The organism is Flavobacterium channae (assembly GCF_021172165.1).
In the GTDB taxonomy this organism is placed as follows: domain Bacteria; phylum Bacteroidota; class Bacteroidia; order Flavobacteriales; family Flavobacteriaceae; genus Flavobacterium; species Flavobacterium channae.
In genome coordinates this window covers 575,819-633,489 of the sequence record NZ_CP089096.1, presented here as the reverse complement: position 1 = coordinate 633,489, position 57,671 = coordinate 575,819, and the positions used below count along the sequence as shown (strand labels likewise).

At 32.6% G+C, this 57,671-nt stretch carries 46 protein-coding genes and 2 pseudogenes (1 of these 48 cut by a window edge); 8 read left to right on the top strand and 40 right to left on the bottom strand.

The genetic code is table 11. The features are described from left to right. The 3 genes from LOS89_RS02710 to LOS89_RS02700 form a co-directional block, all read left to right on the top strand. A protein-coding gene (locus tag LOS89_RS02710; protein WP_231836200.1) for a hypothetical protein crosses the window boundary here: on the top strand, positions 1–291 show its 3' end. The gene continues 480 nt to the left of window position 1, outside the view; 291 of the gene's 771 nt are visible here — the last part of the coding sequence; its start codon lies beyond the left edge, outside the window; the stop codon is at positions 289–291. 869 nt (positions 292–1,160) lie between these two features. Continuing rightward, entirely contained in the window at positions 1,161–1,895 is a 735-nt protein-coding gene (locus tag LOS89_RS02705) for a tyrosine-protein phosphatase (protein ID WP_231836199.1), read from the top strand. Between the two features lie 993 nt (positions 1,896–2,888). Beyond that, entirely contained in the window at positions 2,889–3,623 is a 735-nt protein-coding gene (locus tag LOS89_RS02700; RefSeq protein WP_231836197.1) for a tyrosine-protein phosphatase, read from the top strand. Positions 3,624–4,139: 516 nt separating this feature from the next. On the opposite strand, the gene LOS89_RS02695 is transcribed toward LOS89_RS02700, so the two are convergent. From LOS89_RS02695 to LOS89_RS02555, 29 genes and pseudogenes are all read right to left on the bottom strand, one after another. Continuing rightward, positions 4,140–6,494, bottom strand: a complete 2,355-nt coding sequence (locus LOS89_RS02695) for a GumC family protein (protein ID WP_231836195.1) — start codon at positions 6,492–6,494, stop codon at positions 4,140–4,142. A gap of 2 nt (positions 6,495–6,496) precedes the next feature. Next, positions 6,497–7,264 (bottom strand): polysaccharide biosynthesis/export family protein, encoded by a 768-nt coding sequence (locus LOS89_RS02690; RefSeq protein ID WP_231836193.1) that lies wholly within the window; start codon positions 7,262–7,264, stop codon positions 6,497–6,499. A 94-nt stretch (positions 7,265–7,358) separates the two neighbouring features. Then, positions 7,359–9,317, bottom strand: coding sequence for a polysaccharide biosynthesis protein (locus tag LOS89_RS02685; protein ID WP_231836191.1), 1,959 nt, complete (start codon positions 9,315–9,317; stop codon positions 7,359–7,361). A gap of 201 nt (positions 9,318–9,518) precedes the next feature. Beyond that, positions 9,519–10,661 (bottom strand): DegT/DnrJ/EryC1/StrS family aminotransferase, encoded by a 1,143-nt coding sequence (locus tag LOS89_RS02680; protein ID WP_231836189.1) that lies wholly within the window; start codon positions 10,659–10,661, stop codon positions 9,519–9,521. Positions 10,662–10,768: 107 nt separating this feature from the next. Then, entirely contained in the window at positions 10,769–11,323 is a 555-nt protein-coding gene (locus tag LOS89_RS02675; RefSeq protein ID WP_309508557.1) for a sugar transferase, read from the bottom strand. A 16-nt stretch (positions 11,324–11,339) separates the two neighbouring features. Further along, positions 11,340–11,990, bottom strand: coding sequence for an acetyltransferase (locus tag LOS89_RS02670; protein WP_231836187.1), 651 nt, complete (start codon positions 11,988–11,990; stop codon positions 11,340–11,342). A gap of 9 nt (positions 11,991–11,999) precedes the next feature. Further along, positions 12,000–12,602, bottom strand: coding sequence for a sugar transferase (locus tag LOS89_RS02665; RefSeq protein ID WP_231836186.1), 603 nt, complete (start codon positions 12,600–12,602; stop codon positions 12,000–12,002). Positions 12,603–12,605: 3 nt separating this feature from the next. Further along, positions 12,606–14,099, bottom strand: coding sequence for a Fic family protein (locus LOS89_RS02660; protein ID WP_231836185.1), 1,494 nt, complete (start codon positions 14,097–14,099; stop codon positions 12,606–12,608). 280 nt (positions 14,100–14,379) lie between these two features. Continuing rightward, positions 14,380–14,574: pseudogene (locus LOS89_RS02655) on the bottom strand (sugar transferase); the annotation flags it as partial. Between the two features lie 706 nt (positions 14,575–15,280). After that, the gene (locus LOS89_RS02650) at positions 15,281–15,724 is read right to left on the bottom strand and encodes an endonuclease domain-containing protein (RefSeq protein ID WP_231836183.1); all 444 of its coding nucleotides are present in this window, start codon (positions 15,722–15,724) and stop codon (positions 15,281–15,283) included. A 450-nt stretch (positions 15,725–16,174) separates the two neighbouring features. Continuing rightward, positions 16,175–17,377: a glycosyltransferase family 4 protein gene (locus LOS89_RS02645; RefSeq protein WP_231836182.1), complete on the bottom strand. Its 1,203-nt coding sequence runs from the start codon at positions 17,375–17,377 to the stop codon at positions 16,175–16,177. Positions 17,378–17,382: 5 nt separating this feature from the next. Beyond that, positions 17,383–18,525, bottom strand: a complete 1,143-nt coding sequence (wecB, locus tag LOS89_RS02640) for a non-hydrolyzing UDP-N-acetylglucosamine 2-epimerase (protein ID WP_231836180.1) — start codon at positions 18,523–18,525, stop codon at positions 17,383–17,385. A gap of 32 nt (positions 18,526–18,557) precedes the next feature. After that, positions 18,558–19,676 carry a polysaccharide biosynthesis C-terminal domain-containing protein gene (locus LOS89_RS02635; RefSeq protein WP_231836178.1) on the bottom strand — a complete coding sequence of 373 codons (1,119 nt, stop codon included), beginning with the start codon at positions 19,674–19,676 and terminating at the stop codon, positions 18,558–18,560. A gap of 30 nt (positions 19,677–19,706) precedes the next feature. Continuing rightward, positions 19,707–20,129 (bottom strand): WxcM-like domain-containing protein, encoded by a 423-nt coding sequence (locus LOS89_RS02630; protein WP_231836177.1) that lies wholly within the window; start codon positions 20,127–20,129, stop codon positions 19,707–19,709. Between the two features lie 94 nt (positions 20,130–20,223). Then, complete coding sequence (locus LOS89_RS02625) at positions 20,224–21,267, bottom strand: polysaccharide biosynthesis protein (protein WP_231836175.1); 1,044 nt, start codon at positions 21,265–21,267, stop codon at positions 20,224–20,226. A gap of 24 nt (positions 21,268–21,291) precedes the next feature. Further along, positions 21,292–22,305: a virulence RhuM family protein gene (locus LOS89_RS02620; protein ID WP_231836173.1), complete on the bottom strand. Its 1,014-nt coding sequence runs from the start codon at positions 22,303–22,305 to the stop codon at positions 21,292–21,294. A 50-nt stretch (positions 22,306–22,355) separates the two neighbouring features. Beyond that, positions 22,356–22,481: pseudogene (locus tag LOS89_RS02615) on the bottom strand (polysaccharide biosynthesis protein); the annotation flags it as partial. Beyond that, the gene (locus tag LOS89_RS02610) at positions 22,468–23,622 is read right to left on the bottom strand and encodes a glycosyltransferase family 4 protein (RefSeq protein ID WP_231836171.1); all 1,155 of its coding nucleotides are present in this window, start codon (positions 23,620–23,622) and stop codon (positions 22,468–22,470) included. The pseudogene LOS89_RS02615 and the gene LOS89_RS02610, both read right to left, overlap by 14 nt. Continuing rightward, a complete protein-coding gene (locus tag LOS89_RS02605; RefSeq protein WP_231836169.1) occupies positions 23,606–24,805 on the bottom strand; it encodes a glycosyltransferase in 1,200 nt (399 codons plus the stop codon). The genes LOS89_RS02610 and LOS89_RS02605 overlap by 17 nt, the downstream gene beginning before the upstream one ends. 30 nt (positions 24,806–24,835) lie before the next feature. Then, complete coding sequence (locus tag LOS89_RS02600) at positions 24,836–26,638, bottom strand: acyltransferase family protein (RefSeq protein WP_231836168.1); 1,803 nt, start codon at positions 26,636–26,638, stop codon at positions 24,836–24,838. 44 nt (positions 26,639–26,682) lie between these two features. Further along, on the bottom strand, positions 26,683–27,846 hold the full coding sequence (locus LOS89_RS02595) for a glycosyltransferase (RefSeq protein ID WP_231836167.1): 1,164 nt from the start codon (positions 27,844–27,846) through the stop codon (positions 26,683–26,685). Between the two features lie 9 nt (positions 27,847–27,855). Beyond that, positions 27,856–28,911: an EpsG family protein gene (locus tag LOS89_RS02590; RefSeq protein ID WP_231836165.1), complete on the bottom strand. Its 1,056-nt coding sequence runs from the start codon at positions 28,909–28,911 to the stop codon at positions 27,856–27,858. A 206-nt stretch (positions 28,912–29,117) separates the two neighbouring features. After that, positions 29,118–30,215 (bottom strand): glycosyltransferase family protein, encoded by a 1,098-nt coding sequence (locus tag LOS89_RS02585; protein WP_231836164.1) that lies wholly within the window; start codon positions 30,213–30,215, stop codon positions 29,118–29,120. Then, a complete protein-coding gene (locus LOS89_RS02580; protein WP_231836163.1) occupies positions 30,212–31,735 on the bottom strand; it encodes a lipopolysaccharide biosynthesis protein in 1,524 nt (507 codons plus the stop codon). Before LOS89_RS02580 ends, LOS89_RS02585 begins: the two co-directional genes overlap by 4 nt. 12 nt (positions 31,736–31,747) lie before the next feature. Next, positions 31,748–32,905 carry a non-hydrolyzing UDP-N-acetylglucosamine 2-epimerase gene (wecB, locus tag LOS89_RS02575; RefSeq protein WP_231836161.1) on the bottom strand — a complete coding sequence of 386 codons (1,158 nt, stop codon included), beginning with the start codon at positions 32,903–32,905 and terminating at the stop codon, positions 31,748–31,750. A gap of 55 nt (positions 32,906–32,960) precedes the next feature. Continuing rightward, positions 32,961–33,917 (bottom strand): hypothetical protein, encoded by a 957-nt coding sequence (locus LOS89_RS02570; RefSeq protein ID WP_231836159.1) that lies wholly within the window; start codon positions 33,915–33,917, stop codon positions 32,961–32,963. Continuing rightward, on the bottom strand, positions 33,904–34,443 hold the full coding sequence (locus LOS89_RS02565; RefSeq protein ID WP_231836158.1) for a hypothetical protein: 540 nt from the start codon (positions 34,441–34,443) through the stop codon (positions 33,904–33,906). Before LOS89_RS02565 ends, LOS89_RS02570 begins: the two co-directional genes overlap by 14 nt. Positions 34,444–34,529: 86 nt before the next feature. After that, positions 34,530–35,444 carry a glucosamine inositolphosphorylceramide transferase family protein gene (locus LOS89_RS02560; RefSeq protein ID WP_231836156.1) on the bottom strand — a complete coding sequence of 305 codons (915 nt, stop codon included), beginning with the start codon at positions 35,442–35,444 and terminating at the stop codon, positions 34,530–34,532. 8 nt (positions 35,445–35,452) lie between these two features. Beyond that, positions 35,453–36,760: a nucleotide sugar dehydrogenase gene (locus LOS89_RS02555; RefSeq protein WP_231836155.1), complete on the bottom strand. Its 1,308-nt coding sequence runs from the start codon at positions 36,758–36,760 to the stop codon at positions 35,453–35,455. A 460-nt stretch (positions 36,761–37,220) separates the two neighbouring features. On the opposite strand from LOS89_RS02555, the gene LOS89_RS02550 reads away from it, so the two are divergent. Both LOS89_RS02550 and LOS89_RS02545 read left to right on the top strand, forming a co-directional pair. After that, positions 37,221–38,555, top strand: coding sequence for an OmpA family protein (locus tag LOS89_RS02550; protein ID WP_231836154.1), 1,335 nt, complete (start codon positions 37,221–37,223; stop codon positions 38,553–38,555). Between the two features lie 1,081 nt (positions 38,556–39,636). Then, entirely contained in the window at positions 39,637–41,181 is a 1,545-nt protein-coding gene (locus tag LOS89_RS02545; RefSeq protein WP_231836152.1) for a Fic family protein, read from the top strand. 752 nt (positions 41,182–41,933) lie between these two features. Here LOS89_RS02545 and LOS89_RS02540 read toward each other — a convergent pair. The 5 genes from LOS89_RS02540 to recR form a co-directional block, all read right to left on the bottom strand. Continuing rightward, a complete protein-coding gene (locus tag LOS89_RS02540) occupies positions 41,934–43,325 on the bottom strand; it encodes a UDP-glucose 6-dehydrogenase (RefSeq protein ID WP_231836151.1) in 1,392 nt (463 codons plus the stop codon). A gap of 26 nt (positions 43,326–43,351) precedes the next feature. Beyond that, positions 43,352–44,347 carry an SDR family oxidoreductase gene (locus LOS89_RS02535; RefSeq protein ID WP_231836149.1) on the bottom strand — a complete coding sequence of 332 codons (996 nt, stop codon included), beginning with the start codon at positions 44,345–44,347 and terminating at the stop codon, positions 43,352–43,354. A 14-nt stretch (positions 44,348–44,361) separates the two neighbouring features. Then, positions 44,362–46,833: a polysaccharide biosynthesis tyrosine autokinase gene (locus LOS89_RS02530; protein WP_231836148.1), complete on the bottom strand. Its 2,472-nt coding sequence runs from the start codon at positions 46,831–46,833 to the stop codon at positions 44,362–44,364. 3 nt (positions 46,834–46,836) lie between these two features. Continuing rightward, positions 46,837–47,631 carry a polysaccharide biosynthesis/export family protein gene (locus LOS89_RS02525; RefSeq protein WP_231836146.1) on the bottom strand — a complete coding sequence of 265 codons (795 nt, stop codon included), beginning with the start codon at positions 47,629–47,631 and terminating at the stop codon, positions 46,837–46,839. 135 nt (positions 47,632–47,766) lie between these two features. Continuing rightward, positions 47,767–48,387, bottom strand: a complete 621-nt coding sequence (gene recR, locus LOS89_RS02520; RefSeq protein ID WP_231836144.1) for a recombination mediator RecR — start codon at positions 48,385–48,387, stop codon at positions 47,767–47,769. A 141-nt stretch (positions 48,388–48,528) separates the two neighbouring features. Here recR and LOS89_RS02515 point away from each other — a divergent pair, with 141 nt between their 5' ends. Further along, positions 48,529–50,025 carry a sodium:solute symporter gene (locus LOS89_RS02515; protein WP_231836143.1) on the top strand — a complete coding sequence of 499 codons (1,497 nt, stop codon included), beginning with the start codon at positions 48,529–48,531 and terminating at the stop codon, positions 50,023–50,025. On the opposite strand, the gene LOS89_RS02510 is transcribed toward LOS89_RS02515, so the two are convergent. Then, positions 50,022–50,378, bottom strand: coding sequence for a CoA-binding protein (locus LOS89_RS02510; protein ID WP_231836142.1), 357 nt, complete (start codon positions 50,376–50,378; stop codon positions 50,022–50,024). The two genes, LOS89_RS02515 and LOS89_RS02510, sit on opposite strands and share 4 nt — an antisense overlap. 107 nt (positions 50,379–50,485) lie before the next feature. Here LOS89_RS02510 and LOS89_RS02505 point away from each other — a divergent pair, with 107 nt between their 5' ends. Then, entirely contained in the window at positions 50,486–51,127 is a 642-nt protein-coding gene (locus LOS89_RS02505) for a MarC family NAAT transporter (RefSeq protein ID WP_231836141.1), read from the top strand. A gap of 78 nt (positions 51,128–51,205) precedes the next feature. Here LOS89_RS02505 and ctlX read toward each other — a convergent pair whose 3' ends face one another. Both ctlX and LOS89_RS02495 read right to left on the bottom strand, forming a co-directional pair. Continuing rightward, positions 51,206–52,141 (bottom strand): citrulline utilization hydrolase CtlX, encoded by a 936-nt coding sequence (gene ctlX, locus LOS89_RS02500; protein WP_231836140.1) that lies wholly within the window; start codon positions 52,139–52,141, stop codon positions 51,206–51,208. A gap of 52 nt (positions 52,142–52,193) precedes the next feature. Then, positions 52,194–53,108: a dimethylarginine dimethylaminohydrolase family protein gene (locus LOS89_RS02495; protein ID WP_231836139.1), complete on the bottom strand. Its 915-nt coding sequence runs from the start codon at positions 53,106–53,108 to the stop codon at positions 52,194–52,196. 136 nt (positions 53,109–53,244) lie between these two features. On the opposite strand from LOS89_RS02495, the gene LOS89_RS02490 reads away from it, so the two are divergent. Next, positions 53,245–53,556, top strand: coding sequence for a hypothetical protein (locus LOS89_RS02490; protein WP_231836138.1), 312 nt, complete (start codon positions 53,245–53,247; stop codon positions 53,554–53,556). A gap of 46 nt (positions 53,557–53,602) precedes the next feature. Here the strand turns inward: LOS89_RS02490 and LOS89_RS02485 are convergent, their stop codons facing one another. The 3 genes from LOS89_RS02485 to carA all read right to left on the bottom strand — a co-directional run bounded on the left by LOS89_RS02485 (position 53,603) and on the right by carA (position 57,553). Next, entirely contained in the window at positions 53,603–54,886 is a 1,284-nt protein-coding gene (locus tag LOS89_RS02485; protein ID WP_231836137.1) for a citrate synthase, read from the bottom strand. Between the two features lie 162 nt (positions 54,887–55,048). Continuing rightward, positions 55,049–56,344 (bottom strand): phosphopyruvate hydratase, encoded by a 1,296-nt coding sequence (gene eno / locus LOS89_RS02480; RefSeq protein ID WP_231836136.1) that lies wholly within the window; start codon positions 56,342–56,344, stop codon positions 55,049–55,051. Between the two features lie 99 nt (positions 56,345–56,443). Continuing rightward, the gene (gene carA, locus LOS89_RS02475; RefSeq protein WP_231836135.1) at positions 56,444–57,553 is read right to left on the bottom strand and encodes a glutamine-hydrolyzing carbamoyl-phosphate synthase small subunit; all 1,110 of its coding nucleotides are present in this window, start codon (positions 57,551–57,553) and stop codon (positions 56,444–56,446) included. Positions 57,554–57,671: the final 118 nt, after the last annotated feature.

Below are 57,671 nucleotides of genomic sequence, written 5' to 3'. Positions count from 1 at the left end.
AATTGGCCAGAACCCGAAGCCAACCAAATTCATTTTCAAATAGCCATCGCCAATTGGAATTGTAAAGAAGATAAATTTGAAAACCACTACAGCAATGAAATCATTTTAGAAAAGAACGATTCAGAAGCACAGCTAGAATTTCAAATAGACAAACTCCAAACCCAAGACCTATGGATGGCCTACTTATTCATAGGTTTCTCCAACAAAGAACGCCGAAAAATCAAACCCCTCCACAAAAAATGGAACACCACCACCATAATCGGAATCCAAAACTTCAATACAAAAAAATAACTCCAAAACTCTGTGTAAAACTTCGCCCAACATTATGTAAAATCAGTGAATCTACTGTAAAACCAACATCACCACACCCCTAAAGTCCCCTCAAGGAGACAATTCCTTCTAATAACTTTTTCCCTTTATCACGTAAATTAGAAAAATCCTCACAATCCTTTAATCCGTGGCAAAAAAAACAAAAAAGTGAAACGCCTTTGCACTCTTTGCGACCCGAGACTAAAGGTCGAATTGACGAAGTAAAAAACTTAGCGCTCTTTGCGTTTAAACCAACATCACCACACCCCTGAAGTCCCCTCAAAGGAACAATTCCTTCTAATAACATTTTCCCTTCATCACTTCAATTAGAAAAATCCTAATAATCCTTTAATCCGTGGCAAAAAAAACAAAAAAGTGAAACGCCTTTGCACTCTTTGCGACCCGAGACTAAAGGTCGAATTGACGAAGTAAAAAACTTAGCGCTCTTTGCGTTTAAATCAACATCACCACACCCCTGAAGTCCCCTCAAAGGAACAATTCCTTCTTATAACTTTTTCCCTTTATCACTTCAATTAGAAAAATCCTAATAATCCTTTAATCCGTGGCAAAAAAAACAAAAAAGTGAAACGCCTTTGCACTCTTTGCGACCCGAGACTAAAGGTCGAATTGACGAAGTAAAAAACTTAGCGCTCTTTGCGTTTAAATCAACATCACCACACCCCTAAAGTCCCCTCAAAGGGACAATTCCTTCAAAAAAATCCGATATCATCCGCTCTTCGCATCAGCGAATCCGTTTCATCCGCGTGCTAATCCTCCAAAACCTGAAACTTGAAACTTGAAACATCAACAACAAACAAAATAATTCGTAATTTCGTCCCAAATTTCAAAACATGTTATCCCTTTTCAAATCGAAACCTAAATTAGCCGAATTAATTCCTTCTGGATATGTGGATATTCATTCTCATGTCTTACCAGGAATAGATGATGGCGCGCAAAATATAGCGGATACGGAATTTCTTTTAAAAGAGATGAAACAATTGGGTTTTTCAAAAGTGATTACAACACCTCATACCATGAAAAACGTATGGGATAACACCACCGATTCAATAAGAAATACACATGTGTTAGTTCAAAAGGAATTACCTGAACTTTCTAAGAAAGTAGCACTTAATTGTGCTTCTGAATATTTTTTAGATGAAAATTTAATGCAATTAGCACAACAAGAAAGTCTGCTAACACTAAAAGACAATGTTATTCTAATTGAAATGTCGTATTTGAACGCACCTATTCAGTTATATGATTTTCTTTTTGAGTTGCAACTTAAAGGCTACCAATTGGTTTTAGCACATCCAGAGCGGTACAATTACTTTCATTCCAACAAAAAAGAATTTGCAAAACTAAAAAAAGCAGGGTGCTTATTTCAGTTAAACTTATTAGCTACCGTAGGGTATTATGGAAAAAATGTCGCCGAAACTGCCGATTATCTCTTAAAAGAAGACTTGTATGATTTTGTGGGTTCTGATATTCATCATAAAAATCACGTAGCAGCTTTCCAAAATAAGGTGATTATAAAAAATCACAAAACCTTAGAGGAAACCATGACTAAAAATGTGTTTTTTAAATAAACATAAAAGATTTTAAAAGACAAAATCAAAGGCAAGATCAATGCCGTAAGTTTCAGAACAAAAACCAACTAAAAAAGAGGCTAAAACCAGTGCTGCATGACAATTAGAATGAATTAATAGTAATAATTACTTTAAATTCCTTCACTCTTTTATGAACTTTTCAACGAAATACAATGCAACTTCAAAAAAACTTCTATGACTTATAGGTTTCAAATAAATTTAAAGTTCCAATATGCTAAGTGCTATTTCCTTCAGGAACATCGATTTAAAAAATTACAAAAATTTTAAAAATCGTTTTCCTTATTACTTTTTATATTTTCTTCTCAACCTGAAACCTGAAACAAAAAAAGCGCAGCGTCCGAAGCTTCGGACTCGGTGTAGCTCTCTCAACACCATCCACTTCAGAAAAAACTCCGTGCAACTCTGTGTAAAACAACCCAGCTACACCCCTAAAGTCCCCTCAAGGGGACAATTCCTTCCAATAACTTTTTCCCTTTATCACTTCAATTAGAAAAATCCTAATAATCCTTTAATCCGTGGCAAAAAAAACAAAAAAGTGAAACGCCTTTGCACTCTTTGCGACCCGAGACTAAAGGTCGAATTGACGAAGTAAAAACTTAGCGCTCTTTGCGGTTAAATCAACATCACCACACCCCTAAAGTCCCCTCAAAGGAACAATTCCTTCCAATAACTTTTCCCCTTTATCACTTCAATTAGAAAAACCCTAATAATCCTTTAATCCGTGGCAAAAAAAACAAAAAAGTGAAACATCCGAAGCTTCGGACTCTGTGAACCTCTCTCAACACAATCCACTTCAAAAAAACTCCGAGCAACTCGGTGTAAAAATCCGTAACCATCAGCGCTCCGCCTAGGCGGACCCGTTTCATCCGCGTTCTAATCCCCAAAAAAACTGAAACCTGAAACCTGAAACCCGAAACCTAAAACATCAACAACAAACAAAATAATTCGTAATTTCGTCACAAATTTCAAAACATGTTATCCCTTTTCAAATCGAAACCTAAATTAGCCGAATTAATTCCTTCTGGATATGTGGATATTCATTCTCATGTCTTACCAGGAATAGATGATGGCGCCCAAAATATAGCGGATACGGAATTTCTTTTAAAAGAGATGAAACAATTGGGTTTTTCAAAAGTGATTACAACACCTCATACGATGAAAAATGTATGGGATAACACCACCGATTCAATAAGAAATACACATGTGTTAGTTCAAAAAGAATTACCTGAACTTTCTAAAAAAGTAGCACTTGAATGTGCCTCTGAATATTTTTTGGATGAAAATTTAATGCAATTAGCACAACAAGAAAGTCTGCTAACACTAAAAGACAATGTTATTCTAATTGAAATGTCGTATTTGAACGCGCCCATTCAATTATATGATTTTCTTTTTGAGTTGCAACTTAAAGGCTACCAATTGGTTTTAGCACATCCAGAGCGTTACAATTACTTTCATTCCAACAAAAAAGAATTTGCAAAACTAAAAAAAGCAGGGTGCTTATTTCAGTTAAACTTATTAGCTACCGTTGGGTATTATGGAAAAAATGTTGCTGAAACTGCCGATTATCTCTTAAAAGAAGACTTGTATGATTTTGTAGGTTCTGATATTCATCATAAAAATCACGTAGCAGCTTTCCAAAATAAGGTGATAATAAAAAATCACAAAACCTTAGAGGAAACCATGACTAAAAATGTGTTTTTTAAATAAACATAAAAGTTTTTAAAAGACAAAATCAAAGGCAAGATCAATCCCATAAGTTTCAGAACAAAAACCAACTAAAAAAGAGGCTAAAACCAGTTCTGCATAAAATTAGAATGAATTAATAGTAATAATTACTTTAAATTCCTTCAATCTTTTATGAACTTTTCAACGAAATACAATGCAACTTCAAAAAAACTTCTATGACTTATAGGTTTCAAATAAATTTAAAGTTCCAATATTCTAAGTTCTATTTTCCTTCAGGAACATCGATTTAAAAAATTACAAAAATTTTAAAAATCTTTTTCCTTGTTACTTTTTATATTTTCTTCTCAACCTGAAACCTAAAACCCGAAACTTGAAACTTGAAACTTGAAACCTAAAACACGAAACCTAAAACCTGAAACTTCAAACTTGAAACCTGAAACTTCAAACTTGAAACCTGAAACTTCAAACTTGAAACCTGAAACTTCAAACTTGAAACCTGAAACTTCAAACTTGAAACCCGAAACCTAAAACCCGAAACTATCTAAAAAAACGTTTCCAAAAAGATTTTTTTTCAACCTCAACCCCATAGCCATATCCGTAGCCGTAGCCGTATCCGTAACCTTTTGTAGAATCGGTATCGTTAATTAAGATCGACATATTAGGTAGTTTCTTCTCTTGATACAAGCGTTCTGGTAAAGACAACATTCGTTTGTCTAAGTAATTTGCTCTGGCAACATATACAAAAGCATCCGCATATTTGGATATCAATAAAGTATCAGTAACCAAACTTACAGGAGCAGTATCTACAATAATATAATCAAAATCTTGCTTTAATTGTTCAAACAATTCCGCCACCTTTTTGCCCATTAACAACTCAGCTGGATTGGGAGGAACAATACCGGCTGGCATGACAAACAAATTCGAAAAACCTGCTACTTTTGTTATGAAATCAGCTAAGTTCTCACCCTCATTGGAAGCCAAATAATTAGTAACACCTGCCTTGGGAACAGATAAATATTCTTCTATTTTTGGATTTCTAATATCCAAACCTAATAACAATACTTTCTTATCAGACAAGGCAATCGTGGAAGCCAAATTTACCGATATAAAGGTTTTTCCTTCCTTAGGAAAGGTAGACGTTATGAAAATAGTTTTGGCCAAACCTTCTGGAACTTCATTAAGTAAGAACTCAAGATTGGTTCGAACAATACGAAGTGATTCAGCCGTACTCGTTCTGCTTGTGTTGGAAAGAATAACTTCATTGGAAACCGATTTTGGAACATCACCAATAATAGGCATCGTAGTAGCTTGTTCAATATCCAATCGCGATTTAACTTTAGTATCTAATAATCTTCTGATGTATAGAATAGAAAAAGGAATTAGCAATCCTAAAAATAAACTTCCCAAAAAAATAATTTGACGTTTAGGCGACACCGGATTTTTAGAAGCTATAGCAGTATCAATCACCTTAGCATTAGGAGCCGTTACAGCAAGAGAAATCTGAGTTTCTTCTCTTTTTTGCAACAAGTACAAATACAAAGCCTCTTTAATATTCTGTTTTCTATCAATATCTCTAAAAATCTTTTCTTGCGTTGGAATTTGAGAAATCTTTCCTCCTAAAACAGCTTTCTGACGCGTAATATCCTTCTTCTTAATTTTTAGTTGATTCTGCAACTGCAATAAACTAGAGGAAACACTACTTTTTAACGTAGCTATTTTAGCCTCTAAATTCAAAACCATACTGTTTTTTGACCCTGCGGTTTTCAACAACTTGTTGCGCTCTAAAACCAATTGATTATATTGTGCAATAGAAGCACTTGCGCCTTCCTCTGCAGGTAAAACATTAGCAGGAAGTAATTCAGAACTAGTATTAGAATTCATATAATCCAAAATACTACTAACCACCTTCAATTGGGTTTCAGTTTCTAGCTCTTTCTTTTCAAACTCAGTCGCATTTTCCAAAAACAATCCAGCTTCCGAAACAATATCCGTTACCTTATTTTGTTTCTTGAACGATTCAACATCAGATTCAACACCCTTCAACTCATCACTAATAATAAGCAAACGTTGTTCAATAAATCTAGAAGTATTCTCAGCTACATACTTTTTATCAGAAATAGCATCTTCATTATAATTTTCAATTAATGCATTTAAAAAATCCTCCGCTTTCTCTTGAACAGGATCTACTAAAGACAACTCGATAACACTAGTATTCTTTCCAATAGTAGCAATCGTTAAACGAGATTTAAAATCCTCAACTAAATTAGAAATAGGCGTTACTGCAACCAAAAGGTGCGTATCGGGTTGTATTGGTTTTTTCTTACGAGGTAAAACTACAAAAGTCGAACCCTTATAGGAAATTGGAACTCCTATCGAGTAATTCCCAAGGGATTTCCCTTCACCAGTCGCCAAATCAAATCGATTTATAGCTGTAAATTGAACCTCAAAACGAGATGAGCTAGAGTCAAATTCTGGCGTAGTCGTAGAAAACACAACCGCTATAGGGCTATTGGTATACAACTCCTCCGATTTTACTCGTCCAATACTAAAATAAGATACCTGCAAAGACAAATCACGAATAGCAGATTCAATCAAACGACGCGATTTAATAACCTCAATCTCATTATCTACATTGTTTTTTACATTGTTTAACAAACCCAAATCTTCAAAAGCAGAAAGTTCAGAAGCCATAGAACCTTTACGCTCATCTTGAACTAAAATTGTAGCAACCGCTTTATAATTTGGAATGGCATAGCGTAAATACAAAAAAGCTACAGTTATACAAACAACTAAGCTTAAAACAAACCAACGCCAATAAATCAAATAATTTTCTAGTTCTTCCTTAAGATTAAAGGTAGCTGTAGTAGAATTTTCTATAGAATTTGGATTCATACTTATTTAACAGTTAAAGCAATAATGGTAACAATTAAAGATAGTGCAGATATTCCAACCGTTAAATTAGGACCAACAACGGAAGAATTAATCCTAGTTTTGTTTGGCTCTACATAAACAACATCATTTTGAGAAAGGTAATACGACGATGAATTCAAAAAATCCGATTTGGTTAAATCTATTCGCTCCGTCGTTTTGGTACCGTTCTTTTCGCGAATTAGCAACACATTTTTTCGATTCCCATATATAGTCATATCACCCGACATACCAATAGCTTCCAACAAAGTAATGCGCTCACTAGAAACAGTATAAGTACCCGGTTTTTGAACCTCACCCAAAACCGTAACTTTAAAATTTAAAATTCTTAAATTAACAACCGCATCACTAACATGATCTTTCAATAAGCCCTTCAAAGTAGCCACCGCTTCTGTCTTAGTTAATCCCCCTAAAACAACTGAACCCAATATCGGAAAATCAATTTTACCCGCTTTATCTAAAATATAGGTTTGAATTCGCTGAGTGCCAACAACATTTTCAGTCGCTCCTTGAAGTGAAATCACATTCAAATTATAAGGTGCAGCAACTTCAGGATTTTCGGAAGAAACAGTAATCATTACAACATCATCGGGCTGTAAAACAGGCTCATAAGAAGTAAGTGAATTCACCGATGCAGTCTGCTGAAGATACAAAACCTTCTCTTTCGCAACACAAGAAACCAACAACAACAAAATACCAGTCAAGAAAGTAAAACGAATCAAAAATTGTTTCATGGAGGTCATATAGGTTTAAAATTAAGCAACAATGCTCCCTTAAAAGGGGCAAAGATAAAAAACTTTTGCATGGAAAACTAATAAAAGTATGCTTTTAACCATCTAGTCGCTCAAAAACAGAATTCTGACTTTTAAACTCAGGCACCATTTGTTTCATCAAGCGAACGGCTTGCTCATAGTCAAAAGCAACCGTGTGAGCACATAAATTTTCCATAAGAGAATTAAAAGCAACATAGTCATAACCACTCAGATCCTGTGCAATCAAAATCTTAGCATGATGCGTAGGCAAAACCTTAGAGGTATCATATAACAATTCTTCATACAACTTTTCTCCAGGACGTAAACCCGTAATCTGTATAGCAATGTCTTGTTCCGGAATCAAACCCGCTAATCGAATCATCTTTGTAGCCAAATCCAAAATGCGAACCGGTTTACCCATATCAAAAATAAAAATTTCACCTCCATTACCCATAGCTCCAGCTTCTAAAACCAACTGACAAGCTTCAGGAATGGTCATAAAATAACGAATAATATCGGGATGCGTCAAAGTAATGGGGCCACCAGCCTCAATTTGTTTGGTAAACAAAGGAACCACAGAACCATTAGAACCCAATACATTGCCAAATCGGGTAGTAATAAACTTGGTAACAGAAGGTTGTTTCGATTGAGTAGCCATAAACAACGTTTGTACATAAATCTCAGCAATACGTTTACTGGCCCCCATAACATTACTTGGATTTACAGCCTTATCAGTAGAAACCATTACAAAACGCTCTGCCTGATAACGAATAGCCATATCAGCAACATGCTTCGTTCCCATACAATTCGTCATTATTGCCTGATAGGGCGTATCTTCCATCAACGGAACATGTTTATAAGCCGCAGCATGATAAACCAATTGTGGCTGATAACGTGAAAAAATATGGGCAACCAAAGCCGCATCACGCACATCTACCAATAAAGGGGTTAACACACAAGTAGAAGTTATTTTTGAAAGTTCCAAACACAAATGATGTAAGGGACTTTCAGCCTGATCCAATAATAAAATTTCCTTAGGATTATAAGACAACAATTGATGAGCAATCTCGGAACCAATTGATCCAGCCGCCCCAGTAATCAAAATTACTTTTCCCGAAACCTGTTGCTGAATTTCTTGATTATCCAATACAATCGGCTTACGTTCTAACAAATCTTGTATTTTAAATGACTTAATCGACTTAGTAATTTCCTTAGAATCACCCCATTCATTAATTACGGGGGCTGTCAAAACCTTACAGTCTAATGCCAAACACGTCTTTACAATTTTTATTTTTTTGGTTTTACTCAAATGCTTATCAGCTAACAACAAAGCATTAACTTCATAATTCGAAACCAACTCTCTCAAAGATTGCTTTCTACTAAAAATAGGCAAACCCAACATCTCTTGCTTCATACGCAATTGCTTATCTCCCACAAAACCAATCAATTGGTATTTCCTAGGTTGTTCTAAAAGCAAAGCATGTGCTAATGCTACTGCCTGTGAATCCGATCCGTAAATAAGCAATTTAGGCAAACTAGATGAAATAACACCCGATAAATAATGCTCAAAAAACAATTTAACTAATACACGAAAAGAAAATAGCATCAAAAAAGTAAACAAAGTATGAACAATCAATGCCGGCATCAAATAAACTTTATCTCCCGTCAAAAAATAATGCACATAATTAAAAACTACTAATAATACAAAGCCAGAAAATGTAGAAAAAAACAACTTTAGCGCATCAAAAAAACTAGAATGACGAATAATCCCAGCATACGTGCGATAGAGCAGAAAAAAGATCCCATGAACTAAAACAACTATCGAATATCGGAACAAAGGAGTGTAAGTAAGATAAAACTTTAAAGTCAAATTAGAAACTACTATATACGTCAAATAACTAGCCAAAGAAACTATACACACATCAATGCAAATGATAATCCAACGGGGCAAATACCCCAAATTAGAAAATCGACGTTGTACCCATCTAACGAAACTACCACCATTTGAAAACGAAGAAATTGAAAACCATGCCATAGACAAAAAATTTATACCCCTACTCGGGGAAATGACGAATTTAAATTATGTTTTTTGTATTAAGTCGTACTCATTTTTATTCCAAAAAAACAACCACAAACCTAAACAAAAACCAAAAACAAGTAGTACCGCAAAATCAAACCTGAAACCGGAATAACATCCCTATTCACTTCTCACTTTTCACTAATCACTAATCACTAATCACCCCTCAAAAAAAGAAACCAACACCTGCAAAATACGAGCACGATCCGCATCAGTAAGATTAGAACCCGAAGGCAAACACAACCCCTGAGCAAACAAATCACTCGCTACAGTTGTACCATAATACGGACAAGCAGCAAACACCGGCTGTAAATGCATGGGCTTCCACAAAGGACGAGACTCAATCTGAGCAGCCTCCAATACCAATCGCAATTCTTCTACCGACTTACCCACTACTGCTTCATCAATAGTAATTGCCGTCAACCAATGATTAGATACATAATCAGTAGTCGGTTCTGTAAGCACAGTAACACCCGCTACTGATTTAAAAAAATCACTATAAAAACCATGCATCGCACGTCGTAATTGTACGTGCGCATCCAAAACCTCCATTTGACCACGACCAATTCCGGCACATATATTACTCATTCTGTAATTATAACCTATTTCCGAATGTTGATAATGAGGTGCATTATCACGTGCTTGTGTAGCTAAAAATACCGCTTTTTCTTTTTGTTCTTTGTAATGAGTAACTAATGCACCTCCACCCGATGTAGTGATTATTTTATTCCCATTAAAAGACAACACCCCCATAGCTCCAAAAGTGCCACATTTTTGATTTTTGTAAGAACTCCCTAAGGCTTCCGCACTATCTTCTAAAATTGGAATGTCATATTTTGTGGCAATAGCTTGTATCGCATCCATTTTTGCAGGCATTCCGTAAAGATGCACTACAATAATAGCTTTGGGTTTTTTACCTTTTGAAATCCTATCTACTAGTGCCTCTTCTAAAGCAATCGGACACATATTCCACGTATCCATTTCACTATCAATAAAAACGGGAGTGGCTCCCAAATAGGCAATTGGATTAGCCGATGCCGAAAAAGTCATACTCTGACATATTACATCATCTCCTGCTTTTACACCTAATAAAATTAATCCCAAATGCAAAGCCGCAGTACCCGAACTCAATGCCGCAACAGCTACAGACGCACCTAAATAACGCTCTAAATCTTGTTCAAATCCCGAAACATTAGGACCTAAAGGCGCAACCCAATTCGTATCAAAAGTTTCTTGAACATACTTTTGCTCGCCCCCTCCCATATGGGGAGAAGACAGCCATATTTTTGAAATAGTGGACATGAATTTAATTTTTATGCAAAAATAAGGATACAAAAACAATTCCCGTACGGATTTCCGTATTTTTTAAAAAATAAAATTACCTTAAAATTGCTATAAAACCTTATGTATCAAAAACTCCCAAGAATCGTTTTTAATAAAATAATTAAATCACCTAAAAAAGTTCGGGTGTGATAATACGTCAGATTCATCTGAACTTTATCTGGAAAGATAACCGCATCATTATATTGCAATGGATTTTCTTGTTTTTCTAAAATCAATTCCTCATCGGCATATTTAATACTAGCCTCACAAGTAATGCCGGGTTTTAACGCTAATATTTTTCTGTAATCTCCCTCTAATTTGTCATAATAACCCGGAATATCAGGACGTGGACCTACAAACGACATAGTACCAAATAACACATTGAACAGCTGTGGCAATTCATCAATTTTTGACTTTCGAAACAATTTCCCTAATGGGGATATCTTTTTTGTTTTAGAACGAATGGTTTTTAGTTTATAAATGGTAAACGGCACCCCATATTGCCCTATTCTTTTTTGAGTAAAAAGACCATTTGACAAAGTATCTATACTCACCAAAACATATCCCAATACCAAAACTGGACTTAATGTAATAATAAGTAGTAAAGAAAAAAATAGGTCAAAAAGTCTTTTGAGTAACAAAAATATTTCTTATTAATTATGAATTATGAAATTTTATTGGTTTTGCAGGAATCCCTACTGCTGTGCAATTTGCAGGCAAAGATTTTGAGACTACTGCTCCCGCACCTACTATAGTGTTTTTTCCTATTTCTAATAAATTGATGATTTTGACTCCTGTTCCTACATAAACAGATTCTCTAACAACAACTTCTCCAGAGATATTAACAGCAGGCATAAAAGCACAAAAATCCTCAATTACAGTATCATGCCCCACAGTACACATCAAATTAAAAACCACAAAATTCCCTATAATAATATTACATGTAATAATAGTACCTTCACATATTATACATCCTTTGCCCAATTTAACATCATCTGACGAAATTGAAACTTTAGGATGTATTAGAGAAGGAAATGAAATAAATTTATTGTCAATTTTTTCAATTATTTTTTTCTTTACCGCAGAATCCCCTATTGCAATTACCAATTCTAAATTAGATATAACTTTATTAAAATCCTCTACTCCTCCCAGAACAGGAAAACCATTTACGATAGTATCTTTCTTGATACCGTCATCATAAAATCCAATAAAATTATACGTATTTGGAGTTTGTTTATTGATAGCATCAATAATCGTTTTTACCTCTCTCCCAAAACCTCCAGCTCCAAAAATAGCTATGTTTTTCATAAATAATTATCAATTCCCTTTAAAATATTCCATAGTAGCTTGTCCGTCTTGCGAAATCCCTTCGCGAACAAACACTTTTTTAACAGTTAAAAATAAAATTTTTATATCTAACCACAAACTGATATGGTTGACATACCAAACATCATATTCAAATTTTTGTTCCCAACTAATAGCATTTCGTCCATTGACTTGCGCCCAACCCGTTATTCCTGGTCGAACTTCGTGCCTTCTTTTTTGAACTTCGTTATATAACGGTAAATACTCCGGCAACAAAGGCCTCGGACCAATTAAAGACATATCGCCTTTCAACACATTAAGCAATTGCGGAATTTCGTCCAAAGATGTTTTCCTGACAAAGTTACCAATTTTAGTCAATCTTTGAGCATCGGGTAACAAATCACCAGTTACATCTTTTTTGTCGTTCATCGTCTTAAACTTCACAATTCGAAACAATTTTTCATTTTTACCGGGACGAATTTGAAAGAAAAATGGCTTCCCTTGGTTGGCAATAAACAAACCAAGCGTAACCAATATAAATAATGGACTTAGCAGTAACAAACCAACTAAGGCAGCTGTAAAATCAAATAGGCGTTTAAAATAATTTTTATACATGAATTACAAGGTTTCGTTTTGTGTTTTTTGTTTCCATTCAACTCCTTTTTCAGTTAAATGATACCGCTGCAATTTGCTATTAGGTTTGTGTGGAAGGGTCATTTCTATCAAGCCAAGTTCTAATGCCGGCTTTAGATAATTCAAACGAAAATTTTCCCTATCTTTTAATCCCACTGCAGCTTGTAGCACATCTCTTGTAAAACTTGTATTGGATGATAGGCATTTCATTAAATAATCTACTTGCGGGGTAACTTGCGGGGTAACTTGCGGGGTAACTTGCGGGGTAACTTGCTTGGCAACCCCTCTTTCATCAACAGTCGTAAGAGTAAAACAAGTGGTAACGGAATCAAATGCTAATTGGTATTCAGGCATCGATTGGTTATATTGCAACCAATTAGACTCCATTTTATCAAAGCCAAAACCAGCATTTTCAGCTAATTTGACCATTCTAAAAAGTTTTGATATAATCGGATTTCGTGGAATGGAAAGATCCTTTTCTTTTAATTCTTCAATTGGTTTCGGCAAACCACCTGGATTGAAAAATTCAATTCTATTGGTAAAAATTCGAATTCTAGAATGAGCCGGTGAAAAATAATCCGCGTGCATTAATAAATTCACTAGCGCCTCTCTAATAGCCGTTAGCCCTGTGGAAAGCTCTTCTCCAAAACCTTCAGAAGAAAGTTTGAAAGTAACATCAACTTTTTGTTTCAATCTAATAAAACACTCAAAATAATATTCCCATAAATTTTCCTGTTCGTCTAAACGAAATGTATATCGAGATTGAGCATCGGAATAAGAAGTCCCCGGAACCTCCAATAAATCAATGCGGAAATCAGGAAAATATTTTTCAATTACGGCTCTTTTTCCTAAAACTAATAAACCACCATACGTACAACTTCCATTCTCTATAATGCGTAGCTTTTGCAAAAACTCATCTTCATCATATCGATTATAACTTACATTAGGATTAAAACGTGCCATATAATTTCGATAGCGCAACAAGGAGCTCTCGCTTAAACTATTACGATTCGTTCCCAAGGCAATTTCAGAAGATTGGGTGCCAAAAGATTGGTCACGATACATAGCATCAATTTCTTCTTTGGTTGCTTTATTATCTGCACTGCCTCTTCTAATATAGGTATTAACCTGCTGATTAAAGTAAACAGGCTTTCTATTGGAAGCCGAAATATAAAAAGCAAGAACGGTCTTGCCTTCAAAAATATATTTTATCGATTTAGGAACTAAAGAAACATTGAATTTATCACCTCTAAGAATACTTAAAAAATCTTGCTCTATTTTTTCAGGATTAGTAACCCCTTGAATTTCGAAAAATTTTCCAATTTGTTTTACTCCAAATACAAGCCAACCTCCCGAAGAATTAGCAAAAGCACTAACCGTCTCCCAAGAGGATTTAGGCACTTCAGCTTTAGCTTCTTTAACCTCAAAATCTTCCCATTCGAGTTCGGCTAGTTTATGGATAAATTCAGACTTATTCATTTCTTTAAGTGTAATTAATATTTTTTTTGAATCCTGTAGTAAAATTAAAAATACAAATTTTTAACGCTAAAACAAAGCCAGTCATTTAAAAATCGGTAAACTTTAAGTAAAGTAAGCATGACAACACAAGGAACAAGAATAGTTCTAAATTAAACTAATTACCATCAGGAGCACTAGTTAAAGTTATAAAAATAGTATTTTTTACACAGATAATCGATAACAAATCGATTATTTATGTAAATTTTGCTAAAAAAGGAAGCATTTCTCTTCTCTTATATCATTCATTCATAGTCTTGAACTTAACAATTCGAAACAATTGTTCACCTTTACCAGGTCGGATTTGAAAGAAAAAGGGTTACCCTTGATTGTCAAAAAACAAACCTATAGTAACTATTATAAATATCGGACTAAGCAACAGAAAACCAAAAAAAGCTGCTAAAAAGTCAAATATTCTCTTGAAGTAGGCTTTATATATAAGTTATAATAGTTTATTTATTTTTATTTTTCATTCCCTTTCACCTCAAAGTTTCGCCTCAACAAACCTCGCTTTATCCAAATACCAAAATGATGAAAATCTATCCCAATTAAAATTTTAAAAATTCCCAAAATTTCTCCAATCCGTGTTCCAAAAAATCCGCCACCATCCACCTTCGCTTTAGCGAACTAGTATTTAACCACAACGCAAAGAAAAACCCGCGACCATCCGTTAAATCCGCATCATCCGCGTTCCAAAACTACGGCTTCGAGAACCTCAGCCTCCGTTATCCACATTCAAATATTTCAAAAATTTCCCAAATTATTCCAATCCGTGTACCAAAAATCCGTCCCCATCACCCTTCGCTTCAGCGAATCCTTCAACACAACGCGAAGAAAAACCCGCGACCATCCGTTAAATCCGCATCATCCGCGTTCCAAATTTCAAAGATTCCTTCCCAATTAAAATTTCAAAAATTTCCCAAATTATTCCAATCCGTGTTCCCAAAAATCCGTCACCATCCACCTTCGCTTTAGCGAACTATTATTTAACCACAACGCAAAGAAAAACCCGCGACCATCCGTTAAATCCGCATCATCCGCGTTCCAAATTTCAAAGATTCCTTCCCAATTAAAATTTCAAAAATTTCCCAAATTATTCAAATCCGTGTTCCTAAAACAATCATTACCAATCATCTTTAAACTACTTACAAATAAAGAGTGATACTAGGAATTGTCCCCTTGAGGTCCCGATAGCTATCGGGATTAGGGGTGTTAACATTTTTTTTAACAATCAATTCTTGCACAACTTGTTCTAACGTTATACCAACTGAAAACATATTTTGTTTTATATCTAAATCTGTAAATCGCAAAAAAACAACACCTTCTTTTTCTAATTCACCTTGGCGCTTGATATCATATTCATATTTATATAAATGACTATCGCCATCAATTTCTATAGCTAACATCAATTCATGACAATAAAAATCTACAATGTATTCTAACATGGGAACTTGCCTATGAAACTGAACTCCTAGCGCTTTATTTTTAATTTGTTGCCAAAGTAGTACTTCGCTAAGTGTGCTGTTTTTTCGAAGTTCTTTAGCGTATTCTTTTAGTTTGGGATTATAGGGAATGATTTTGTTTTTCATTTTTAAAAGTAGCTATACAAATATATTATATTTTTTGAAGAAAATCCCATACACCCCTGTAGTCCCCTCAAGGGGACAATTCTTCTAAACAATTTAATGGAATTAAAATTTCAAAAATTTCCCAAATTATTCAAATCCGTGTTCCTAAAACAATCATTACCAATCATCTTTAAACTACAAACAAATAAATAGTGACTCTAGGAATTGTCCCCTCGAGGGGACTTTAGGGGTGTATCATAATTCAACTGAAAACCTCAATAAATAAAGATTCTATAGTACAATTGTCCCCTCGAGGGAACTTTAGAGGCATTAACGATTGTTTGTTTTATTAATCAATTCTTGCACAACTTGTTCTAACGTTATACCAACTGAAAACATATTTTGTTTTATATCTAAATCTGTAAATCGTAAAAAAACAAAACTTTATACAATTTATAAACCAACCACTTCTCACTTTTCACTCCTTTCAATAATCAAATTATAGGAACGATCTACCATATATTCCTTTCTCAATAAAGCATAAGCATTGTTACCCAACTCTTCTAAATTATCCTCAAAAAACAATTTATTCAACTTGAATTGCATTTCATCTTGATCTCCTGAGAGTACTTTATACCCGCAATTCGCATTTTCAATTATATTGCCAATATCTGTATTAGGATCTGTAGCTGCTAAAACAGGCATCTTCATTTCCAAATAGGATAATAATCTGGAAGGAAAGTTAGGAATTAGAAAATGTTTGTTTAAAAAAATCAACCCTACATCACAAGAAGATAATAGTTGATCATAATCTTCCTTGGGTAAACGCTGTAAAAGCAAAGCATTGGAAGGTTTTGTTTTGGAAAACCATTCCTGAATTCTTAAAAACGCTGTACCGTCTCCAACAACTAAAAAAAACAGATTTTCATGAGTTGTAGCTGTAATTGTTTCCAATAAAAAATCCAATCCTTGTGGTTTTCCTAGATTACCTCCATAAACTAAAATCTTCTTATCTATTGGAATATTATATTTGCTGCGAATTGCTATTTTTTGTGCTTCCGAAAAATTAAAGTCTTTTGGTGCTATAGTATTGGGATTAACTTCCACTTTATTCCTTTCAATTTCAGGATTATGACTCAAGACAAAATCCACGTTAGCAGGAGACATACAGCCTATGGTGTCGGAAATATGGTATAATTTTTTTTCTTTCTTTTCAAACTGCTGGTGTAAAAAACTACCCTTTTTTAACATCTTCATATCCACCGCATTTTGCGGAAATATATCTTTTAAAAGTAAATATGATTTTGCATGGTCTCTTTTCTTCACAAACTCAATTACTTTAGCAAAAGTAATTGGCGGTGTCGAATACAAAATCAAATCAAACTTTTTGAAAGGAAAAAACTTTTTTATGGCATATAGATATTGATATTCAATAGCTAAAGTCCCTATTCCTTTTTCAATGATATGGGTTTTCTGAATATTTAATGTTTTAACTTGTAATATGGAAACGCCCTCTTTTTGAATTAAATTCGTTGGAATTTTTCTTCTACGCTCAACAGGAGTAACAATAGTTACATCATGACCCTCATCACGAAATTTTCGTAATAAATCTTGATAAATCCCGCGTTCTTCAACAGAATTAATTTCAACTAAGGTCAAAAAAAGTACATTCATAACTACTAAATTTCTTCCGACCAAACGGTTCTTTTAATATAATCGGTATAACTTAAAATAATACGAACCATTTTATCGGATACATTAGGCATAGAATAATCCGCAACAGGTCTAAAATTTCTTTCCTTACCTACTTTTTGATATTGTAATTGCACTAATCCTTGCATAATTCGTTCTGGATTTAATCCAACCATCATTACCGATGCTTCTTCCATTGCTTCTGGACGTTCGTGTGCATCTCTAATATTTAATGCTCTAAAATTCAAGGTCGATGATTCTTCAGAAATAGTTCCAGAATCAGATAAAACCGCAAACGAACGCATTTGTAATGCATTGTAATCATTAAAACCTAGTGGCTTTAAAAATTGTACATTTTTATGCATCTCAATATTCTTTTTATCAATCATATTGCGCGTCCTTGGATGTGTACTTACAATAATTGGATAATTGTATTTCTCAGCAATCAAATTAAGACTTTCCATTAAGCCTCTAAAGTTTTTTTCACTATTGATGTTTTCTTCTCTGTGAGATGAAACTACAAAAAACTTACCTTCTTCAAGTTCTAAACGCTCCAAAACATCTGATGCTTCAATTGTAGGCAAATAGTGATTTAAAACTTCATACATTGGCGAACCAGTTTTGATAATTCTATCGGCTGGCAAACCTTCACGCAATAAATATTCTCGAGCAATATCACTATAAGTCAAATTAATATCAGAAACATGATCTACAATTTTACGATTGGTTTCCTCAGGAACCCTTTGGTCAAAACAACGATTTCCAGCTTCCATGTGGAAAATTGGAATGTGTCGTTTTTTAGCTGGTATTGCACAAAGACAACTATTGGTATCGCCTAAAACCAAAAAGGCATCTGGTTTTTCGGTTTCAAGTAAGGGATCAATTTTTATTAATATCTGACCTACGGTTTCGGTTGCAGTGGCACCAGCAGCATTCAAGAAAAAATCGGGTTTACGAATTCCTAAATCATCAAAAAAGATTTGATTTAATTCGTAATCATAATTTTGACCAGTGTGAACAATAATATGTTCTATAGCTTCCGAATGGTCTAAAGCAGCCATCACTCTTGATAAGCGAATTATTTCTGGTCGTGTACCCACAACGGTCATTACTTTTAATCTTGCCTTCATTTTTTATTTTTTAGTTCTTTATAACAATATAATTAAACATTTTCAAAATACGTATCCGGATCATTCGGATCATAAAATTCATTAATCCAAAAAATCGTATACAATTCCTCTTCACCCACATTTTTAATATTATGCGTGTACCAAACTGGCATATCTACATAAGCAGGTTCATCTCCATTTAAATAAAAATCGTGCGTATCTTGAGTGCCAATTTGTCTTAACTGTATTAATGCCTTGCCTTTTATTACTGCAAAACGTTCAATTTTTCTAGTATGAAAATGGTTTCCTCTTGTAATTCCTGGAACCGTTGTAGAGAATGAAACTTGTCCGCCCACATTCAATCGTATCACCTCAACAAATGCGCCTCTTGGATCGATATGTTGTGTGAATTTTACTGGAAAATGATTGGCAATATCCATATAACAACGAAAAGTATTAAATAAATTCACCTCAAACTTGCTGCTTAATTCTGGTATAATTCCGCTATCTTGATATTGTTCTTTATACCTTTCTAACAAAGAAAGAATTCTAGAAACTTTAGATTCTGAGGTATGCGGTACTAAAACTTCATCTTTGCTATCGCCAATTCTAATTTCTTTCAAAATTTCGTCCACCAATTCACCAACGTAAATAAGTTTTAAATCGCCGTCAACATCAATAGTAGGTGTTTCATTTCTGGCAATTTTATGACTAAAAGTAGCTACAACCGAATTATAGTTGGGATGACCAAAAGGTCCAAAAACATTCGGAATAATCAATCCTGTGAAGTTTCCTTCTGATTTTTTTGCCCAATTGGCTAATAATTCTCTAGCTTCTTTTTTAGACTTACCATACAAATTGTCTCTTTCCTCTTGAGTTGAAGAGGAAAAAATCACATGAGCTTTGCTGTTGGTTGCTTCAAGTGCTTGAACCAATTTAGTTGCTAAACCTACATTAGTATCATATATTACTTGTGGATCATTGTGTCTATTCATAGCAGCAAGATGCACAATAACATCACATTGCGAAACAAAATCGTTCAATTTTGCAGCATCCTCAAAAAACTCTTTTTGAAAATCAACTCTTTCAAACTCTTCTTGAAAAAGAGCCAAGGTATTGTACAAATGTTTGCCTACAAATCCAGCTTGTCCTGTAATTCCTATTTTTAGCATAATTTTATTCTTGTTTAAGGGAAACCCTTTTTATTTTTTAAAATAAGTAATATCGTATCGGTATTCATCCGATATTTCACCCAATAAATAATCAGACATAAGCAACAGTTTGGAGGATTCTTCCAATGCTTGAATGCTGGAAACATAGCCTGGAGGAACATGCAAAATATCCATTTTAAGCGAATCTAAAACAAAGTGATGTTGCTCTAAATCTATTGAAGGAGTAACCCAGTCATCAATGGCAATCAGCACAATTTTAAAAGAACCTTGAACAGCAGAAAACCAACGTTGCTCTATTTTATGACCTTGCCAACCACGAACAAATGCAGTATCTCTATTTTCAATTGTATAAATTCTTTTTACTCCTAAAGCATTAAAATCGTTATTAAATTGCAAAACACCTCTGTCATCGGCATGACTATTACCTTTAATTATTTGCGGAAGCACTTTCATAATATTTCTATATAACAACAAATTCTAACTTAACTGACTACTGACCACCAATCACTATTCACTAATCACTATTCACTAATCACTATTCACTAAATCATCCAGGCATTTGCGCCACATCTTCACCAAAAATTTCTTTTCTAATTAAAGGCAATTTTGATAACAATTGCTTCATTCCTTCTACACCTAATTGCTCCGTATTATGAGAATGATAATCTTCAATTTCAGATATATCTTGTTCACCTTCAGAGAAATATTGAGCATAATTCAAGTCGCGATTATCGGCAGGAACTCTATAGAATTCACCCATATCTTCGGCTTTAATCATTTCTTCACGGGTGCAAAGTGTTTCGTATAATTTTTCGCCGTGTCTGGTTCCAATTACTTTAATTTCATTAGTGGCATTACTAAGCTCTTTTAATGCTTGCGCTAAATCGCCAATAGTTCCTGCAGGCGCTTTATTAACAAACAAATCACCTTGATTTCCGTGCTCAAAAGCAAACAAAACCAATTCTACTGCTTCATCCAATGACATTAAAAAACGAGTCATATTCGGATCGGTAATGGTTAGCGTTTGCCCTGTTTTAATTTGATTTAAAAACAAAGGAATCACCGAACCTCTTGAGGCCATTACGTTTCCATAACGGGTTAAACACACCGTTGTATCGTTGTTAGGAATTGCTCTTGAAGCAGCCACAGCCACCTTTTCCATCATTGCTTTAGAAATTCCCATAGCATTTATAGGATAAGCCGCCTTATCTGTACTTAAACAGATTATTTTAGAAACCTTATTAGCAACAGCAGCATCAATAGCGTTTTGCGTTCCCATAACATTAGTCTTTACAGCTTCCATTGGGAAAAACTCACAAGAAGGCACCTGCTTCAAAGCCGCAGCATGAAAAACATAGTCAACACCGCGCATAGCACGTTCTATACTTGCATAATCCCTCACATCACCAATGTAAAACTTGAGCTTATCGCTCTTTAATTGGTTACGCATATCGTCTTGTTTTTTCTCATCGCGCGAAAAAATACGGATTTCACTAAAATGATCGGTATTTAAAAAACGATTTAAAACAGCATTCCCAAATGAACCTGTACCGCCTGTTATTAAAAGTGTTTTATTTTTTATTTTTTGCATTTTATATACTGTTGAGATTTATTTTTACTCTTTTTCAATTCGTTTTATGATTTTGTCAAAATCACTTTCAAAAAATTTGTCCTGAATGATGCGATATTTTTCAAATTCACTTTCGGCAAATGCTTTAGCAATAGCAGTTGTTACTTTTCCTGCATTTTGCAAAATATCTTTTTGGTTGAATTGCAAAAATGCATTTAATTTTCCCGCCCAATCATTCATTGTCATTGGAATGTTTTGCTCAGCTTGAGTTTCGGCATAATCCAAATACATCGTAACAAATCGGTCAAGATGTTTTAATTCTGTTTCCGTGAGGTAATTTTTTGCAATTGAAACATCGTTTTTCAGAATTTTTCCTTGCGGTGCGTTTTTCCAAGAAGTCAAACCCATATTTTCTTTTTCGCTATCGGCACGGTTCATTATCACTTCTGCGGCGGTGTTTCCATGAATTGCAAAGTGCATTTTGTTTTGAACCGAAGCAAAAAATGTCTGAGTAACTTCTGTATCGGGATTGTAATCTATGGCTGTGGAATAAATATCGGCAATCTTTTGGTAGAAACGTCTTTCACTTGCACGGATTTCACGGATTTCCGCAAGCAAATGGTCAAAATATTCTTGGTTTAAAAACGATCCGTTCTTCAATCGTTCTTTATCCAACACATAGCCTCGAATGGCAAAATCTCTCAAAACAGAAGTCGCCCACTGCCGAAATTGTGTTGCTCTGGTAGAATTTACACGATAACCTACTGAAATAATGGCATCAAGATTGTAAAATAGGGTATTATACGTTTTTCCATCTGCGGCAGTATGTTCCAAAATGGAACTAACTGATTTTTCCTTTAGCTCACCCGATTCAAAAATATTTTTGAGATGTTTGGTAACAGCAGGTCTCTGAATTCCAAATAATTCCGCTATCAATTTTTGCGAAAGCCAAACGGTTTCATTTTCAACACGTACCTCAAGGGTGTTTTCACCCGTTTGCGAAGTAAAAATTAAAAACTCAGCGGTACTGTTGCGTATTTGTAGTTTATTTTTTGCCATTGATGCTGCCTTTTTTTATTTATCTTTTATATATCATGTAGGTCAAGCTATTTCTTCTCATCTCGAGAAAAAATTCGGATTTCACTGAAATGATCCGTATGTAAAAAACGATGTAAAACAGCATTCCCAAATGAACCTGTACCGCCTGTGATGAGGAGAATTTTATTTTTTAACATAATGGTTATATTGTATTGCTATGTTTTGTAAATATTGAAAAGTATGGTTTGAACAATTTTTCCAAGTATAATTTTTAGTCTTTTCAAAAGCTTTCGTTGCAATTATTTGTCTTTGATTTGAATCCAACAAAAGTTGCTTTATTCCATTGTATATACTTTCTGAGTTTGTGGCATCAAAATAAATTCCAGCATCTTCTAAAACTTCTGGCATGGGTTGTTTTTCACTACAAGCTATTGGCAAGCCCGCTGTCATTGCTTCAATTAAAATGATTGGCATATTTTCGCAAGTGGATGCAAATACAAAAGTATCTGCTTCTTTGTAGAAGTTTGACAGCTCTTTATGAGGAATACTTCCTAAATAATTGATAACCTTTACATTTTCTTTCTTTTGCAAAAATACTGATAATTTTGATATACTTTCATTTGTATATGGTCCAATTAAATTCAATTGGATTGGAAACCCTTCTTGATGTAATTTTAATACTGCTTCTGCAACATTCCATTGATGCTTATAAGCAGTCACAATAGAAACGTATAAAATTTTAAAAGGATTCTCTTTGGAGTAATTTTCTATATCTATTTGATTTTTGGGATGATTCAAAAATTCTTTACTTATCCCATGAGGGATTATAATGTTCTTTTTATTATTCAATTTTATTTTTTTTGATATAAAATTGAATGCATAATTAGTTAAAAAAACAATGCCGTTAGCTCTTTTAAAAGTAAAAGATTGTAAAAAAAATAATATTAAAAAACGAAGTCTAACCGAAAAACTTTTAAATCTAGACGCTTCTTTGAATTCAAAAGGCAACATGTTTTGAGACATTGTAACAAAAGGCCTAAAATTTCCTAAAAAAGTACCTCCTGGAACAAAAACTACACTGCATTTCTTTTGTTTTGCCATTTTGGGCAGCATAACTATTTGAAAGAAAAAAGAAGCTAAAAAACCTTTATTCAAATAGGGATGAGATTGTTTGTCTAGCCAATCAAAATTAGGCAATTTGTCTAAAGTTGCTTGACTTGACCAAATTACTACTATTTCAAAACCAAATTGCTTTGGAGTAGCATTAGAAAGAACCTCTTTTAAATGAGTTAAACCTCCCCCTGTTCTGATATTTGTAGCATCAATTCCTAAAATCATTTTTTTGTATTATTTTCTTCATTTCTTCAATATATGCTCTGAAATCAAAATTTTTCAAAGCTTTTTCTTTAGTATTTGTTTTCATCCGAGCAATGGTTTCAGGAGGTAGCTGTACTACTTTACCTAAAGTTCTAATTATTTCCGTTAAGGAAAAATTTGGAATGAGAAAACCATTCACACCATTTTCAACAAAACTACGAATATCACTCGTATCGTTTATTATAACTGGGCAACCTGCCATATTGGATTCTGCAAACTTGGTTGGGAATCCTGCCATGTTTTTCCTATTGCGCTCACGCATAAGCAGAGAAAAATCGGATACATGATAATAAGAAGGAACCTCTGTTTGTGGTACTCTGCCACATAAAATAATGTTACTAGAAAAATTGGTTACCTCTTTACTATTTTTATAATGGCTTATGTCTTCTTTCTTTACACCCAACACAACAAATTGTAATTTCAGTCCATTATTTAAACAATGTATAACAGCATCCAACATTTTTTCCAATGCATCTTTTTTTCCTGGTGTACCTGCATAGATAATACGCACACCATCAAATTTCGTCATTACTTCTTTATAGATATTCCATTTATCCTCCTTGCTGTCAGTTAATGGTGGAAGAACTGCATTGTTGGAATCATGATAAAAATGATTCAAAAAAGAACTAATTAAGATTTTACTCTTAACTCTTTTTTGCGTTACACGCATATTCCATTCGTTTAACCAAGCCGGAGGCGCAAAAGCCCCACCGGGAAATTCGTTAGGTGAATACCATTCTGTGAGATCCGTTATGAGCTGAATAGAATGATTTTTGCAAAGCGCTAACAATTTCTTTGTGAAATAAGATGAAGGTTGATATGCAATAATTGAATGGACATTTTTCAAATTGTTATTTATGATGCTCAATGCTTTACGGCCAGAAAATAGAAATCTAATTATTCTTTTTATAATATTAGACTCTGGAATGTCTATATCATTGGATAAGATATAAGGAAACCCTTGATAATAATATTGACCATCACTTTGTTTATCCTCTTCTCGTGCCTCTCCTCCAAAGCTAATGAAAACAACATCATATCCTAGTTCTCTTAATATCTTAGCATTATTTAGTACACGAGCTGCTGCTGCATCACCAATCGGAAAACGAAATGCTCCCGTGTAAATAATTTTATTTTTAACCATAAATATGTTATGTTTTTAAAAAAGTTGAACTCAGTTCTCAAAAATATTTTTTAATTGAGATTCTAAAAGACCTGCAAAAAAACTAGCCCCGTATTGTGTAAAGTGAGTAGTATCTTGACTTATATACTTACCATTTGGCGTAAAAACTAAAACTTTACCTTCCTTATCTGCAATCAAATTTAGTAAACTAATATAACGACTTCTCCATTGGTTTTTTAAATTAATTTCCTCTTGAAGAATGCCTTTCTTCATTTCAACTCGATACGTTTTAAAATCTTTATCTTTTTTATTGTAACTTATACCATTACTATTACCAAAATCTTTAGTGCCAACTACAAAGGTTTTAATTGGATCAATATCAATACCATTTAATTGTGTTAAGTCTTCACTAATTCTTTTATAATCACTACAAATAAATACAAAATCCGCATTTTTAATTTTATCCCTAAGTTCAGTCTTATTATCATAAACGGTTGAATATCTTACTTGAATTTGATTATTAAAAGTAGATTCTAATAATACATTAGTAAAATCTCGACCAAAACTATTTCCTAGTACAAGAACTTTTTTTAGTGATCTATTTTTCTCATCAAACGGTATATTTAATTTCCTGATAGCCTCATTATATTGGATATGAATATTATCACTAGCACTAAAAAAATTAAATTCCTTATTGTGATTTGATTTAACTATACCTAGCTCGGGCACATTCCTTACAATACCACCTAATGAATAAATATATAATGATAGTACTAAAACAAGTATAAACGAAGAAGTAAGAATGAATAAAAAAGGCTTTGTTTTAATTATTAATCTGTTTCTAAATGGGTTCTCAATCAAATGATAACTTATAAAAGATAGGACAAAAACTATTGAAAGAAGAAAAATTGAATTTTGCAAGGTTATATTTTCAACAAACACATATCTAGAAAAGGCAAAAACTAATTGATGCCACATATATAAGCTAAAACTTATTTTCCCTATTAACGACACAATTTTGTTAGTGGTTAATTTCTTGTATAAATTATTTGAATTATAATAATTGTCACCTAAAACTAAAACCCCTGTTGTTAATAAAACTACTAATACAACTTTAATATCATTAGACACTATAAAATTAGTCAAAAGTAAAATGGTCAATAGAGAAAATAAAATGTACAATAAATATTTTTTATTCAGAGAAAATATAGTCAAATGTGGCTTATTTATTTTGAGAATAGCTAATATTCCTCCAAATGATAATTCAAAAACTCTAAAGTGAAATAAATAAAATTTTTGTGCTGCATTATTTGATTGCAGGAAAAAATAAAATGAAACAATAAAAATCAATACAATTGAAGGTAAAATATATTTTTTCCGTCTTCCTCCAAGAATGGTAAATATCAATGGGTATAATAAATAAAACTGCTCTTCAATACCTAAACTCCAAGTATGCATCAATGGCAAGTAATCATTTCTAACAGCCCAATAATCACTAGATGTGATATACATTAAAATATTATTTACCATTAAATTAGAGGCAAATACAGATTGGGCTAAATTTTCCAAATCATCAGGTAGCATAACGAAATATCCAATTGTCAAAGCAACAATTGTTACAAACAAAACTAAAGGAGTTATTCTTCTTAATCTTCTTTCATAAAATTTTAAAATTGAAAATTTATTTTCACAGACTTCTTTATAAACAATTCCAGTAATCAAATAACCACTTATTACGAAAAAAACATCTACACCTAAATAGCCGTTTGGTAAAAAACCTAAGTGAAAAATAATTACAGATAATACCGCTAAAGCGCGTAAGCCATCTATATCGTTTCTGTAAGCTATACCCATATTAATTTAACTTGTTAAGAAGTAATTTTAAAATCATTGACTGATTACAAAATTTTGTAAATTTTATTCAGTATCGTTTGATTATCATATGAAAATTTTTCAAGATTGATTTTTATACGGTTGTATTGTTTTTTGTCTTTAACTAGCAGTTCAATAGCGTCTACAATATTTACAAGCGGAGCAATTAGTCCATTTACATCATGATCTACAAATTCTACTGCTGAACCAAAATTAGTGCAAATGACAGGAATGTGTAAAACTTTTGCTTCATTAATAACATAAGGACAGGCTTCTGAAATTGATATATTAACTAACAAATCACTATTTTTGATATAGGGATATGGATTATCTTTTTCTCCAATCCAAATAAAAGTATCTTGAACACGGTATTTTTTAATATTCTCCAATAAACACTTTTGTTCATGCGGTTCCCCTTCAGGTCCTATAAGAATCCAATTAAATTTGTACCCTTTGTCCAAAAGCGTTCTTGCGATTTGAGGAATTTCATCAAATCGCTTGATTATATTTATTCTTCCAACAGATACAATGTTAAACACATCTTCATTGTAATATTTCTCATTTATTATTTTTTCTGATAAATGCTTAACCTCGCTAACATTGATAACATTATGTATGGCACAAGCTTTGCAGCTGAGTGAAGGTATTATTTTACAAAATCTATCTTTTGTAAAGTCCGACACACAAACAATAGACTGATAAGCTTGATACATCGTTGTTTCATCGGGTTGATTATTAAGCAACATATAACTTTCATAGTCGCAATGTATCCATGCAATTTTGTTAGGAGCCTTAAAGTGCTGTGCAAAGGCAGTGGGTGCTCCTTCACTAAAAGCTATTACTGTATCATAGCTTTTGTTTTTGGAAATACTGTGAATGGCATTTTTATACAAATACACCGATAAATTCATACCCAAACTTGTCATCAACTTTCGCAATACTTTCAAAGTAATGCTTCTTAGTTTAGTGATTCCCTTTGTGTCCCGAAATTGAGCAATCAATGCGTGCAGCCACTTATCTTTGGGTAAAATAGTGCAATTTGGAAGCATGGATTCATAGGGGCCGTAATGCTCCATAGCAAATACATCCACTTGATATTTTTCAGTATCTATTAAAGAAAGTAAATTCTCTAAACTTTTATTGGTGCCTCCGTGGCGGAAACTTGTAATAACAAAAAGAATATTTTTCATTTTTTCATGCTAGAATAAAATAGATTCATAAGTATCATAACTAAAGTTTGGACTATCCAACCATATCGTAAAACTATAAATAACATATGCAAACACCAATGCAAAATAAGCGTGTTTAAGGGTTTTGTGAGCCTTTTTGTTTATAATAAGAAGTGACCCTACAACAAAAAAAGAAGCAAAATACTGAGACATTCTCATATTTAAAGGACCTAACAAAAAGGAAATAAAAAACAGAAGTGTAAATTTTACCAACATCATTTCTTTTGCTGTTAGTTGCTTATCCTTTAAAATAAATAAAAATAATATACTTGCACCTATTGAGAATATAGCAATTAATAAACCTACAACACCTTCTTGCTCTTTGGCTATCTCAATATAAGTAGTATATCGATCAAAATTAGTCATAATAAAAACGCCAACATATTCAAGCAAAATTGTTGAGGATGTAATTGCAAGAATTAACATCACTATTAACCAAACTTTAATACTCTTGTTTGTAATAACATTTCCATTAGCAATAAAATAGGCTATAGGAGCAATTAAAATGACACTATTGTGAAAGAAATATGCGAAACAAGTTAGTGCTGCAAAGGGGATTATTTTCCTCTGTTGTATAAAACGAGTAGAAAGAATTAAAATTGAAATAGCTATGCCATTTCGAATACCACTTAACATAAAAAAAATAGTTAACGGCCCATTTAAGAAGAGTAATAAGAACCCTAACCAAGAATAGCGAGAAGGTACGTACCATTTAAATAAATAATAGTAAGTTACACACAATAAGGCACTCTGTATAATTAATAAACTCCTAAAGGAAGGTAAAACCATATTTAAATACATGTAACCAATCTCCATTCGATCATCGGGTTCCCTACCATATGTTTGAATAGTTTCAAAATACGCTTGATAAGCTTCATAGTCAAGTCCAAAATTTACTCGAAATGCCCCATATAAAAACAAGGGAAGTAGTGACATAAATAGTCTCACGGAATACTGCGTTTTACTCTTCGCTGGGAAGAGTTGTACTAACATCACAACCAAAAATAATGACCAATAAATAAACATTTAAATATCCTTTAAATATGAATTAAAAATAACATCAATTGACCTACCATTTACTTTACCTAAATAATGAATTCTAGTATTTATCACACATTTACCAATTGATTTGGTTAGATAATGCTCCAAGATAATTAGCAGTTTCTCTATAAAGAAACATAGTTTAGTAAGTATTGTTTTTTCTATCATTACTGAATAATTATTTTTAACAACTAACTAATAATAGTATCAATTGTTTTTATGATATCATGACTTTCATAAAACTCTTTGCTTGCATTGCTAAAAATACTATAATTATTATCAATAGTATTAATTGCATCAAATATAGCCACTTCATCTTCCGTATCTAAACAAATTCCACTATTAGATTGACCGACCGTATACAATAAACCAGGGATGTCATTACAAATCATTGGTACACCATAGCCTGAATATTCCCAAATTTTGTTAGGTGCACAAAAAATTCCATTCAAGCTTGAAAAACCATAAGAAACAATACCAATATATGCTTTACTTGTAAACTGAAGATGATATGGCGGTCTGAAAAATCCTATATGTTGTGTTGATTTATACCTCTCAACCAATTCTTCCGCATATTCTTCATGGCTTTTTCCCATTAATACAAACACAAACCCTTCTAGCTTATCAATAGCTTTACAGATTGCCTCCATGCTTCTTCCTCTTTGAATGTGTCCTTGATATAAAATTATCTTTTTACCTTCGAATGCGATTAACTTCTCTTTTACCTTAATATCAGATAATTCTGGCAAAGAAATAGGTCTGTTAGGTAATACATACGGTGTATCTTTAAGGTTAAACCAAACCCGTGTAATATTTGCTCTATTATATTCTGGTACAATTACCTTTGAAGCATTTTGGGCTAACGGCTCAATTCGTTTTAAAATTTTAGGAAAAGTATCATATAACTCAAAAATGGAACAGAGATAATTCACACCACTGTTAAATTTTCTATTCAAATAAAACAAAGAATCAGAGCTTGAAGCCACAATCACCCAAACTAGATCATAATTTTCTTTTTTTATAATTTGTGGCACCCTAAACCGAAAGAAATACTTTCCCCACAATAAGCGGTTAAATGCCCTCGATAGTTTATTATTAAACTTGAACTTTGTTTCCCACTCCAAAAAATTTACAGAATTGCAATGATAAATATCTTCAGATTCATTTACAATAACAGTTATAGAATAGCCTTTTAGTTTTAAAGCCTCAATTAAAGTTATCAGAGGTGGCAGATCTGAAAGCTTTTTTTCGTAAACAAACAATACTTTTTTAGTTGTAGTAGATTTCATTTTTTTACCAAAAATTCTTTAACTTTATTAAATAAAAATTTTTTCTCATTTTGTTCAATACCAATTAGAAGAATGAAAACACTTAACAATAAAACTGATAATAATGAGCTCAAAATGAAGGATGAATTATGAATGACAAATAAACTATTCAATTTCACCATGATAAAATACGAGATACCAAAAACAAACCAGCTTTTCAATAATACACTTGTTACAAATTTCATGATAGGTAATTTGATTAATGTTTTAAGAATGAAAAGACGTGCAAGCAAAGCTATCAAGGACATACAAATTGTTACAAAAAACACACTTTTTGGTGAGCAACCTTCTCCAAGCAACAAATAAGAAATTGGCAAATTGAGCAATTCAAAAGAAGTTACAGTTATATGAAATTTTTTTACAATCCCTGTTGCTTGTGCACTCGTAGTCAAAGGGTAGGAAACAGAAACTACCAATGCATCAATTAAAACCAATTGCACAAAAACAGATGATAATTCAGGGGGTGTTTTCAACCAAAAGTCTAAAATAAATTGGGTATTAATGAGGATTGGTAACGTAATCAATGATAAAAAGAAAAATGCAAATTTTGACGAGTTAAAAATCAAATCCATAAATGTATCTAAATCGCCTGATGAATAACTTTTTGTAATTTGTGGATTGACAGCGGTCATAAAACTACTAACAAATTGGCTAGTAATACCCGAAATAGACATAGATACTGCTCTAGCCGCATTTACAACAGGCCCAAAAAATAAATTCAGGATAATATTTTGCCCTTGTCCTTTTGATACCGATGCTAAACTTGCTAATAAATTCCATCCCGAAAAAGTAAGCATTTCTTTGAGAAGTAACTTATCTTTAACTTTTATAAAACGAGTTTCACTAAAATTTCTAACACAATATCCTCTATAAAGTATTACGCCAATAAGTTGTGAAATAAACATAAGAATAGCATACACTATTAATTTATCGTTTGGAATGATTACTAAAAGATATACCAAAAGTAATTTCATAATTGATTCAAACATTCCTATATAACCATAAACAATCATTTTCTCATTTGCAATAATAGATGCCATATAGGGAACCTGGGTCAGTGAAATCATAGCAGAAAAGACAGAAAACTGATACACCCAATTAGCTGCTATCAACCTATCAGGCGCAATAACCATTTTGGTATTAAGAAACCACAAACCTAATGTTTCTGCTAAGATGAAAACGACAAAAGCTATAAAAAAATGAATCATTAATGAAGTGTTGAAAATATTTTTTAGTTTTTCTTTATTCTCATTTCCCATTTCGTAATTCAAGAAACGTTGTGTTCCACTAGCCATTGCAGAATTGAGAAAAGAGAAAAGCATTACAATCCCACCAACAACATTGTATATACCAAAATCAGAAATACCAAGCGTGTTAAGAACAACTCTAGATGTATATAATGAAATTAACATCGTTAAAAAAGTACGCAAATAAAGTGCTAATGTATTTTTTGCTAAGCGAGTTGAATTAAAATGTGACATCTGAAATTACTATTATTTTACAAAAATCTCATTAGCCACTATTCTTTCACAAGCCTTACCATCACCATAAGGATTTATAGCTTTACAAGCTTCCACATAGTTAATTTTATTCTCTATTAGTCGTGAAGTTTCTTCAAAAATTTTATTTGTGTCAGAACCCACAAGTTTAACAGTTCCTGCTATAACAGCTTCTGGTCGTTCTGTTGTATCTCTCATAACCAAAACAGGCTTCCCAAGGCTAGGGGCTTCTTCTTGCACACCACCACTATCAGTCAAAATCAAATAACTTTTACTCATTAAATAAACAAACTCCCTGTATTCAAGAGGCTCAATAAAAAACAGATTAGCTATTTTAGTAAAATCTGGAAAAACAGAATCTATAGCATTTCGCACATTAGGATTAAGATGCATAGGATATACAAAGTCGATACTTGGATAGTTTTGAGATAACTTTTTTATTGCGTTGCAAATATTCATAAAACCTTGTCCAAAGTTTTCTCTTCGATGCCCTGTAATAAGCACCATTTTTTTTTCGCTATCAAGTCTTTTAACATCATACCCCATTTCAGCTACTATCGCTTGGATCTCATTTTCAACCTCTAGATTGGATTTTATTATGTCTTGTGCAATTAATAAGGCATCAATTACAGTGTTTCCGGTTATGTCAATTATCGTCTCTGCAATATTCTCTCGTAAAAGATTATTCTTACTTAACTCTGTTGGTGCAAAATGATACATTGCAATTCTAGAAGTTATTTGTCGATTGATTTCTTCAGGCCAAGGACTGTATATATTATTTGTTCTTAAACCAGCTTCTACGTGCACAACTTTAATTTGTTGATAAAAAGCAGCCAATGATGCAGCCATACAAGTAGTTGTGTCACCGTGTACTAGTACATAATCAGGCTTCTCTTTTTGAAATACCTCACGCAAACCTGACATAACATTTGATGTTACATCATACAAATCTTGTTGAGGTTTCATTATATTTAGATTATAATCAGGCACGACCGAAAAAAAATCCAACACTTGTTCCAACATTTCTTTATGTTGTCCAGTTACGCATACTTTAGTTTCAAATTTAAACGGATTTTTTTTAAATTCTAAGATAAGCGGTGCCATTTTAATAGCTTCTGGTCTAGTGCCAAAAACCAACATAATTTTTTTCATACTTCTTGTATTCATATATAATAGGAATAATATTTATTACCTTTTTTTGACATTATTAATACCTCTTTTGTTTTCTATAGTATTTAAGCAGGTTGTAAATGAAATCAATCATTTTTGATTTATTATAAACCCATTGACCATTGTATTGTATAGGTATCCCTCCCGAATAACTTTTAGCTATATAAATATTATTCATCTCATCTGCACTAGGTGGTATTCTGCCATAATCAAAAGCCTTAACACCATTCTCTTTTAAATAGTATAGTATGTTTTCTTGAATATAATAAGCTGCGCCATTTCGTATCCCTTCATCAGAATTAGCAGCATAAACATCATAAGCTAATTTTTTAGTTATATAAACTACGCGGGCAGAAAAGGTTTGATTGTTTTCACCTGTTGTAAAAAATAGCTTGAATTCGTCAGAAACAAGGAGATTGTATAATGTTTCAGGTTCAATGTTAAAACTAAGACCTTTCCTATATTTTAATTGATTAAACAAAGTTGTAAAGTCTTCACAATCTTGAATAGTGGGCTTATCAACGACTTTAAATTTGACATTATTTGCAATAGCTTTATTAACGTTTCTTTTCCAATTTCGATGAAATTTAAAATCTTCTTGTAATTCAACTAGAAGTGTAAGAGGGCATAGATTAAGTAAAGGTCTCACAAAACCAGCTTGTCTTATACCAATTTCGAAATCGCAATTATAATACCCAATATCTGAAACTTCAATAAGTGGATAACCATTAGAAACTACATCTTGAAAAAAATCTTTAATGTATTTAATATTGCTTGTTTTTACACTTAATCCATCAATCATAAGATGTTCCCCAATAAATCTTCTTTCAAACACTCTACCCCAACAACAAACACGAGGATTATCTTCACTATCAACAAAGAAAACTGTATTCTTAATACCGCCAGTAATTTCTAACCATGCTTCTGTTTGATTAAAAGGCACATTAGAGAAACTTTTCTGGATATTGAAGAATTTATGTCTATCTATTATCATATTTTCTTTTATTTAAGGTAGAAAAAGGTATACCGAATATTGTTCCAGCATAAAAAACATCTACTTCTTCAAACCCTGATTTCATTTGCACTTTATATGCTGGTTTGTTACCATCCATTACAATAGCTAGGCATTTTTTCTTACCTAATTCATAAAGTTTCATTATGCGATAAAAGTTCATTGTGTAATGTAATCCTTTACCTCTTTCAGATGGATGACAATATGAATCCTCAAGTAATCCTTCATCTGTCTTTAAATAATAATTTGATTTAACAGGTAAGCCCATTTTAATCATAGAAATCCATGTTGAATATACCAACACTCCATTTCTAACAATTCCGTAAGCTTTGTATGAATTATCGTTTAATCTATTCTTGATCAATTCCAGTTTTTTGTGAGTGAAAATATTTTTATCACCAATAAGAAAATGATTGAATTCGAGCTCTATAACCTCATTTGAAATTGCTTGGCTATACTTCTTTGCTTTTTCATAATCGATAACTAATTTTAGATAATGAAACTTCACAATACTAATACCCAAAAATTTACTAAATAGAATAGAAAAACTTTTTGTTAAACCATATTTTTTTATTTTATAAATATTCATAAGGATTATTCTTTTTTTAATTTAACAATTATCCTCCTTATCGCCTCCCAAAAGTTAAATCTAATTTCCAAAATATCTGTTGCAACAATTTTTTTATCATTAAAATAACAATAATTAAAGTGGTGCCCTCCAGTTGAATAATTTTTGTCCGAATTAGGTATCAATCTTTTTATTTTTTTCTCTTTATAGTTATGACAACTCAATTCTAAAACTTCATACAAATCAACCCCTTCTCCATATCTACTATTAGTAAGTTGACAAGGTCTGAATATCTTATCTTGATAATTAAATAGTGAGCCAGCACATCTACCTATATCTTTTCCTTCTGCAATAGGGGATAGTGGATGCTCAACCCATTGCCCATCAATAGAATCGGAATAAAAAAGTCTTAACTTATTAGTTTGATTAGTATAATCTGTAGTAAACAAAAAAAGTTTATTATTATTCCTAACTATTGAACTATCTATAAATTTACTACCTTTAAGTATTGTTTTATAGGGTATCCATTTTGATAAAGTTTCATTCGGTTTGTATAGTTTTATGCTCTTATCGTTTCCACTTTCTGGCATCATATAAATTTGACCGTATAAAAAAAAGACATTAGGAAAAGACAAATGATAGTCTTCCTCTAAAACGGTAATTGGCTTAGTCCATTTTTTTAAATCAGAGGTCTTTACCATCTTAATTACTCCTTTCCCATCTAGCTTTATTTGTTCTTCATAAAAAAGAAACAATTCGTCATTATGAACAAACAAAAATGGATCTGCGATAAAAACAATTGGAGATGGGCTAAAAAAATTTCGTGTAGAAAAAAAAGTTTTAAGCACTGAAAACTGCTCTAGCTTAAATAAATCATCTTTTGCCTCACTTATAATTGTGTTAAATTGGTTTTGACTTATTTTATTAATTAATTCTAGCATTTATAAAATTATAAAACTTCATTAACAATTTCAATTGGTAAAATCCTCTTCACATCATACACTACGGCATTGTCCTTTTTCAATGTCTCCAAATCCAGCACCTGAAACTGATTATGAGCTACAGCTAACATGATAGCGTCGTATTTTACGCCTGCTGAAAGGGCAGACAAACAAGATATCCCATATTCATGCTGCACTTCTTCAGGATTTGCCCAAGGATCGTAAACCGTAACCTCTGTACTATAACTTTCTAAAGCGCGAATCACATCCACCACTTTCGTATTGCGTACATCTGGACAGTTTTCTTTAAAGGTAATTCCCAATACTAAAATTTTTGCCCCATTAACTTTAATATCGTTTTTTATCATGGTTTTTATGACTTGTGTCGCCACATACTCTCCCATAGAATCATTCAAACGACGACCCGCCAAAATAATCTCAGGATGATAACCCACTTCTTGAGCTTTCTGTGCCAAATAATACGGATCAACACCTATACAATGACCACCAACCAATCCTGGCTTAAAGGGTAAAAAATTCCATTTCGTTCCAGCAGCTTCAAGTACCGCATGGGTGTCTATATTCAAAATGTTGAAAATCTTCGCCAACTCATTCACAAAAGCAATATTAATATCACGTTGCGAATTCTCTATAACTTTTGCGGCTTCCGCCACTTTTATGGTGGGTGCTAAATGCGTTCCTGCTATAATTACACTTTTGTATAATTCATTAACTTTAATTCCAATCTCAGGAGTAGAACCAGAAGTCACTTTCAGAATTTTTTCTACAGTATGTTCTTTATCTCCTGGATTAATTCTTTCTGGAGAATAACCTGCAAAGAAATCTTGATTAAATTTCAATCCAGAAACTTTTTCTAATACGGGAATACACTCTTCTTCAGTAGCACCAGGATAAACTGTAGACTCATAAATCACAATATCACCTTTCTTTAATACTTTACCAACCGTTTCGCTGGCTTTGTAAAGTGGTGTTAAATCAGGTTTATTATGTTTATCAACAGGCGTTGGAACAGTAATAATATAATAAGTACAATCAGCAATATCCGCCAATTGATTAGAACAATACAACCCCTTTTCATTTGAAGATTGCGCAACCAATACCGATTGTAGCAAATCCTCCTCCACTTCCAAGGTCACATCTACCCCCTGATTTAATTCCGAAATACGTTGCTGATTAATATCAAAACCAACAACCGCATACTGGGTAGCAAACAAACGAGCCAAAGGCAAACCAACATACCCCAACCCAATAACCGCAATTTTCTTTTCACCAACTAAAGAATGATGTTCCGTCATAATTAATTTTTAATAATTCAATGTAAATACAATCCATTTTTAAAAACACAAAAGTACATCTTTTTTTTGTTTACCTCAAACGCCAGTAAACAACCAAAATCAAAACTAAAAAAAACAAGAAAAAACACGCACCCCAAACCAAAACTTTTCCAAAAAATTACCTTTTCTTAACATCAAACAAACTCAAAACTCAAGATCAAGATCAAAATTCAAACTCATAATTCATAATTCATAATTCATAATTCATCCCCCCCTTCTTTGTCAAATGGAGCGAAGTCGAGACAAACCCATTCCAAAAAAATCAAAACAAACAAGCGCAGCGCCTCCATGAACCTCCCTCACCACTCACCATTCACCACTCACAAAAAATCCTTATAATCCTAAAATCCATCGCTAAAAAACATAACATAAAAAAAACACCCATTCAAAAAAAAAATTACTAAATTTGCAAAAAAATAACATGAAAAGACTGATACTTATCACAAGTTGTTTTATTGCGTTACACGCAAATGCCCAAAACACAGAAAACCAAACAACCCCAGATTCAACAACTGTTTTTAATCGATGGACTCTTGAAGCCATGACAGGATTTGCTGACGGAAATTACCCTTATGGCGCAGGCTTTAGCGCAGGTGATAAAAAACACGTATTGAGTCATTTCACACTCAACAACTTCGATTTAGGAGTTAGATACATGGTAACACCAAAATTCGGTTTCAAAGCAAACTTAGCTTATGCTAAATTCACAGAAAGCGACAACAATAGCTTACCTTACGAAACCAATCAATTCACTTTTGCTTTTCAAGGTGTCGTAAACGCAGCAAGAATATTAGATTTTAAACAAGACAGCAGATTCGGTCTATTAGCCCATGCCGGAATCCAAGTAGGAAGTCTAACATCAAAAACAAAAAACAAATTGGATGATACCTTTGGAATAGTACCCAATGGCTACTACGACAAAACAGAATACCATGGCGGATTCGTAGCTGGAATTACACCACAATACAGAATTGCACCAAAACTTGCACTCTTTGTAGACCTAAGTGTATATTTCAATTACAGACAACACATGAACTGGGACGGAACAGTAGCAAATACTCCAGATTTATACGGAAAAACTACAAACCTAGCAATCGGACTTTCTTATGCGCTTGGAAAAGATAAAGAACACGGCGATTGGAAAGTAATAAAAAGCGAAAACGAACAAAAAGTAGCTGCACTTCAAAACGAACTAAAAGACAAAATAGAACAAATTGAAGTAATGCTACAAGATACAGACAGAGATGGAGTAGTAGACTATTTAGATGCGGAATCAAATACAATAGGAGGAGTAGCCGTGGATACAAAAGGTAGAGCTATTGATGTAAACAAAAATGGCATTCCTGATGAATTAGAACCTAAAAATGGAAATCGTGGCTTAACAACTTATGATAACGAAGAAGCCTCTTTTACCTATTTAGTAAAACAAGGAATTGTAAATGTTTTCTTTGACATAAACAAAGAAACACCAAATACAGCATCAGCAAACAACCTATATTACATCATCAACTTCTTGAAAAACCACCCAGAAGCAAAAGTAATAGCGAAAGGTTTTGCCGACACTACAGGTGACGAACAAATGAATAAAGAATTAGCTAGAAAAAGAGCCGAAAATATCAAAAATTTCATAGTAAAATCTGGAATTAGTGAAAACCGTGTTGAAATTCTAGGCGTTGGTATCGACACAACAATCGATAACACCAGCAAAACAGGACGCCAATTAGCAAGAAGAGTTTCTTTCGAACTAATCCAATAATACAACAATCCACAAAAAAAAAGACCGAATCACTTCGGTCTTTTTTTTTATACACTATCCACTTTTTCAGCTAAACGTTGTGCCCCCTTATTAAAAACTGTAAACTTTTTTCACGACGATACACTTTTTTTGTCATTCCGATAAAATAGAAACGTAAGTTCAGCGTAGCTAAATCTCCTACAAAGTAGGCCCATAACTTTACGAAGTAAAGCCTCCCTCACCACTCACAATTCACCACTCACCACTCACCATTCACCACTCACCTTGTCAAATCGAGCGAAGTCGAGATAAACCCATCCCAAAATGCAACATTCGTTATTCATAATTCAAAACACAAAAACCCAAAACCCTCCTTTCCTTGTCATTCCGCCGAAATAGAAACGTAAGTTCAGCGTAGCTAAATCTCCTACAAAGTAGGCCCATAACTTTACGAAGTAAAGCCTCCTTCCCCATTCACCATTCCCCATTCACCATTCACCATTCACCACTCATCACTCACAATTCATCACTCATCACTCATCACTCATCACTCATCACTCATCACTCACCACTCACAATTCACCACTCACCACTCACTTACCCCCCGCTTTCCTTGTCATTCCGCCGAAATAGAAACGTAAGTTCAGCGTAGCTAAATCTCCTACAAAGTAGGCCCATAACTTTACGAAGTAAAGCCTCCCTCACCACTCACAATTCACCACTCACCACTCACAATTCACCACTCACCACTCACCACTCACCACTCACCACTCATCACTCACCACTCACCACTCACAATTCACCATTCACCACTCACAATTCACCACTCACCTTGTCAAATCGAGCGAAGTCGAGATAAACCCATTCCAAAAAAATCAAAACAAACAACCACAATTAAAATCACCACAAATTTATCCACTCACAGGTAAGGCTAATATTGGAGAATGGTAACACCAAACGACATAAGTTCTGGTTTGATATTACAGGGTGTCATGAATGATTAAATAACTATATTTCACAATACGAATCTATTTTTAAATGTTTTTCTTTGTCAATAATAGTTTTTCACGTATATTTGAATAATTACATTTCACAAAAACAAATGAAAAATAATCTTTATTCACAAAAAATAACTGCTTTTCAAGACAGGCAAGCTCCTGAAGAAGGAACGCTAGTTGGTTATGGAACTTTAATTGACCGTTTGAAATTACCAATGCCTTTGCCTAATAAATTGGCATTAATAAGCACAAAAAATCGTCAATACAAAACAAATCAATGGATTGTGCTCACCTCTAGACATGAACCTGAGGATAGCTTATATAGACAAATCGTTTTTGCTTTGAAATATGAAGGAATAAATCTATTGTTCTTTAAAAAGCTATTTCAAAAACTCCCAACAGAAGAAGTTCAAATGTTAGTTCAAATTGAACCAATAGGACAATACAGTCGTAAAATTTGGTTTTTATATGAATTGTTAATGCAACATAAACTAGAAATTTCCGATTTAAACCAAGGAAATTTTGTAAATCTAGTTGATGAAAAAATACAATATGCTTCATCAACTCCAATCAAATCAAGCAGACACAGAATCAACAATAACTTAGCAGGAACAGTTGATTTTTGCCCATTAATATTTAAAACTGAAAAATTAGAGAATTTAATAAGAAAAAATAATCCCGATAACATCAAAATAGCTATAAACGGGTTTCGCAAAGATATTTTGATTAGGACATCTTCTTTTTTGTTGCTAAAAGATTCGAAAGCTTCCTTTAGTATTGAGGGAGAAACCCCTAATCAAAGTAGGGCTATTCGATGGGGAAAAGCTATTGGTCAAGCAGGAAGTAAACCTTTAAATAATGAAGAGTTTTGTAGACTACAACAAATAGTAATAGAAAGTAGTCGCTTCATCAAAATGGGGTATAGAAAAGAGGGAGGATTTGTTGGAGAACATGATAGAGCTACAGGGGAACCTATTCCAGAACATATTTCAGCAAAGGAAGATGATGTTGAAACGTTGATGAATGGACTAATCAAATCAGCTAATTACTTAGAGTCAATTGAATTTCATCCTGTTCTTGCTGCCACAAAAATTGCCTTTGGTTTTGTGTTTATACACCCTTTTGTAGATGGTAATGGAAGAATTCACCGTTATTTAATTCATCATTTGCTAGCCTCAATGAAATATAGCCCTCAGGGAATAATTTTTCCAGTTTCGGCAGCTATACTGGAAAGAATAGTTGACTACCAAAGAGTACTTGAAAACTACTCTCATCCGCTTTTGGATTTTATTAAGTGGGAAAAAACAGAAAAAAATAACGTAAAAGTTCTTAACGATACAATTGATTTTTATAAGTATTTTGATGCCACATCACAAGCAGAATTTTTATTTGAGTGTGTGGATATAACTATTCATAAAACTATTCCGGAAGAGGTTAACTATCTTCAGAAGTATGATGAAATGAAACATTGGTTAGATGACCATTTCCAAATGCCTGATGACTTGATAGCGCTTTTAATTCGATTTCTAGAACAAAACCAAGGTAGGCTATCTAAAAGAGCTAGGGAAAAAGAATTTATTGCACTAAACCATGAAGAGGTAAAAAAAATAGAGAAAAAATTCAACACTATTTTTATTGAAAATAACTAAAATTTTAGGTATGCTTTGATGTTTTTATAAGCTTCTTTTGATTAAAAATCTAACGTTGGCTTGGAAATAAGACTTATGCGAGTAGATTTAAATTTTATGAACAAGTTTTAAGTAAACCGAAAAATGTAGATGTACATAATTGTGGTTTAAAATAAAACGTCTTGAAAATGCCTTTAATTTTTTTTAAAATTTTTCGAAATATTTTCTGAACCTTTTTATAATCGTTTAAAATAATTATTGTAAAATCTATTTTGGTTTAATGAACAAATTGTTTTCTTTATTTGAAATTTCACAAAAAACAATAATTTCTTTTTATCTCATTAAATTATATTTACATTTGACAAGACCTCCAATTTTTGGTGTCGGGTTTGGTGTCGGGTAAAACGATTAAAAACGGTTAAAATCCGAAAAACAAATTTTATAAACAATTGACTATCCGCGTCATATAACCAAACCATCACGATTCACCACTCACCACTCACCACTTTCCTTGTCAAATCGAGCGAAGTCGAGATAAACTCATTTCAAAATGCAACATTCGTTATTCATAATTCAAAACCCACCTTTTTTTGTCATTCCGCCAAAATAGAAACGTAAGTTCAGCGTAGCTAAATCTCCTACAAAGTAGGCCCATAACTTTACGAAGTAAAGCCTCCTTCTACATTCACCACTCACCATTCACCACTCACCATTCATTACTCATCACTCATTACTCATCACTCATTACTCATCACTCACTTACCCCCCCCCAACTACCTCGCTCCTATTCCTTGGTATACAAAACCAATTGTCTCTAAAGCTTGTTTGTCTAATATATTTCTTCCATCAAAAACAAAAGCAGGTTTCAACATATTATCATATATTTTTTGCCAATCATACGTTTTAAATTCATCCCATTCAGTCAGTACAGCAATGGCATGTGCATTTTTACAAGCGTCGTAAGCATTTGACTCCACTTCAACCCCTCTTTTATTATCTGATTCTGAACGCGTTTCCAAATAGTTCAAATCAAACTGAATTTGTGCTGAAGCTACTTTTGGATCATAAACACTAATATTAGCTTGTTCACTTAACAAATCATCTGCTACATAAATAGCTGCTGATTCGCGTGTATCGTTAGTATCTTTTTTGAAAGCCCATCCTAAAAATGCTATTTTCTTTCCAGAAACGGTGTTATATAAGGTTTTGATTATATTTTTGGCAAAACGACGTTTTTGATGATCGTTCATAATGATTACTTGCTCCCAATAATCGGCCACTTCATTTAATCCGTATGATTTAGCAATGTAAACTAAATTCAAGATGTCTTTTTGAAAACAAGAACCTCCAAAACCAACAGATGCTTTTAAGAATTTAGGTCCAATTCTACTATCCATTCCAATAGCTCTTGCTACCTCATTTACATCAGCACCTGTTTTCTCACATAATTCGCTCAAGGCATTAATAGAAGAAACACGTTGTGCTAAAAAGGCATTCGCCGTTAATTTTGATAATTCTGAAGACCAAACATTAGTCGTTAATATTTTATCTTTTGGAACCCAATTTGCGTATACATCGACCAATTGTTGAATTGCTTTTTGACCTTCAGCGGTTGTGTCACCACCAATTAAAACTCTATCGGGTGCGAATAAATCTTCAACTGCTGTTCCTTCTGCTAAAAATTCTGGATTAGATAAAATTTGAAAGTTAACTCCATTTCCTGTATTATCTAAAATATCTTTAATAGCACTTGCAGTTCTTACAGGTAACGTTGATTTTTCAACTACAATTTTATCGTTTTTTGCTACACGAGCAATTTGTCGCGCACACAATTCAATATATTTCAAATCCGCAGCCATTCCTTTTCCTACTCCGTAGGTTTTGGTTGGTGTATTTACAGAAATAAAAATCATTTGTGCTTCGTCAATCGCTTTGTCAACTTCTGTCGAAAAGAATAAATTTCTTCCACGAGCTTCTGCAACAACGTCACTTAATCCAGGTTCATAAATAGGAATATTATTCACATCTGCATCATTCCAAGCAGCAATTCTTTTTTCATTTAAGTCAACAACGGTAACTTTAATATGCGGACACTTTTGAGCAATCACAGCCATCGTAGGCCCTCCAACATATCCAGCACCGATACAACAGATATTTTTAATCATTGAATTATCTTTTTACTTTTCTCTTTTTACTTTTTACTTTTCTCTTGCAAATTATTCCAATACCATTTTACCGCCTCTTTTAAACCCTCTATAATAGAAAATTTAGGTTGGTAATTCAGTAGTTTACTTGCTTTTTCTATACTTGCTAGTGAATGTGGAATATCTCCCACTCTATTTTCTCCGTAAATAATAGGAACATTAGCAATTTTGTTATCATATTCTGATAAGAATTCTTTCAATGCATTAACTAATTCATTTAAAGTAGTCCTTTCTCCAAAAGCAGTATTATAAACCGTGTTTACTGCCTCTGGATTTTCAGTCAACATGGCCAATTCATTCATTTGAATCACATTATCAATATAGGTGAAGTCGCGAGAAAATTCTCCATCACCATTAATAACAGGACTTTCATGATTTAAAAAATGGGCTACAAATTTAGGAATTACTGCTGAATAAGCACCATTTGGATCCTGATTTCTTCCAAAAACATTAAAATAACGCAATCCAATAGTTTCGATTCCGTATGTTTTACTAAAAACATCAGCATACAATTCGTTAACATATTTGGTTACAGCATAAGGAGACAACGGTTTTCCAATAACATGTTCTACTTTGGGTAAGACTTCAGAATCACCATAAGTAGAGGAACTTGCCGCATAAATAAAACGCTTTACATTTGCATTTCGTGCTGCTGTTAACATATTTAGAAAGCCTACAATATTTACTTCATTTGATGTTATTGGATCATTTATTGACCTAGGTACACTTCCTAAAGCTGCTTGGTGTAAAACAAAGTCAATTCCTAAAACAGCATTTTCACAAACTTCAAAATCGCGGATATCACCTTCGATTAATCTGAATTTTGGATTAGAAAGATGTTGTTCAATATTATGACGATAGCCAGTTGAAAAATTATCCAAACAAACTACCTCGTTGTTCTCTAAAAAATAGCTACAAAGATTTGAACCGATAAAACCTGCACCACCAGTAATAAGTATTTTCTTGTTTAATATTTTGTTCATTCTTTAAAGTCTATTTAGCTGCTCTTTTTAAATTTGCTAACTATTTTTTCCCAGCCTGTTTTTGGTTTTACTTCATCATGATAAGACTCACCATAAGCTCCGTATCCATACCCATATCCATATCCATATCCATATCCATAACCGTATTTAGCTTTGTTTTGGAAACCATTAAATACAATACTTATGTTATGTAGTTCACCTCTCTTATGTTTATCATTAACAACTCCTAACATACCTTTCTTAGTAAACCCTTGTCTAGTTACATATAAAGTCGCATCACAGAAGTGCGCTAATTCTAATGCATCAGAAACCAAACCAACAGGAGGTGTATCTAAAACAATATAATCGTACTTGGTTTTTAACTCCTCAATCATTTCAGCCATTGCTTCACTCATTAACAACTCAGAAGGATTCGGAGGGATTGGCCCAGAAGGAATTACATCAAGATTTGTAATATGAGTCTTTTGAACGACTTCATCTAACGTCTTTTGACCAATTAAATAGTTAACAACACCCGTAATATTATCAATATTAAAATCCCCAAAGATTCTTGGCTTTCTTAAATCCAAACCTACAATTACCGTTTTCTTATCACTTAATGCAAAAACAGTTGCTAAATTAATCGAACAAAACGTTTTACCTTCTCCACTGACAGAAGATGTTAACATTAATATTTTAGCTCCTTCTTTTTGTTGTTTTTTATACATAAACTGTAAAGAGGAACGAATAGCTCTAAACGATTCTGCCAAAGGTGATTTAGGTTTTTCGAAAACAGATAAATTATTTTCTGTATTTTTCTTTCCTATAACACCAATCAAAGGAATCTTTGTCAATTTTTGAATATCGTCAGTATTATTAATACTATTATCCAACAAAGTGATTACAAAAACTACCAATAGTGGAAGTAAAAAACCAATCAAAGCAGCCAAAATATAGTTAATACTTGTTTTTGGACCTCTTAAACCTCCACCAACATCTTTAGCTGGATCTAAAAATTTAATATCCGAAATATTAGCAGCTTTTACAATTTCGGCTTCACTTCGTTTCTCTAAAAAAGTACTGTATATTTTATCTTTTAAATTGTACTTACGGGTTATCTTGATATGTTCCTGCTTATTTTCAGGTAGCAAACTCGCTTCACCTTCAGCTTTAGCGATATTTTTATTTATCAAAGATAAATCTAACGACAAAGCACTTTTCGCACTGGCTATATTTTCAAGTAATACTTTTTTAATTGATTCCATTTCCACATCAAAGTCAGAAAATAATTTTTTGTTCTTTACAGAATAAGACATATTAGCGCGTTCTGCAGAAAGTTGAATCAATTTAGAAACATTTCCTATCACATTAGGATCATCAATTCCTGCAACTGTTGGAGCGGGTAATTTTGAATAATCCGTTGTTTTTTCTAAATAATTTTTCAGCAAATTATAATAAGCTATTTTTCTATTAATTGCATCTTTTTCAACATCGTATCCAGATAATCTTGTACTCAAAAGTCCACCACCACCTTCTTCTTCCAATTCAAAAATATTTTTCCCTCTTCTAAATTCCTTTAATTCATTTTCAGCCTCTTTAATCTGACCTTCCATTTCTTTTAAAGTACTGTCAATAAAACTGATGGTGTTATTTGCAAATTGATTTTTACTATCAAGTTGAATTTTCCTCAAAACATCGACAGTCGTATTTAAATATTCTACTAATCTATTTTTATTTGAGCCCTCCATTTGTAATCGGACAACCGATAATGCTTTTGCATCTGCACTTACATCAATTCCTTTGTAAGCAGCAACTGTTCCATTAAAATCATCAAATCTTACATAATACTCTTGATTTGAATAATCTAAAGCTTCAGGCTTAATAATTACTTTTAAATTCAAGAAAGGTAAATCTACCTCTTCATTAATTTTAAAAACTTTTTTAAACTCTCCACCAGAAACATTTACAGGTTTAAAAGATAAATCAGAATATTGAATTACACTTGTAGAAGTAGATTCTCCAAAATCAACGCTTAATTCGTATTGAGATGGTGATAAAAATTTAATTTTGATTAATTGCCCAAAAAGCTGACCTTTAGTTTTATCAATTTCAACATAAAAAGGAACTTCACCATAAACATCTTGATAGAAATACTCTCCTTTTCTAAGATACTTAATATAATATTGTAGTTTATCAACAACTACTTCGTTGTGAGAACGCGATTTTAATGTTGTGATAATTGTTTGTACTTTATCTGAAGTTCCTCCCCAATTAAAAACCAAACTTGTATTCGATGTAAAAAAAGGATTATTTTGATCTTCAACCACTATAAGTGATTCCATTCCATAAATCTTTTCTTTACGGATATTTACATTGTAGGCATATACAAAAGTTATAATCAATGACAAAATAAACCATTTCCAATAACTAACGATTTTCAAAATGAAACCTTTGAAATCAAACGAATTTTGAGATTCGAAAAAATTAAAATCTTTAGTATCTAACATTTATTATAAGGTTTTAGACAACACTAAAAGCGTAGTAATTAAAGAAATAGCAGTCATGATTGTAGCAACAGACTGAACTCCTGTTACACCAGTTCCCCAAGTTTTCTGTTTTAATGGTTTTATTATGATGTAATCGTTTGGTTGTATATAAAAATAAGGAGAACTCATTGCCTTCTCATCCGTCAAGTCGATAGTATAAGTTTCAAATCCATGAGGGAATTTTCTAATAATTTGAACCTCTTTTCTATTTCCGGTGGTCGTAATATCACCTGAATTAGCAATAGCTTCCATAATAGTAGCTCTTTCTTGATACAAAACACCCATGCCCGGATTTCCAATTTCACCATTGATAGTATATCGCAATCCAGCTAACTTAACTGTAACAAAAATATTAGCTTCTTTTTTAAAATATTCTTCTAACAACTGCTTTTCAATCTTTTGTCTTACCTCATCTGCAGTAAATCCTAAAACGTTTACTTCTCCTAGTATTGGTACACGGATATTTCCATGATCATCAACTGTATATCCTTGAAAAAACAAAGTTTGAGGAGAAACTTGAGCTTGTCCGCCATTAGTTTGCGAAACAGAAAACATCTCAACCAATTTTTGATCTAAAGCTTTTATATTAATACTTAAGATGTCATTTGTTTGTATTCTATAAGGCTTAGAAACTTCTTGAGCAACTTTAATAGAATCTGACTTTGAAGCTGGATTAGGCTGCAAATACGTTAAATCTTTTGTAGAAATACAAGACGTAAATAAAAAAGAAAATAAGACAAAAAAAACTATTTTTTTCATGAGTAGACTATACTAATACCATTTGCGATTCTTAGTTAATCTTTAAAAAACGCAAACTACACTTAAATTAGATAACAAATATAGTTTTTACAATTAAAAAAACGAACTTATTACTGATTTTTGATTAAAATTTTGTTAATATGGTTTGATTGAAGTTTCAAATGGAATTCTATTAACCAAACTCCTACCTAATGTTACTTCATCTGCATATTCCAATTCATCTCCTACTGCAATTCCTCTTGCTATTGTAGAAGTTTTAACATTGTAATCTTTAATCTGTTTGTAAATGTAGAAATTAGTTGTATCACCTTCCATAGTTGAACTTAATGCAAAAATAATTTCAGCTACATTACCTTCTTTTACCTTCGCTACTAGTGAGGTAATTTTTAATTGACTTGGCCCAACACCTTCAATTGGCGAAATTTTCCCACCTAAAACATGATAAACACCTTTAAACATTCCTGTGTTTTCAAGTGCCATAACATCTCTTACATCTTCAACTACACAGATTATTGATTTATCTCTAGTAGGATTAGTGCAAATTCCGCAAACCGAATCATCCGATATCGTATTGCATTCCGAACAATATTGAATATCATTTCGCATTGCTGTTAAAGCCGACGATAAAATTTCTGTTTGCTCGGCAGGTTGTTTTAACAAATGTAAAACCAAACGCAATGCCGTTCTTTTACCAATTCCTGGCAATTGAGACATTTCGTTAACCGCATTTTCTAATAATTTTGAAGGCAATTCCATATTACAAAAGTAGTCAATTTTGAAAAAAGAAAAATAGACTATAGAAAATAGAAGATTAAAAATTTTCATTCTGTCTTTTTTCTATTTTCTGTGTTCCATATTCTCATTTATTTCTATTTTAGCACAACTAAAAACCAATTTATGTCTTCAGGAACTATTTTAGCAATTATCATTATTTACTTCGGAATTCTTATTCTTATATCAAATTTTGTTAGCAAAAAAGACAGTAGTAATGATGCTTTTTTTAAAGCAAACAAAAATGCAAAATGGTATTTAGTTGCTTTTGGAATGATTGGAACGGCACTTTCTGGCGTTACTTTTATTTCTGTACCTGGGGAAGTTGGAAATCCTGATTTACAATTTAAATATTTTCAATTTGTATTGGGAAATGCGATTGGATTCATAATCATCGCAACCGTTTTACTTCCGTTGTATTATCGAATGAATTTAACTTCAATTTATAGTTACATTGAACAACGACTTGGAATTGTAAGTTATAAAACAGCTGCAAGTATTTTTCTAATTAGTAGAACTATAGGTTCAGCATTCCGTTTATATTTAGTTGTAATTGTATTACAAAGATTTGTTTTCGATGATTTAGAAATTCCTTTTGCAATAACTGTTTTAATTTCATTAGCCTTAATTTTTGCGTATACTTATCGTGGTGGATTAAAAACGATTATCATTACTGATACTTTACAAACTTTTTTCTTAGTTTCTTCAGTGTTTTTGACGATTATTTTTATTTGCAATAGCTTAGACTATAGTTTTACCGAAGCATTCGAAGCAGTAAAAGACAGCAACTATTCTAAAATTTTCTTTTACGAAGATTACTTAAAAGGGAATTATGTTGTAAAACAAATTTTAGGCGGAATCTTTGTAACTATTGCCATGGTTGGGTTGGATCAAGATTTAATGCAAAAGAATTTAAGTTGCAAAAACATTGGTGAAGCTCAAAAAAACATGTTTACGTTTACTGGAATTTTTGTAATTATCAATATTTTCTTTTTAAGTGTAGGTGCTTTGCTTTATCTATATGCAGAAAAAAACGGAATTTCTGTTCCAATGGTAGATGGTGTAAAACGTACCGACTTGCTATTTCCAGAAATCGCCTTTAATTATCTAAATATTATCCCAGCAGTTGTTTTCTTATTAGGACTCACAGCGGCTACTTTTGCCACAACTGATTCTGCATTAACCGCTTTAACTACTTCTTTTTGCGTGGATTTTCTTGGCATGGATAAAGAAGAAAATCAGAATAAATCAAACGCAGTAAAAACACGTCATTTGGTACACATTGGATTTTCTCTATTGATGTTTTTAGTAATTATTATTTTTAATTCTTTAAATGACAAATCGGTAGTAACAATGATTTTTAAAGTGGCGAGTTATACTTATGGTCCGCTTTTAGGATTGTATGCCTTTGGATTATTTATGAAGTCAAAAACAGTTCATGATAAATTAGTTCCAATCGTATGCATAATTTCCCCTTTAATCTGTTTTTTATTAGCTAAAAATTCAGCTTCACTTTTTGGAGATTACGTAATTGACAACGAATTAATTATTGTGAACGGAATCATTACATTTATTGGTTTATTAATAATAAGTAAACCTGCCACAAGTCAAACGAAGTTTTAATACTGATTTGTAGCTAATAAAACTAAAGTACAAGCTGCTTCATATTGAATATTATTTTCATCCAATATTTTATAGAATTCCGGATTTTCAGTTCCAGGATTAAAGATTACACGTCTTGGTTTTAGAGAAAGAATATAGTCATAATATTCTTGTTGTGCCTTTGGATTTAAATATAAAGTAACAGTATCTACAGCATGAAAATCTAATTTTTCGGTTTCAATCGGAATATCAAAAGCCATTCCTTTTTTCGCACCTATAGCAACCACTTGATGACTCTTATCTACCAAATTATGAATTGCCTTATATGAATATCTTTCTTTATTTGTGGAAGCTCCTATAACTAGTGTTTTCATCTTATTCTATTTTAATCTAAATTTACTAAATCTTTTCTAATTTACATTTATTTAATTCTAAATTAAATTTTATATTTGGCTTAAGAGATAATTTTACATCAAAAAAAATGGACATATTTATTTATTTACTCGTCGCCTTATTCTCAGTTTTAAATCCCATCGGAACCATACCCATTTTTGTTGGTCTTACTCAAGATTACACCATGCAAGAAAGAAGCAAAGTCTCATTAACCGCTTCAATTAATGTTTGTGTGATTTTATTAATCTCTTTCTTCATTGGACAGTACATCCTATCATTTTTTGGTATAACAATTACTGCTTTACGAATTGCCGGAGGAATTATCATTACAAACTCTGGATTTTCTTTATTGAATGGTCAGTTCAGTAAAAACAAAGGAATTAACAAAAAAGTTCAAAAAGAAGTTTCAAACAGAAATCATATTGCCTTAACTCCTTTAGCAATGCCAATGCTTGCAGGACCAGGTTCAATTTCGCTTTTAATTGCTTATTATCAAGAATTAAAAGGTTCGGAAGGTTATATTTCAACTTACGAAATCATTTGTTCTAGCTTATCGATTGTAGCTGTTGCTATTGCAATTTATGTAATTTTAAGAAGCGCACATTATTTAGCTAAAATATTAGGTTCTTCGGGAATTGTAGCTATTTCAAGAATTATTGGTTTCCTAACAATTGCCATTGGAATTCAGTACATAATTAGCGCTATTTTAACGATTGTAAGAGGCATTTAAAAAATTTAAACAATAAAAAATCCCAAACTCCGAATCAAATTGGAATTTGGGATTTTTTAATTTAAGATATATTCAAAATTATTCTTTTGGTAAGAAAATTTCAGCCATCATACAACGAGCACTTCCACCTCCACAAGCTTCGATAGTATCTAAACTTGAACTCACAATTGTAACGTGTTCTTCTAACTGAGCGATTTGCTTTTTAGTCAAACTCTGATGTGCAGATGCACTCATAACCAAATATCGCTTATCATCATTACCTTTTACTTCCAACATATTTCCAGCAAAGTTGTTTACTTGGTCTTCCGTAATAAGAATTACTTCTTTTTCATCACCTTTTAAGCTATCCAAAACCATTTTGCGTTCTTTCTTGTCATCAATACAATCTGCGCAAATAACCGCAAAAGTTTCTCCAACACACATAATAACATTGGTATGATAAATATGTTTGCGTTCTCCATTTACAGTTTGAAATGCTTCGAAAATTACAGGAGTAAACTCAAAATCTTCGCAAAACTCAATAAATAATTCTTCATCAGCTCTTGGAGATAAAGCGCAATATGCCTTTCCATTTGCTCTATCTAAAACGATACTTCCAGTTCCTTCTAAAAACACTTCGTCTTCTTCAGCAGAAGTATAATCCATGATTTCATTGATAACAAAACCTTCGTCTTCTAATGTATCTAAAACATCTTCTCTTCTTTCTAATCTTCTGTTTTCAGCAAACATTGGATATAAAACTACATCACCATTTTCATGAAAAGAAATCCAGTTGTTAGGAAAAATACTATCTGGCGTATCTGGACTTACAGTATCTTCAACTACCACAACATTCAATCCTATCATTCTAAGTTTTTGCACAAAAGTATCAAACTCTTCTTGTGCCTTTGCATTAACAGATTGTGGAGTTAAATTATCCAAAACTTTTTGGTAATAATTATTTACAGCCGTTTGTTCGTTCATACGGAATGCAACCGGACGAATCATTAATATAGAATTTGTTGTTTGGTTCATTTTTAAAAAATTTTAATGTTTGTAGTTTATAATCTTGTAACCTACCTATTCACTAATCTCTTATTAGTGGTAAAGTTGAACATCTTAACAACCCTTCTTGTTTAGAAATTTCAGCATAAGGAATTTCTTCTACAGTAAATCCTTGTTCTCTTAACCAATTGTTTAAACGCGTGAAATTCTTTTCAGAAACTACCACATCTGGAGCAATAGAAAACACATTTGAATTCATGTGATACATCTCTTCTCTTTCGATATGGAATAAATTTTCTTTCCCAAATAAATTCACTAAGAACATATAATCAGCTTCTTCACGGAAACCACTTTTATAGATGATTCCTTTATTTGTTCCAACAGGCTGAAAACAACAATCTAAATGCAATGCATTATCTCTTGGCTCAATTTTAGATTTTACTAAATCGAAATCTTTAACAATTTTATTTGGAAATAATTCTTTAATATAATTTACACCTTGCCAATTGGTTCTTGCTGTAATATAGTCTTTATAGTCCGAACCTTTATATGTTCCAATAAAAATATAATCGTTCCATGGCATTACATCTCCACCTTCAATATGAACTTCTTCTGGTGGTCGAACAACTTTTTTAGGATCAATTTGATCAATTACGTATTGAATTGCATCTAATTCGCGTTCTCTATCTGGTAATATATTGGCTTTAATAAAAATATCATCTATAACAAAACCAATATCTCTCGCGAAAATTTGATTGTAATTTTCAATAATTTGAGGTCTAAAAACTTTAACATCGTATTTTTCAAATACTTTATTAAAAGCTTCCATTTCGCTTACCATATCTGCTTCAACAGGATAGGTTCCGGCTTTAATATGCTCTAATGATTTAGGATCATAGGCTTCATCAATTGTTGGTGTTGGACCATTACTTACTGCGGTTCCTAACACCACGGCCCTCAATCGGGAAGTTTCGTTTTTTACATTTAATTGTAACATCGCTTTTTGGCTTTTGGCAAATATAGAAAAAGGAAATGAGAATATTAATTAGTAAAACATTATTAATTGTGCTAAAAAATATTACATTATCAATTAATATTAATTAAATTTGAATAAACTATAAAAACAAATTATCATGGGATTATCAAATTTTTTCAATTCACTTTTTGGAAAAGCTAAAGAAAAAGCTGAAGTAGCAAAAGAAAACTTAACCGAAGTAGCGGAAAATGTAGCGGAAAAAGCGGCACACAAACTTGAAGAATTAAAGGTAAATGAAAAAGTTTCAGAAATTATAGATGTCGCTAAAGAGAAAACGGCAGAGGCTGCTGGTTGGGTAGAAGAAAAAGCACATGATTTAAAAGAATCGCTACAAAATGTTGCTGAGACAGTTGAAGATAAAGTTGAAGATTTAACTGGTAATAAAGAAGAAGAAAAACCAGCAAAATAAATTATTTACAAAACAAAAATCCCGCTTTTAGCGGGATTTTTTATTATTATCTATCTTTTACTTCTTTAAAAGGACGTAAAGTATAACCTGTATAAACTTGTCTTGGACGACCAATTGGCTCTTTGTTAACTCTCATTTCTTTCCATTGAGCAATCCAACCTGGTAAACGACCAATTGCAAATAAAACGGTAAACATTTCAACTGGAATACCCATAGCACGGTAAATAATTCCAGAATAGAAATCTACGTTTGGATATAAGTTTCTTGATTTGAAATATTCATCCTCTAAAGCTACTTTTTCTAATTGTTTTGCAATATCTAATAATGGATCGTCTACTCCTAAAGTACTTAATACATCATCAGCAGCTTTTTTAATGATAGTTGCTCTTGGATCAAAGTTTTTATAAACACGGTGACCGAATCCCATTAAACGGAAAGGATCATCTTTGTCTTTTGCTTTTAAAACGAATTTAGCTACATCACCACCATTGTCATGGATTTCTTGTAACATTTCTAATACTGCTTGATTAGCACCTCCATGAAGTGGTCCCCATAATGCAGAAACCCCAGCAGAAATAGAAGCAAATAATCCAGCATGTGAAGAACCAACGATTCTTACAGTTGAAGTAGAACAGTTTTGTTCGTGATCAGCATGTAAAATAAATAATTTATCTAATGCATCAACAACTCTTTTGTCTACTTTGTACGGACCTGTAGGTAATTCAAACATCAAACGCATGAAGTTTTCTACATATCCTTTACTGTTATCGTAATGATTTAATGGGAATCCCATTGTTTTTCTATATGTCCAAGTTGCAATTACAAGGAATTTACCCATTGTTTTACAAACTGCATCATACATTTCTTTTTCATTGTGTGGATTAACTGATTTTGGATTAAATGCAGTTAACGCACTAGTTAATGAAGCTAAAACTCCCATTGGGTGAGCTGTTCTTGGAAAACCATCAATGATGCTTTTCATTTCTTCACTAACTAAAGTATATTTTCTAATATCGTTTTCAAACTTTTCTAATTGCGCTGCTGTTGGCAATTCTCCAAAAATTAACAGGTAAGATACTTCTAAAAAGTCAGCCTTATCCGCTAAATCTTCAATTGAATAACCTCTATAACGTAAAATTCCTTCTTCACCATCTAAAAAAGTAATTTCACTTGTACAAGAACCTGAATTTTTATATCCAGGATCGATAGTAATAGCACCAGAAGCACTACGCAACTTGTCTATATCGATAGCAACCTCATTCTCAGTCCCTACTATAACAGGAAACTCATACTTTTTGCCATCAAGCTCTAATATTGCAGTTTTTGACATATTATTTATATGATATTTTATGATAAAATTAATGTGAATTGCGAATTTAACAAATATTAATCAAACAATAAAGAAATTTTATATAATTTATGGTTAAATAATATACATAAAAAAAACCTGTTGCAATAATTTACAACAGGTTTTAAATTTTATATAAAAGAATTATCTTTTTACTTTAAAAGCATTAGCTCCAGGAAAATAAGCAACGTCTGCCAATTCTTCTTCGATTCTTAATAATTGATTGTATTTTGCCATACGATCTGAACGAGAAGCCGAACCTGTTTTAATTTGTCCACAGTTTAAAGCAACCGCTAAATCAGCAATTGTATTGTCTTCTGTTTCTCCTGAACGGTGTGACATAACTGAAGTATAACCTGCATTATGCGCCATGTTTACAGCTGCAATAGTTTCAGTTAAAGTACCGATTTGGTTTACTTTAATCAAAATAGAATTTGCAATTGATTGGCTAATTCCGCGAGATAATCTTTCAACATTAGTTACAAATAAATCGTCTCCAACTAATTGTACTTTATCTCCAATTTTTTCAGTTAATAATTTCCAACCTTCCCAATCATCTTCGTACATTCCGTCTTCGATAGAAATAATTGGATATTTTTCAGTTAATTCAGCTAAATAAGAAGCTTGTTCTTCAGAAGATCTTACTTTTCCAGTTTCTCCTTCAAATTTAGTGTAATCGTATTTTCCATTTACATAAAACTCAGAAGCAGCACAATCTAAAGCAACCATAACATCATCACCAAAAGTATAACCTGCATTTGTAACAGCCAATTTGATAGAATCTAATGCATCTTCAGTTCCTCCAGCTAAATTCGGTGCAAAACCACCTTCATCTCCTACTGCAGTTGATAAATTTCTATCGTGTAATACTTTTTTAAGATTATGGAAAATTTCAGTTCCCATTTGCATAGCATGAGTAAAATCTTTTGCTTTAACTGGCATAATCATAAACTCTTGGAAAGCAATTGGAGCATCTGAATGTGAACCACCGTTGATGATATTCATCATTGGAACTGGTAACGTATTAGCAGAAACACCACCAACGTAACGATATAATGGCATACCTAATTCGTTTGCTGCAGCTTTTGCAACTGCTAAAGAAACACCTAAAATAGCATTTGCTCCTAAGTTCGATTTATTTGCAGTTCCGTCTAATTCAATCATTGTTTTGTCGATCAAATTTTGCTCAAAAACAGACAATCCTACAACAGCTTCAGCAATTTTAGCATTCACATTTTCAACAGCTTTTAAAACTCCTTTACCCATGTATGATTTTCCACCATCACGTAATTCAACTGCTTCATGCTCTCCTGTAGAAGCACCACTTGGAACAGCAGCACGTCCTAAAATACCATTATCTGTAATTACATCAACTTCAACTGTTGGGTTTCCACGAGAGTCTAAAATTTGTCTTGCGTGAACTTTTATAATAATACTCATTTTATATTTTTTTAGTTAGTATTTTACGAATAATAACAAATTTATAACTTAAGATTAAACTTTTTTATGAAATTCAAAAAACTTATAAACGATAACGTTTTAGTTGATTGAAGATTTTATATTTTCGATAAATTGATCAAATAAATAACTTGAATCGTGAGGTCCAGGACTTGCTTCTGGATGATATTGTACTGAAAAACAGTTTTTTGATTTCATTCTCATACCTGCAACAGTACCATCATTTAAATGTTCATGTGTTAATTCAAAATCAGGATGTTTATCCAATTCTTCTCTTACAATAGCAAAACCATGATTTTGAGAAGTAATTTCACCTTTACCTGTAATAATATTTTTTACAGGGTGATTAATTCCTCTATGACCATTAAACATTTTATAAGTCGAAATTCCATTAGCCAAACCAATAATTTGGTGACCTAAACAAATTCCGAATAAAGGTTTGTTTTCATTTAAAATTTGTCTTGCAACTTCTTGTGCAGTTTCTAATGGCTCTGGATCACCAGGTCCGTTTGACAAGAAATATCCATCTGGATTGAATGATTTAAGATCTTCAAACGATGCATTGTATGGGAATACTTTAATATAACAATCTCTTTTTGCAAGGTTGCGAAGGATATTGGTTTTAATCCCTAAATCCAATGCTGAAATTTTATATTTAGCAGTTTCTTCACCAAAGAAATAAGGTTCTTTTGTTGAAACTTTAGAAGCTAATTCCAAACCATTCATATCTGGAACCTGAGCTAATTTAGCTTTTAATTCTTCGATTGGAGTTCCATCTGTACAAATAACAGCATTCATTGCACCATTATCTCTAATATAGCTTACCAAAGCTCTTGTATCTACATCAGAAATCACAATAAGATTTTGTTTGCTTAGATAATCAAATAAGCTTTCAGAAGCATCTTCACGAGAATAATTAAAGCTAAAGTTTTTACATACCAAACCAGATATCTTTACTGAATCTGACTCAACTTCTTTCTCATTAACTCCATAATTACCTATATGAGCATTGGTAGTAACCATAATTTGCCCAAAGTAAGATGGATCTGTAAAAATTTCTTGATAACCTGTAGTTCCAGTATTAAAAGCGACTTCTCCAAAAGTCACACCTTCAATTCCGATTGATTTTCCGTGAAAAATTGTACCGTCTTTAAGAAGTAAAACGGCCTTAGAACGATTGTTGTATTTCATTGCGTTGTTGTTGTGGGTGCAAATTTAGTTATAAAAGTTGTTTTTAGAAAATCTTTAATTCTATAAAACAAAAAAAAGGATAAACTTTAAAAAGTTTATCCTTAATTATTTTTACATG

Bases quoted from the DNA above. Each gene is read 5' to 3' on its own strand.
- LOS89_RS02495 (WP_231836139.1), bottom strand. From the start codon at position 53,108: ATGTTACAATTAAATGTAAAAAACGAAACTTCCCGATTGAGGGCCGTG.
- LOS89_RS02535 (WP_231836149.1), bottom strand. From the start codon at position 44,347: ATGAACAAAATATTAAACAAGAAAATACTTATTACTGGTGGTGCAGGT.
- LOS89_RS02630 (WP_231836177.1), bottom strand. From the start codon at position 20,129: ATGAAAGTGCTTCCGCAAATAATTAAAGGTAATAGTCATGCCGATGAC.
- LOS89_RS02530 (WP_231836148.1), bottom strand. From the start codon at position 46,833: ATGTTAGATACTAAAGATTTTAATTTTTTCGAATCTCAAAATTCGTTT.
- LOS89_RS02580 (WP_231836163.1), bottom strand. From the start codon at position 31,735: ATGTCACATTTTAATTCAACTCGCTTAGCAAAAAATACATTAGCACTT.
- wecB (WP_231836161.1), bottom strand. From the start codon at position 32,905: ATGAAAAAAATTATGTTGGTTTTTGGCACTAGACCAGAAGCTATTAAA.
- LOS89_RS02685 (WP_231836191.1), bottom strand. From the start codon at position 9,317: ATGGCATGGTTTTCAATTTCTTCGTTTTCAAATGGTGGTAGTTTCGTT.
- LOS89_RS02560 (WP_231836156.1), bottom strand. From the start codon at position 35,444: ATGCTAGAATTAATTAATAAAATAAGTCAAAACCAATTTAACACAATT.
- wecB (WP_231836180.1), bottom strand. From the start codon at position 18,525: ATGAAGGCAAGATTAAAAGTAATGACCGTTGTGGGTACACGACCAGAA.
- LOS89_RS02705 (WP_231836199.1), top strand. From the start codon at position 1,161: ATGTTATCCCTTTTCAAATCGAAACCTAAATTAGCCGAATTAATTCCT.
- LOS89_RS02610 (WP_231836171.1), bottom strand. From the start codon at position 23,622: ATGATTTTAGGAATTGATGCTACAAATATCAGAACAGGGGGAGGTTTA.
- LOS89_RS02515 (WP_231836143.1), top strand. From the start codon at position 48,529: ATGTCTTCAGGAACTATTTTAGCAATTATCATTATTTACTTCGGAATT.
- LOS89_RS02490 (WP_231836138.1), top strand. From the start codon at position 53,245: ATGGGATTATCAAATTTTTTCAATTCACTTTTTGGAAAAGCTAAAGAA.
- eno (WP_231836136.1), bottom strand. From the start codon at position 56,344: ATGAGTATTATTATAAAAGTTCACGCAAGACAAATTTTAGACTCTCGT.
- LOS89_RS02545 (WP_231836152.1), top strand. From the start codon at position 39,637: ATGAAAAATAATCTTTATTCACAAAAAATAACTGCTTTTCAAGACAGG.
- LOS89_RS02505 (WP_231836141.1), top strand. From the start codon at position 50,486: ATGGACATATTTATTTATTTACTCGTCGCCTTATTCTCAGTTTTAAAT.
- carA (WP_231836135.1), bottom strand. From the start codon at position 57,553: ATGAAATACAACAATCGTTCTAAGGCCGTTTTACTTCTTAAAGACGGT.
- LOS89_RS02570 (WP_231836159.1), bottom strand. From the start codon at position 33,917: ATGATAATAGATAGACATAAATTCTTCAATATCCAGAAAAGTTTCTCT.
- LOS89_RS02665 (WP_231836186.1), bottom strand. From the start codon at position 12,602: ATGTATAAAAATTATTTTAAACGCCTATTTGATTTTACAGCTGCCTTA.
- LOS89_RS02680 (WP_231836189.1), bottom strand. From the start codon at position 10,661: ATGTCCACTATTTCAAAAATATGGCTGTCTTCTCCCCATATGGGAGGG.
- LOS89_RS02635 (WP_231836178.1), bottom strand. From the start codon at position 19,676: ATGCTAAAAATAGGAATTACAGGACAAGCTGGATTTGTAGGCAAACAT.
- ctlX (WP_231836140.1), bottom strand. From the start codon at position 52,141: ATGAACCAAACAACAAATTCTATATTAATGATTCGTCCGGTTGCATTC.
- LOS89_RS02555 (WP_231836155.1), bottom strand. From the start codon at position 36,760: ATGACGGAACATCATTCTTTAGTTGGTGAAAAGAAAATTGCGGTTATT.
- LOS89_RS02695 (WP_231836195.1), bottom strand. From the start codon at position 6,494: ATGAATCCAAATTCTATAGAAAATTCTACTACAGCTACCTTTAATCTT.
- LOS89_RS02585 (WP_231836164.1), bottom strand. From the start codon at position 30,215: ATGAAATCTACTACAACTAAAAAAGTATTGTTTGTTTACGAAAAAAAG.
- LOS89_RS02525 (WP_231836146.1), bottom strand. From the start codon at position 47,631: ATGAAAAAAATAGTTTTTTTTGTCTTATTTTCTTTTTTATTTACGTCT.
- LOS89_RS02510 (WP_231836142.1), bottom strand. From the start codon at position 50,378: ATGAAAACACTAGTTATAGGAGCTTCCACAAATAAAGAAAGATATTCA.
- LOS89_RS02645 (WP_231836182.1), bottom strand. From the start codon at position 17,377: ATGAATGTACTTTTTTTGACCTTAGTTGAAATTAATTCTGTTGAAGAA.
- LOS89_RS02550 (WP_231836154.1), top strand. From the start codon at position 37,221: ATGAAAAGACTGATACTTATCACAAGTTGTTTTATTGCGTTACACGCA.
- LOS89_RS02670 (WP_231836187.1), bottom strand. From the start codon at position 11,990: ATGAAAAACATAGCTATTTTTGGAGCTGGAGGTTTTGGGAGAGAGGTA.
- LOS89_RS02700 (WP_231836197.1), top strand. From the start codon at position 2,889: ATGTTATCCCTTTTCAAATCGAAACCTAAATTAGCCGAATTAATTCCT.
- recR (WP_231836144.1), bottom strand. From the start codon at position 48,387: ATGGAATTGCCTTCAAAATTATTAGAAAATGCGGTTAACGAAATGTCT.
- LOS89_RS02605 (WP_231836169.1), bottom strand. From the start codon at position 24,805: ATGGTTAAAAATAAAATTATTTACACGGGAGCATTTCGTTTTCCGATT.
- LOS89_RS02590 (WP_231836165.1), bottom strand. From the start codon at position 28,911: ATGTTTATTTATTGGTCATTATTTTTGGTTGTGATGTTAGTACAACTC.
- LOS89_RS02660 (WP_231836185.1), bottom strand. From the start codon at position 14,099: ATGAATAAGTCTGAATTTATCCATAAACTAGCCGAACTCGAATGGGAA.
- LOS89_RS02650 (WP_231836183.1), bottom strand. From the start codon at position 15,724: ATGAAAAACAAAATCATTCCCTATAATCCCAAACTAAAAGAATACGCT.
- LOS89_RS02595 (WP_231836167.1), bottom strand. From the start codon at position 27,846: ATGAAAAATATTCTTTTTGTTATTACAAGTTTCCGCCACGGAGGCACC.
- LOS89_RS02690 (WP_231836193.1), bottom strand. From the start codon at position 7,264: ATGAAACAATTTTTGATTCGTTTTACTTTCTTGACTGGTATTTTGTTG.
- LOS89_RS02600 (WP_231836168.1), bottom strand. From the start codon at position 26,638: ATGGGTATAGCTTACAGAAACGATATAGATGGCTTACGCGCTTTAGCG.
- LOS89_RS02485 (WP_231836137.1), bottom strand. From the start codon at position 54,886: ATGTCAAAAACTGCAATATTAGAGCTTGATGGCAAAAAGTATGAGTTT.
- LOS89_RS02620 (WP_231836173.1), bottom strand. From the start codon at position 22,305: ATGGCAAAAAATAAACTACAAATACGCAACAGTACCGCTGAGTTTTTA.
- LOS89_RS02540 (WP_231836151.1), bottom strand. From the start codon at position 43,325: ATGATTAAAAATATCTGTTGTATCGGTGCTGGATATGTTGGAGGGCCT.
- LOS89_RS02625 (WP_231836175.1), bottom strand. From the start codon at position 21,267: ATGCAAAAAATAAAAAATAAAACACTTTTAATAACAGGCGGTACAGGT.